The organism is Longicatena sp. 210702-DFI.1.196 (assembly GCF_020563125.1).
Taxonomy (GTDB): Bacteria; Bacillota_I; Bacilli_A; order Erysipelotrichales; family Erysipelotrichaceae; genus Longicatena; species Longicatena caecimuris.
Genome location: NZ_JAJCPX010000027.1, coordinates 1 through 42,009 on the forward strand (window position 1 = coordinate 1; position 42,009 = coordinate 42,009).

The following is a 42,009-nucleotide window of genomic DNA, read 5'->3' on the forward strand; positions in this document are numbered from 1 at the left end:
TGTCCTTCAACCACGAAGGCTTTGTTCAGGAACGAGTCGCACTGATGTCCATGTCATAGCCGGAGCGGACCGCTTTCTTCTGTTCCTCAATCGTCATCTTCTGCAAATCAGACATCTTGCGTTTGATGTTCTTGATCGCCTGGGCCTGGTCGATAGACTGGATATGCAGGTTGATTGTCACGGCGTCATCCAGGTCAAGCAGTTCCGCCAGCAGCCGATCCGTCAGCTCCGGGGCCAAAATCTGCAAGAAGGACACCGCGCCGGAATGGTCGCCCACCCGGAAGGTCTTGCCGTCCTGGGAGAAGGAGAGACCGGAAGGGGCGATATAGTCCTTTGTGGAGAGCCCGGTTTTCGGCAAATCCGACCAGTTAAAATGAAGTTTCTCCTGGCCGTCCGGGTGGAGCTGGCTGTGCAGAAGCTCCAGACGTTCCAGCCCGTTTAAGGGCCTTGCCTGCACGCCCAGGGCTTTGAAGTTCCCCAGCACGTCCGTTTCGATCCGTTCCAGACGCATTTTCGCCGTGCGAAGGTCCTCCGCTTCAATCCCGAAGGTGATGTATTTCCGCTTGGTAAGGCCGTTGTTGCCCTTTTGGAGCTGGTTCTTTAACATATCCGCGTACTCCCTGCGGATTCCGTCGTACTCGTCGCCACGGGCAGGAATCTCTATGCTGTGAACAAAGTCCTGCATATTGGCCCGCTGGTTGATGAAGGTGAGCTGCACATGGATCGAGGCGTCAAAGTAATTGAGAAAATCGCAGTAGCCCTCAAAAATCTGCGCCTTGTCGTCCGCCTGCGCGAGCTGGTAGTTAATATCAAAGAACTGCACCGTCTTGGTGTAATAATTGCCGCTCACACGGCAGATACCGTCCCGGTACATTTCCTTATAGGGAATACTCTGCTGGACCGTCTGCGGGGCGTCCGCTTTCAGCCCGGAAAAAAAGCCGGGCTTTTTCTTCGGCCCGGCAGGAGAGGCAGTTTTACTTCCTGCCTTTCTTGCTTCGGTGCGGGTCTTTTTTGCCTGCTTTACGTTTCTTTGCAGACGTTTTTCCTGCGCCTCCTGCTGTCTGGTTTTTGGCAATCTGTGATACCTCCTTTTTGGATATGGATTTGTAGAAGTTTTCTGTCCGGTAAGGGCGGTCCTTCGGCCAGAGCTTATAGCGGAGCCGGTTCCTTAACAGCTTTTCCGCCGGCTGCCCGTCCTTCTCATACATGGCAAAGAAGAAAAAGGGCATCATCAGGCCGATCATAAGGAGCACCGCCGCCGAATTGCCGATGGCGCCGCGGGTAAGGAAATATACCGGCAGCCCCACCAGCGCGGCCAGACTGAAACAAATAAGCTGGCGCTTTGTCAGGCCAGCGGCTACTTTGGTCTTGACTTTGGTTAAGTCTTTGGGTACGGGTACATAAGGCATTTCGTTGTCACCTCCGATCTGCGAGAATCTTTTTTATCCGTTTTGCGGCATTGTAATACTGCAATCCACTTCATTGCCCCATACATCCCAGCCGGGGGTCTGCTGCCTGGCAAAAAGCTCCACCCTGGGCTGATCTCCCATGAGCTTTATGATCTTGTCCCGCACTTCATCGGGTTTCTTGCTGTGCTGCTCGATATGGGAGATCACAAACTGGTGGATTCCCGCACACTGGCGTTTCGGGTGCCCGCGTGTTGCCAGCAGACATACCTCCGCGTTGGAGCGGGTCCAGAAGCCCATCCCATAAAACCAGCTATCGGCTTTCCGGTTCTGCTTCAGCCACAGAAACGCCAGGGTCTTATAGTGGAAGCCCCATGCCTCAATCACCCGGAACGCCTCATTAAGCTGCGGGAAGGTGGCCCATAGAAAAAGCGCACTGTCTTTGGCCGCAAGGTCTGCAACCGGCAGTGCGCATATTTCATCCATGCTCATGGTGGGGTAATGGTTTTCTGCCACGCCTTTGCCGCGCTTCATGTCATAGCGCCAGGGCGGGTCCGCGTACACAATGCCATATTTCTTAGCCTCCGCCATCAGCGGGCCTGCTCACTCTTGGCAGGCGCGGGCTTTGCCGGCTGCGTCTTGACCTTTCCGGCATTTTCTTTCAGGGCGCCGGTCAGGGAAGGCTTTTCTGCGTCCCTGGTCGCTTCAAGGGTGGCCTGCAAATTTTCAATCGCCTGGCCGTACCCTTCGATCAGGGCGTCGTTGAGCTGCCTGCGAAAGTCCGCCGTCACCGGCCAGCACACATCCCTCCATTTTCCCTGCTTATCCTGGGTGGAAGGCATGTTGACATACAGGCCGTTCTCGCCGGAGCAGATACGGAAGCCGTCGATCTTGAAACAGTCGCCAATCGTCACGTTGGCAAAGGCCAAGAGGTTCCCCATCGGGGCAATCGGGCGCACGGTTACATCCAGCTTCAAGCTTTCGGACGCCTGAGTGTCCGGCTGCATGGGTTCGGTATTGGTTTTACTCATAATGAAAGTTCCTCCTTGTTAAAATGTAGTTGTTACCCGCTAATGCGAGTTGAATATACTTTTAGATAACGAGCCTGTCTTAAAGAGGGCGAAGGCCAGCAGTACGGTATATCCCGCCGTGCCCCAGATCGCACCGTGAATATCGCCGGACGAGGGGATCGACTGGACCAGCACCGCGTAGATCGCGACGCATACCAGAATTAAGAACCCCTGGAATCCCAGAGCGAACAGGGAACGAAGGTAATTCGTCCCCATCTGTCCCCATTCACGGTTTGCCATTGTGGAAAACGGTATGGGTGCCAGGCTGACCGTGAGATATATTTCAATCATGCGGCCATAGACAATGACAAAGATCACAATAGACAGTACCCACATACACAGGTTGATGATGTTGGTTTCCAGCCATAAGCCGATCAGCTCCCACATCCCCATTGCTTCAAGCTGCGTTTCCAGGTCAGCCAGCGCCGCCGTGACATCCAGGTTCCCGTTTATCACGCCGGCGCTCCGCGATACCACATTTTGGGCGACATCAAACACCGCCATGACAATCGTAAAACAGTTGGTAAGCAGGTAGGTGGCTACAAAGGTCTTGAAGATCCACTTGAAGATGTTGAACGTATCAAAATCGTGCATGTTGTTCTTTTCCAAAATCATCTGAATCAGCTCATATACCAGCACAAAGGTCAGGATCATGCCCGCAATGGGAATGACGACGGTTTCAGAAAGATTCTGGATCATACTGAACACGCCGCCATTCCAGCCCTGCGGGGTCTGTCCGACCTGCCCGGCCACATCCGCGACCTGGCTGTTTACCGATTCAAAAATACTGGTGTACTGCCCGGTGATCGCTTCGATCAGGCCCTCTTTGATCCAGTCTGTTATCCAATCAAACAGACTGCCCATCGGCTATTAACTGAACAGGCCGGACAGGAGCGGAATCAGCGTGGCACCCACCAGGGCGATACCGCCGCCCGCCATAAGCTGCTTGATCCCCTGGGATTTTGCACCGGGGTTGTCGCTGCCGTAACCTTCCAAAAGGTTGATGACACCCCATGCGCCGAGACCCGCGCCCAGGGCGATCACGAGAATTTTCAGCGTGTCAATCGCGCTTGTAAAAAAAGCCATAAAGTTAATCCTCCTTAATGTTCATAGAATTTATTGTTGTGGCCGCATTGGGCCGGAAACGAAAAAAGCCGCCGCCATGTTCAAATAGAAAACCTACAAAAACATGACGGCAGCATAAGGGGCAGGACAAGACCTGCGGGGGATATTCAGTTGTCAGGGAGAATCACGAATCCGCAATAGGCGCCTCCTTTCCAAAGGGTATAGAAAAACCCGCCATACAATAAGGAAATGATACGGCGGGTTTTACGCGCTTGTCTGCGCTGCCAGTTCTTCCGGCGTGATCTCATAGTTGGGGTACAGCTCTCTGGGACGTACAGGCAGTCTTGTAGACAGGTATTTCTCTATGTCAAAGGCGTTCTTTTCGTCAAAATCCGAAAGATATTTGTAATTCGGGTGTTTGGTAATGTCATACTTCCGGGACAGGAAGGGACGCACGCCCCTGATCTGCAGGAGGCATTTTCCGCCGTCCATCACCGCAAGCTCGTCAACGGACATCAAATCTTTTCCCAGCTTTTGAAAGTTCTGCCCGTGGGATTCCTGGGTGCCCTTCGTGACGCTGGTGTTATATAGATCAATGGTTTCTTTCCCCAGCAGGGAGTTCCAGCTTTTCAAGGTGGTTTCCTCCTTACCTCCCAGGAAAAGAGAAGAATCACAGTTGCCGATGATCGTGTCCATGTTGTCCTTATAAAGCGCTTTGAGCTGACTCTGGGCCTGCAATACCAGGCAGGCGGATATTTCCCTGGAACGGATCGTTGCCATCAGCTTTTCCAGGTTCGGGATTTGGCCTATATTGGCCGCCTCGTCGATCAGGCACCGCACATGGACCGGGAGCCTGCCACCAAATTTATCATCCGCCCGCTCACAGAGCAGGTTGAATAGCTGGGTATAAGCCATACTGACAAGGAAATTAAAGGTCGCGTCCGTATCACTGATAATAAAGAACAGCGCCGTTTTCCTGTCGCCCACCAGGTCAAGTTCCAGCTCGTCATACATGGTGATCTCCCGGACTTCCTTAATGTCAAACGGGGCAAGCCTGGCGCCGCAGCTAATTAAGATCGACTTAGCCGTCTTGCCTGCGGCCAGCTTGTATTTTTTATACTGCCGGAGGGCAAAGTGATCCGGGTCTTTCTGCTCCAGTGCGTCAAACAGCAAATCTACCGCGTTCTTGAAAGTCTCGTCATCCTCCCGGACCTCCATAGCGTTTATCATTTCCACCAGCGTGGAAAAGTTCTGCTCATTGGAGGGCGCTTCATAATAGATGTAGCCGATCAGCGCCGTATAGAGCAGTGTTTCGGCCTTGACCCAGAAATCGTCTCCCGATTTCCCTTCGCCTTTCGTGTTGGCGATCAGCACCGTTACCAGTTTGAGAATGTCCTTCTCATTGTGGATATACGCAAAAGGGTTATAGTGCATACTCTTTGAGAAATTGATGGTGTTGAATACCTTGATTTTATACGGCTCATACACGATCTTACCATTCTTGCCACGGACCGGCTTTCCGTCCTTATCCAGCTTCGGTGTGCCCCGGCTTAACAGCTTTCCAACCTCAATCAAGACCGTGCCCTTCGGATCGGTAACGACATAGGAGCTGTGCATCTGCATGAGATTGGGCTTGATAAAAAACCTCGTTTTGCCGGAGCCGGAACCGCCGACCACCAGCACATTTTTATTCCGGGCGTTGGCCGGGTTCTTCGGCCTGCCGGACATCATAAGCCCCTCGCTCTGCGTCAGAATGATGTTGTTTTCCGGTTTTTGGTCCATAAACGGTGCAATATCCGTTTTGCTGCCCCAGCGGGCAGAACCGTATTCCACATTTTTACGGTACTTTTTTGCGTCCTTTCCTTTGAGATACACCGCCAGCCTCATAATGACCGCACCGCAGAGCCCCACCAGCCAATCCAGCGCCGCACCGGGCCACATGCTCTGAAAGGCCAAAGTGAAGCCTTCACTTAGCCCCAGCAGTTTTTGCGAAGCATCCGCTCCGGGAGCCAGCCGTACCGTCTGGCCCAGCTTTGCGAATACCAAAAGGAACAGAAGGTAAGGCAGGTGGAGGATCACCTGCTTTTTCAGGGTGACCGTATCTATCTTCAACGCTCCGGCCCTCCATGCTCCTTATTCTTTACCTTGTCACGGCCAAGCGCCTGTGCCAGCTCTTTGAATTTGGCAAGCTGGGAAAGCAGCGACGGCCTGGTGCTACGGGCAAGGTCTTTTCTTGTATATTCCTTAAATGCCGCGGTCAGGGCGTCCGCCTGGTTTGCCTTGAAATACACCGTCCATTTGGGCGGATCCGTGCCGGGGTCTTTTTCAATGTGATAGCGGACCTCATGCTTTTTGGCGATCCGTTCAAAAGAGCGAATCCGTCCGGTCACTTCAATGGTACTGGCGCCGGGGTCCCTGGCGGTCAGCCGCTTCATGCTGTTGCGGCCAACTTTCGGGGTATTGCGGCTATGCTCCATCTTTTGAAGCGCGGCGGCAATGGCCGCTTTCAGCACCCGCCCGGACAGCTTTGCCGCCTGGACCGTGACCGACATGGTTCTTTGTTCAATATCTTCCTGCACCTACATCCTCCTTCCTGAAAAAATATAGTCTGTTCATTACCGTGCCTCACTTAGTACCTGCTGGCGCGGGGCGTGTTCGTGGGCTTTTTCCGCCTGTTCGATCTGAATCCGGGCGTGCCGAAGGAGCGTCTTAATCATGGAAGCCGGTTCTTTCACTTCCGAAAGGTGCTCCGTCATGCCTTTGCACTCGTCTGGCAGATAATCCGCCATTGCTTTACAGGCATCTTCCAGACTTCCGATGAATCCCCAGCAGCTATCCGACAGCTCGCCGTTTTTATACAGCTCAAAGCCATAACACTCACCCCGGAGATAGGCGTCATACTCAGCAACCTCGCCCCTAAGCAAATCCTCGGCTTTTTTTCGGAGGGCGCCGGTCATTTTCTCCCCGCCGAACTCTTTCAGCACATCCTCTTTGGAAACATACACCCAACCTACCTGCCCGCTGTCCCAGGGATCGTGGAAACTCTCTGTCTGCATGGCAAGGCCGCTGTGGTCCAGAAGGTACAGGGGCATCACAACGTATTTTTCAGAGATCACCCGGAGCATGGCATCATCCACGGCACGGGGGTCGGGGTGGTCGCCAGTCATTTTCCGGCTCCAGACCATATTTACCATGCGCTCATAGCGTTCCGTGCCGCGCTCATTGTTGCCAACGGTGTTTAAGTACATTTCCCGCAGAAAATCGTCCTTGTCAATATAGTTGTGGTGGTCGCCCAGGGCATAGCGGGGGTGGAAGCATACCATTGTCCCGAAGTTGTCATTAACTTCACGAGGGCTGATCAGCATATCGTCCGGCTGCACCATTAAGGCATAGGGTTCCTGTTCTGCCATCAGCATAAGCCATCAGCTCCTTTCCGGTTCTTTCTTTTTCTCCGGCGTCTTAGGTTCTGCCTTTGCCGCCTGTTTCTTAGCGTCGTCAAGCAGCTCCCGCAGCGACACATCCCGCTTTGCCTCCGGCTGCCGGGCGCCGCCCAAAAAATCCGGCACTTCCTTAAACCCAATGCTGTCCACATAGTAGGCGGTGTCGCTGCCTTTTTCGTGGAGCACTACTACATCAGAGACAGAAAGGGAATGCCCCTTAAAATCCTCCGGGTGGTCGATGTTAAAGCGGGTATAAATATCTTCCAGTGTTTCGCCGGGCGAAAGCTCCGCCGCATAGACCATCTGGTAATTGTCCCTGTCTACCGGGAGCCCTTTCTTTTCCAGCCAATCAAGGGACATAAAGCGCAGGTCATCGGTGCTGTCCGATAAGTCAAGCTGGTAAATGGAGTAGGCGCTGATCCCGTATTCTTTTTCATAGGCGGCAATGCGATCCAGCAGCGGCCCGGCCTCGCCGTTCAGGTGTTCCTCCTGAATGACAGTTGCCATCCTCATGCGTATCTTTCCGGTCTGCCCGGAAAGGAGTTCGTCCGCCATGCGTTCTTTTTCCTCATGGAAAACGGGGTGCATATCCGCATAAGCGTCACTGTACTGCCGCAGGAACACATCCAGGTCAAAGGCCAGGTCCGTGGACTCGTCCAGCCGCATTTCTTCCCGCTGTGCCTCCTGTGCGGCCATCTGCGCCCGCTGTGCCTCCTGTTCTTCAGGGGAAGGGACCGGCTGCTTGACTGCCAGGATTTTCCCGGCAATGCGGACAAACTGCTCCGGGTGCTCAAACTGCTGCCGGTATTTCTCCATAAGGTCTGCTGGAAGGTCTGTAAAATCTTCCTCGCCAAGCCCGCAGAGAAAGAAATTCCCTGCAACAATGTCATAGATATTGCCCTCGTCATCATGGAGAGCACGGTTCAGGGGAAGCCCCATGTATTTGCCTTCCTCGTTACAGATCAAGGCAACCGGGTCATCGTAAGGGTAAACAGCCTGAATGTCCCCGCCGACAGCGGCCTGCAATGGCTCCAGACCTTCGCCAATTTCTGCCGCATAGGGGACTTTCCCAGGCTCCACCATTAAAACTTTCATAACTGCATATCCTCCTTCTTTTTATTCGGCTTTGCCTGCCGCCTGCCTTCTTCCCGTTCTTTCCCTGGCTGCGTTTTGGAAGCGGTAAGCCTGCTTACGACAGAACCCTTCGCCGCATTCTCCGCCTCAATCTCTTTTGCGGACAGCCTGCGAAAACTGTCTGTGTCCGGGATAAGGGCAAGCCCGCTGCCATTGTCCCATTTCACATGAATCTGAGACTGGTCATCCACATAGTTAACCGTTCCCCTCATTCCTGCCGGAATCGGTGCAAACGGATCATCCATCCCAATCAGTTCCAGCCTTGTACCGGGAGGGTATGACTGCCGGTAAGATTCTGCCATGCGGCGGTTCTTTTCCCACTCATTCATAAGCTGCTCCTTTCTTCTGACTGATATTTTTCTCCCTGTCGGACCGGCTGCCCGGATTCTTTTGCGTCCAGCTTCGCCGCCGCCAGTTTCCCCAGCACGGAAGGCTTTTCCGCCTTTTCGGGCAAAGAAATATCGCCCTCCGAAACCTCGGCGGCGGTGTGCTCTGCCTTGACCGGTTCCTGGCCCTCCACGGTATAACCGGGAAGGAGGGTACCGTGAACGGTAAAGTGGTGCTCATATTCTTTTGGAATCTGCGGAGAGATTTCTGTAAACAGGTGGGAGTAGGCTTTCTTGCGCCCATCCAGGTATTTCATAGCGGCGGCTTTGTCGGTATAGCGTTTCTGGTTCTGCCCGGCGATCTTTTCCCCATATCCCTCCTTCGGGGAATTCACATACACATCCCATGTCACATACCAGGCAACCGGGACGCTTTGCTTCGTTTCCCGGTCATATTTGGTATCTTCCCAAACGCTGCATGTCATCTTATAGACACGGTTGCTGATTTCCTCGGCGTCCCGCCAGTTGCCGGTTTTGCGCCATTCATTTCCCGTATGTGCAACCTCCGGGGTCCGCAGGTATTCCAGCGAGCGGTTCAATTTCTGTGTGACTGCCGCCTGCTGTTCCCATTGTTTTGCCGCCGCCTGCACGATTGCAAGGGCTTTCTGCTCGCCGTCTATGCTGTCCTGACGCAATGCCTCCAGTGCATCCGCACCCTGCGTAATCAGGGAAGATATATCCACATCCTCACAATATACGTTGTGCTCCAATTTGAGCTGGCTGCCTTCCGTTAGATAGTCAAACCGGTAAACCTGATAATCCTTGTTTTCTTCCAATGTTTCACCTCCTTAAATCTCCGGCGCGTGGGACTTTTTAGGAGCCGCCTGCGCCGGGGTACTTTTTTCTGCCGATCTTGCCGCCGCAAGTTGCCCGATCACCGAAGGGCGTTCCATCGTAAATATGGTAATCTGCTCATTTTCAGCCAACGGTACAGCCTGCACCGCAAGGGGCAGCGTTGTTTCCGCATGGGTAAGGGTGTGCTGCAATTTCAAATCTGCCACGATCTCGTCAAACACCGCGTTGATCGCCCTGCGTTCCTCACCCTGGGGATAGGCTTTCAAAACCTCTGTTTCCCCGGATTTATCCATGACAAGGGCTACCGCGCAATCCGCATGGCCGGCCAGATAATCAGAAGCATAGGGCAGCTTATCCTTGATATAACAGGCAAAAGCCCTGGCCGTCATTTCCGTGTTGCTGTCCCAATAGCCGCCGTCTTTCTCGCATTCTTTTCCCATTTTTACGGAATTGCGGTAGTAGTCGGTCTCTGTCCGCCCGATCTGCGGGGTTTCCTGTTCCTGCATCCTGTGAAGCATCCGCTCGAACATTTCCAAACGTTCACGATCACTTTTGGGAATCACATGGCCGCTGACGGATTTCTTTAAGGCGCTGATCTGATCCACAGAACCGACCTCCCCGGAAAGGAAAGCGTCTTTTAATGCCACATACTGTTCCAGCGTACTTTCATTGCCGTACCGCTTCAAGGAGCCAAGCACCGCCGAATCCAGCCAGCTTGCCGCGTTTTTCTTTGTCCGGCTGTTCTGTGCCTCGGTGCGTTTGGCCGCCTGCTCCGGCGTCTCCGGTTTGTACTTCATGGTATCAATGAGCTTTTGGAACAATGGGTAAAGGCGGGGCTGTTCTGAGAGCATCCCTTTCGCGCCCATCTTTGCCCCCAAATAGTCGTCAAAGCCGTGCCACCATTCATGCGCCAGGGAACCGGCCCCGTGCATCTTCGTAAGGTTGATGACCTTGCGGAGCGGTTCATAATGGGCCGCGGCGTTGCCGCTGCCCCTGGCACCGAAAGCGATAGCAAGCGTGCCGCCAAAGGCAATATCCTGATCGCTGATCTGTAAGGCAGCCGCCAGGTCTTTCAGTGCTTCAAATCCCATGTTCAGGGACGCCTGCCGGTCATTCTGGTTCATCCAGTTTCCAAATTCGCCGCCCCGGAAGCCGAAAGTGTCAAGATAATGCTGTCCGGTGATCTCCTGACCGCTCCGGTAGTCCGGCCCGGTCCGTCTCACATGCGCAAGCTGCGGAGGGGTAAACCGGACCTTTCCGCCTTTGCTCCGCTGCCGGGCAAAATCCTGTACCCATTTCAGGGCTGCCTCACGGGATTCCAAATTTGTCTGCAAAATGGAATAGCCTTTCGTCACATAATAGGTGCCGGGTTTCCAGTCGTTATTTCTGGAATAGGTGTTTTTCCCGTCATTGAAGTGGATCGCATAGCCCTTTGGCATCTTCTGGTCTTTGGAAACGCCAAACTGTTCCTGCTGCGCCTTTTGCGTGAAATCCCGGTCAAAGTGAGAAGCGGAGCGGATATGTAAGGCCTGCACCAGCTTATTGGTAATGACCGGGTTATCCAGGGATTTCTTCGTAGCGCGGTAATGGGTTCCGCTGGCCCAGCCCTGCACCTGCTCCACATATCCATTTTGTATCAGAAAGCGGTCATAGGCTTGCATAGCGTCATCCAGTGTGCGCACATCCTCGATCACGGCCTGTAGCTGCCGGACGGTCTCAATATATTCCTCCTGCCTGGCACGCCTGAGCTCCGGGGTTTTGTCACTGTACCGGTATTGGGGAGAAGCCCCCAGGCTGTCCCGTGCCTTTTTGATGAAATAGACAACGCCGAGGGGAACGCCATCGTCAAGCATGGCCTGATAGTCCGGTTTCTTCCAGACATTATCCTTCTTGACGAATTTCTCCGCCTCCCGCTCATTCATGGCGCCCAGGTCGTCTACATACAGGCCGCGGTCTTTCCAGAGGTCTTTTTTCGCACCTCCGATCTTTTCCCCAAAATCCTCATGCTGTAAATTTTCTGCCAAACATTATCACCTCCAGTCTGTGCGAAAACTTAACGCAATCATTTATAAGCATTTCCATCCTCCGGGTGCTGTCCGCCGGCAATCTTGCTCACGATTTCCGGCCCGGTTTCATAAATTTGCATCAGGCGCTTGGCCGTGCCGCTGGGCTGAACGGCGCCGCTGGTCCAGAGCCGGACAGTGGAGGGCGTAACGTTCATCAGAAGCGCAAAGCCCTTTTCGTTCATATCCAATTTTTCCATCAAAGCCTTAACCATATCGGGGCCATATTCCGGGCACCGGGCGGCTTCGGCGATCATTTGCAAAGCGGTATTTTCTGTCTTCGTCATGTTAAAATCCTCCTGTTAAATTGAAATAGCCGCCTGTTTCTGGCGGCATTGTAGTTGACGGCCTTTAATTTGTTCCCTGATATGTTGCAGCTTTTCGTTATAGTCCTTTCCGACGCGGGGCGGGTTGACGCTCACCCGGATATGCTTAAACCGCTGATCCTCATGGAGCATGGCTTTGATTTTCCGGGCATTGGTAAGGCCGCCAAGATCATTGTCCATGTAAAGCGTGACCCGCTTTATTTCCGGGTGGCGTTCCAGAAACGCGGTCAGCGCCACATGGGAGGTGCCTCCCAGGGATAAGCGGTAGCCATTCCATTTCCAGCCTTCGAGCTCTTGCAGCGTGGCATGGGAAAGTGCGTCAATGGGAGCCTCAAAAACGGCCACATGGCGGCTGCCCGGATTCTGCGGTGGGTAGCAGAAGCTAAATTCCTTGTCACTGCCATAAACATCCTTTTTGAGATTGCCGGTGATACCGCGCATACAGGCAAACTTCGCTTTCCCCGCGTTGTCTTTTCCGACAAACACGCAGACCGGTTCGCCATGATACCGGGCCTCATAGAAAAGCCCGTTCCGAAAGCACCGGCTGATCACATCCGAACTGATCCCGCGCCGCTGCAAATACGAAACAGCGGCGGTAGCACACCGTCTGGCCCAGGGCAGCGTAAACGGTTTCTTTTCCGGCTCTCTCTGTGCCTGCTTTGCCGCCGCGCTTTGGTAAGCCGGCGTCTGCCGTATTTCTCCGCCTGCCAGTGCTTGAACCGCATCCACCAGACCATAGCCCCGAATCTGGATCAGGTAATCCAGGGCGTTAATACTGCGGCCCCGGCTGTTCCAGTACCAGTACCGTTTCCCGGTCACATAGACCAGGCTGTCATGCTCCTTGTGCCGGTAATTGGGGCCGTCCCGTTTGAGCACGCCGGGCTCATGGGATTGCAGCCAGGCGAACAGGTCCGCCTCCCGTGCCGCCTGAATCTGCTCTTTGGTTACACCGGGCATGGTGTCGGCACAGATTTTCGTTTCATCGTGCTTCGCCTCCTTCCTGTGATGATATGAAAAAAGACGCCTGAAAGCGCCTAACAGCCGTACAGGTCATGGTTGACCTCCGCACGGTAATAGCTATCCATTGTTGCCGGCGCGTTATACAGCGCTGCCAGCAGATAAGCCTTGATGTTGTTGACCTTCGTAACGTTCTTGTCGATACAGTCAAAAACATACTCCAGGTGGTCGGAATTGATCTTTAAGAACCGGCTCCTGACAACCTCCCGTGGGAAGTCGTCTCCGGCAATGCGGATATAGGGCCGTCTTGACAGCACCGTTTCCAGCATAAGCTCCACAGTCTCGTCCATGCGTTCCTGCCCATAGCGGGGAACCAGAAAGTCATACTCAATATTCTCTTTGATAATTCCACGGTATGCCTCTGCCATATCCATCCTATCAATCCCATCCTGACAGCCTGCCGTTTCCGGCTCTTCCGGATAGATTGATTGATGTGTCCTTGATATATCCGTTTTTGATTTTTTAGTTTTTTGTGGATTAGTATTTAATTGTGCGGGATTTTCCTGTTCAGGTTCCGCCTGTTCAGGTTTTGCCTGTCTTGGATTTACCTGTCTTGGATTTTCCCGTTTAGGTGAAACACCTTGTTTTACGCCGGTTACAGGCTTTTCGTGGATCGTGTACTCAATATCGCCGAGCTGTCCGTTCTCATTGCGGAGGCGCTGCCTGGTGAGATACCCGTGCCGTTCCAGCTCCTTCAGGGCGGTGGTAATGGAATCCACGCCATCCCTGCAAATGTGGGCCAGCCCCTTTGTGGTATAATCCCAATCTTCCGGCAGCGACAGCATAAGGGAAAGAAGCCCCTTCGCCTTTAAGGACAGTTCCGTATTGCGCAGGTGGTGATTGCTCATAACCGTAAAGTCCTTCGTTTTCTCTACACGGAATACAGCCATTTCACAGCCTCCTTTCTTCGGTTATTCCGTTACAAAGCGCGGTCCCTGCGGTCATAATGGAGATGGCCGCCTGAGACCTTCGCATGATTTTTCAGTTTGACTTCGCCCCGTTCCTGGCTCTCTAAGAATTTCTGATAGCCGGCCTCCGTAAGAAACAGGCGCATTTTATCGCCCTTATCCCCAACAGGGGAATCATAGGACAGCACATCAAAGACGATCATGTGCTTAACCTCCGGGTCAAAGCGTTCCAGCCCCATGATGTCATGCCCCTTTAATTTCTCCGCGCCGGACTGCTGCCTGGCCTCGGCGATCCTTTCCCCGATAGTCCGGGGCGGGTGGGGCAGCCGGTAATTCTTCTGAATGTCCCGCACCAAATCCATGCACTCACGGTCCGACAGAACACGCACCTTTGCCATAAGGCTTTCCGCCGCCTCCCGCAGCTCGGAATTGTTTGAATATCGCACGGTCATGTAAAGCTCATTCAGAACCTTTGCCTGACAGTCTCCTTCGGCCTGAAAGAGCATCTTTTTTTCCATTTCGTTCAGTTCCATGTGTGGCTCCTTTCTTCTAAAAATCTGCATGAAAAAAGGGCGTCCACCTAAAAAGATGAAACGCCCACGGCAATCAGCGGCCAGGCAAAATGCCGGACCGCTGGCACTATTCGGTTTTGTCGTTAATGTAACAGCCTCCTTTTTTCGTCAATTTTCTCGCCATATTTCAACTTGGGAAAAGGAATTGAATAGACGGCGACAAACGCTGAAACCCCTTGAAAATCAAGGCTTTTTCCGTTTGTCGTTATTATACCGTAATGGCACAGCCACATTTCACTCTTGATTGATATGGGCTTTTCTGCGGTGGCGATTGCTGACCGAGTTGGTCACGAAAGTATTGATATTACTTATCAGTACGCACACCTCTTTCCGTCAAAGCAGATTGAGATGGCAGAAAAATTAGATGATTTAGGGAAAGGAGATTTTGAAAATGTCAGCTAAGAACAGAGATAACAAAAATCGTTGGAGGAATATCACAGTAGGGTTTCGAGTATCGCCCGAAGAAAACGAACTCATTAACAGAGCTGTAGCTCTATCAGGATTGCCAAAACAGGAGTATTGTTACCGCCGTTGCTTAAATCAGGATGTGGTGGTACAGGGCAATCCGAGAGTGTATAAGGCGTTGAAAACGGAATTTGCCACAGTCCTTGCGGAACTGAAAAGGATTGAAGCAGGAAAAGGTGTGGATGATGAACTGCTGAGTGTAATAGAACTGATTTCCATTATTCTCGGCGGTTTGAAAGGAGAGGATGCGAATGGAGAATAAAAAAGAAATGACTATTCCAAATGTATCTGCGGCAACAGATGCGGAACAGTCACTTTCCAAATGTACTGACAATAGTATAGTCAATCAGGATACGGATTTCAAGGGGTACGAGCAATCTTTTGAAGAAATGCAAAGGGAAATACTCAGACAGTTAGACCCTTCCTATCTGAAAACAGTATCAATGACAACGCTGTATGATACGGTGTTTGAGGTTCAGACACCACTTATCGACGGTCTGCTCCAAAGGGGAACTTACCTTTTCGTAGGTTCCCCGAAAGTGGGAAAGAGCTTTATGATGGCACAGCTTGCCTATCATATCAGCACAGGCACACCGCTTTGGGAGTATAAGGTGCGTAAGGCAACGGTGCTTTATTTTGCCCTTGAAGATGATTACCCACGTTTGCAGAAGCGATTGTTTCAGATGTTCGGTGCAAAGGAGACAGGCAATCTGTATTTCGCAACGGAATGTAAAACGGTCAATGGCGGACTGGAAGAACAGATAAGAGGGTTTATGAGGGAACACCCAGACACAGGCTTGATTATCATAGACACCTTAAAGCGTGTGCGTGAAGCAGGCGGAGCAGATTACAGCTACGCAAGTGATTATGATGTTGTGGCAAGGCTGAAAGCGTTGGCAGACAGTTACAAGGTTTCAATGCTTATTGTTCATCATACACGCAAACAAAAATCGGAAGATATATTCGATATGATTTCAGGCACGAATGGTCTGATGGGTGCGGCAGACGGTGCATTTGTTCTCAGTAAGGACAAGCGTACTTCCAACAATGCCACACTTGATGTTGCTGGCAGAGACCAGCAGGATATGAAAATCCATCTTGTAAGGGACAGCGAGCGATTGGTGTGGAACTTTGCAAAATCGGAAACGGAGATGTGGAAAGAACCGCCCGAACCTCTGCTTGAGAAGATAGCGGATACGCTCTTTTCGGAAAGTGACAGATGGGAAGGAACTGCTTCGGAACTTTGCGAAAGGCTTGCGGTGGATATAAAGCCGAATGTACTTTCTTTAAGGCTCAGTATCAACGCAAGCAGGCTGTTTCGTGATTACGGTATCCGTTATCAGAACAGCCGCACACACGACGGAAGAAAGGTTTCACTTTGGAAAGAAACCGAGCAGACGGCGTGACAAACGGTGTCAAAGGTGTCAATGTTTTTGAGAGCAGCACGCTGTGAAAAACATTGTCACCATCGTCACACTTTGACACCGGATAAAGTTTAGGGGAGTGTGCAGAGAGTGCCTTTTCAAAGGCGGCTCTTTGGTCTCGCCTGCTGGCTCGGTCGGTTCGCAGGCGTGTGTGCCACCGGCACACGCTCACCCCTCGGAGAGCCTTCGGAGAACGCAAAACCTGTTTACAGGTCGCATTTTTGATGGGTGTACCCGTCAAAAGTGCTTTTGCGTTACTTTTGACAAAAGTAACAAAACCTGAGAATGTTGAAATTTACAGATGGGAGATGAAAAAATGCAGAGAACGATAAGTGCAATGGTCGGTAAAGGCTCGGTCAATCACAATAGCCGAAAGTTCCGAGCAGAAAATGTAGACGGAACTCGTACTCATCTCAATATCGACTACTGCAATGAAAATATAAAGACAGTTTATCACGAATTGTTTGATGAAGCATTGGAAAGATACAATGCCAAGCAGATAAGGTCAGACCGAAAGATAAAAGATTATTATGAAAAAATCCGAAGTTCCAAGCAGGAAAAACCGTTCCACGAAATCATTTTACAGGTGGGCGGTAAGGGAAATATGAACGCCGATACGGAAAACGGAGAACTGGCAAAGCAGATTTTAGATGAATACTATCAGGGTTTTCAGGAGCGAAATCCACAGCTTCGGGTGTTCTCGGCTCATCTGCATATGGATGAAGCTACACCACATCTGCACATAGATTTTGTACCTTTTACCACAGGCAGCAAGCGTGGACTTGATACAAGAGTGTCACTAAAGCAGGCTCTTGCAACGCAAGGTTTTAAGGGCGGCAGTCGTGGCGATACGGAGTGGTCGCAATGGATACAGTCCGAAAAAGAACAGCTTGCGGCGGTGATGGAACGTTATGGGATTGAGTGGGAACATTTAGGCACACACGAAAAACATCTTTCTGTTTTGGATTATAAAAAGCAGGAAAGAGAAAAAGAAGTGGCGGCATTAGGTGCGAAAATCGAGCAGAAACAGATTGAATTTGATGTGTTGTCGGAACGAGTATTGAACTATGATAAGGCAAAAGACGAGCTGTCAAATCTTGAAATAGAGCTTGATACTGCACCGAAATATCAGTTGCCAGAACCAGAGAAATTTATGACTGCAAAGGCATATAAAACCAAAATGGCAGAGCCGGTTGTAAGGAAATTGAAGCAACTTGTCAAAACGGTGCTTGCCCGCTGCTTTGAGGGGTGGGACAACTATCATAGGCTGAATACAGCGAATGCACAGTTATACCGCACCAATCAGCGTTTGGAGAAAGTCAATGAAAGATTGACCGAAGAAAACAAAATCCTAAAAGCAGAAAATAAAGATTACAGCCTGCTCCGTAAGGTTTTTGGTCGCAAACAGATAGATGATTTGTTGGAGCAGGCAAGAACAGTTAAAGGTCGCAAGCGTGATAATACACGATCACGATAGACAAAAATCACAGGAGGAAAAGGAAAATGACAAAGACAATTTTTGAAGAAATGGGCGGAACTTATAGACAGGTGGGTGATTATTTATTGCCGAACATCACAGTACCAGCCGAAGAAGAAATAGAGCCGATTGGTTTATGGGGGAAACGACATGCAAGGCATTTAAAGGAACACTATAAAGTGTTATATATGAACCTGCTGACAAGCGGAAAGCTGCATAGTTATCTTGCAGAAGTCGATAAGCAAGCAGAGGATATGTTTCTTCGACTGGTAAAGGAATATGCCGACAGACAAGATGTGACGGAACAATTAAAGAAAGATAATCCCTACGAATGGATTGGAAGAATGAATAATATTCAGGCTTGTGTGAGGGAAGTTGTAGGAACGGAGTTGATTTACACATAAGCGTTTTACGGTATGGTGCTCCTGCGTTTGCTGGAGTGCTGTGGTTGTGGTTGTAAAGAGGTTGTGAAAGATTGAATTTCGTAATGGTTGGATGTATAATTAGGAAGTGAAAATTTTAATTTGCACTTCCATAAGGTGAAATGTATTGACACAAAAAATACAGTATGATAGTATTGCCATTAGAAGAAAGAAAGGCACATTTTGTGTAAGGTGAGGAAATGATTAATAGATAATTTGATTTAAGTAAGACACATATAGTTATTGAGCCTGTAGAGAATAGGTTTGTTTTGTGTACGCTTAAGTTGGATTATCGCAAGAGGCATTTCCTTTGTTTTCCTTTTGGAAAAGAAATAAGGGTCTATTTAGCGAGTCTATTTTTGCGTATGCAAAAAAGACTCGTTTTTGTGTGTTCAAAATAATAATTGGCTCAGACTTCGAAAAGGAGAAACTTTAATGTTGCAGATAAAAAAATTAAATTTAACACATAAAAAAGACCTGAGAATAATTCTTAATGATTTCAACCTTGTGCTAAATGATGGAGATAAGGCAGTTATTATTGGAGAAGAGGGAAATGGGAAATCGACATTAATGAAGTGGATATACAATCCGTCGCTTGTAGAAAACTATATAGAAGCAGATGGGGAAAGGATAATGGGACACGAACGTCTTGGTTATCTTCCGCAGGAGATGCTCGATGAAGATAAGGAAAAAACAATATACGAATATTTTTCTGAAGAGGAAATATTCTGGGAGAAAACGCCTAAAGAATTGTCTGTTATTGCGGGAAAATTTGGAATGAAAAATGATTTTTTCTACAGTAACCAGACAATGGGTAGTCTTTCAGGAGGCGAAAAAGTCAAGACACAACTTATGAGGCTTTTCATTCGCGATGTTTCTGTGCTGTTGTTGGACGAACCTTCCAATGACATCGACATTGCGACGCTTACATTACTGGAAAAAATCATAAATGACTGGAAGCACATTGTGCTTTTTATTTCACACGATGAAACGCTGATAGAGCGTACTGCCAACATGGTGATACATATCGAGCAGATTATACGAAAAACAAAGGCGAGATATACCGTGGCAAAGCTTCCCTATAGACGCTATGTGGAAGAACGGCTTCATAAATTTGAAATCCAAAAACAGCGGGCACTGAGTGACCGTAGGGAGAAAAAGATTCGCGATGAAAAATATCAAAGAGTTATGCAGAGTGTACAAGGTGCATTAAGAAGTTGTACCAGACAAGCACCGTCTGTTGCCAAAAACTTAAAGGACAAAATGCATACGGTTAAGGCAATGGAACGAAGATTTGAAAAAGAAGATGAAAATATGACTCAGATGCCGGAACAGGAAGAAGCAATCTTTGTCAAATTAGGGGATGAAAACTCACACATTCCCGCAGGAAAAACGGTCATAGAATATGAACTTTCAAAGCTTGTGACTCCGGATGGCAAAAGAATTTTAGCAGAAGGAATTCATTTAAAAATAAAAGGTTCAGAAAAAATCTGTATGATAGGAGCCAACGGGGCAGGAAAAACGACTCTTCTAAAAAAGATAGCGGAAGAACTCCTAAATCGGAATGACATTAAAGCAGAATATATGCCTCAAACTTATGAAGACCTGCTGGATTTGGATGTTACACCGGTTGATTACCTTGATAAAACAGGAGATAAAGAAGAGCGTACAAGAATTAGAACATACCTTGGTTCACTTAAATACACACCAGATGAAATGGAGCATCCGATTCGGGAGTTATCAGGCGGACAAAAGGCGAAAGTGCTTCTCTTGAGGATGAGCTTAAGTGGTGCAAATGTTCTTATTCTGGATGAACCGACAAGAAATTTTTCACCATTGTCCGGTCCGGTAATAAGAAAAATGCTCCGAGAATTTCCGGGGGCTGTCATTAGCATTTCTCACGATAGAAAGTATATTGAAGAGGTGTGCGATAAAATATATCAGCTAAATCCTAATGGATTACAGCTAATTGGTGATTGATAACAAAAAGGATGAAAGACTGACAAATTTCAGGCTTTTAGTGAGTTGGAAAGCATACAAAGATTTGAATTTGGAGGATAGATTATGGTACGTACAGAAGATGCATGTGAAATTATAAAATATGCTTTGCAAAACGAAATTAAAGTATATTTAGATGGCGGATGGGGTGTTGATGCACTTCTTAAAAGAGAATCAAGAATACACAATGATATTGATTTGTTTGTTGAACTGAAACATTATCATGATTATATTTATGTGATTAAGCAGCATGGATTTGAGGAAGTAAATACTGATTATACAACGGATGGTCATACTGTCTGGAAAGATGATAAACAAAGAATCATTGATTTACATTGTTTTGAATTTACAGATGACGGAATTGTTTATGAGGGAGATATATTTCCATCAAAAACTTTTTCCGGTATTGGAAAAGTTGGAGATATAACTGTTTCTTGTATTGAACCATTGAGTCAGGTAATGCTTCATTTGGGATATGAACACGATAAAAATGATGTGCATGATGTGATGCTGTTGTGTGAAACATTTCAAATAGCAATACCAGATGAATATAAGGAAAAGTAAAATTTCAGTTTTGTGTTGAATCTCTAAGCAAAATAGCTTATAATTTGACATGCTACATATAGTTATTATCCACAGTTATCGAGTAGGTGTTATCAATGCCGATAACAAAATGATAACATTAGCTCGTATAGGCAGGATAATATGGATATATCAAATAATCAAAAGAACGAGAAACATTACAGAGAATAATTCCTAAACAAAAAGCGTTAGTCTTTGTAGAGTTTGAATAAATTTAACTATTTAATAAGTTGGTGCGAATGGGAAGCATACATAAAAAAGCTAAGAGATTCGCACCAATTTTTTTGTATCATATGTTGTGATTTATAGAAAATAATTGAAGAAGTATTAAGAAAGTATATAAAATTTATACATTTCTTCTTTAAATGGTATGTTTTACATGAAGATTTGCGTCGTACCTCTTATGAGGTACGTGAGTTGAAATGCAAGCAATAGATTGGAGTGATGAAGATGAATGTCGTACCTCTTATGAGGTACGTGAGTTGAAATGCTCATAACCCTGTCGACGAGTCCTGAATGCCAGTCGTACCTCTTATGAGGTACGCGAGTTGAAATATCGCTAGAGTTTGTTCCACCTTTTATCTTTAGTCCTGTCGTACCTCTTATGAGGTACGTGAGTTGAAATGATTTAACGAACATCATAAACCAAATGAACAAGTGTCGTACCTCTTATGAGGTACGTGAGTTGAAATGATACCTTTCTGCAGCAGGTAGATGATCTACAGGTCGTACCTCTTATGAGGTACGTGAGTTGAAATGACCATTTTTTGAAATAATCTTCCAGTACGCTGATGTCGTACCTCTTATGAGGTACGTGAGTTGAAATGAAGTAAATAAAGCAGATGAAGTTATCAGCGAAGGTCGCATCTTGTAAGAAGCGTGAGTTGAAATGATAAAGTATTCGATAGAGCACTCTATGAGAAACGCCGCATTCGCGAGATGTGTGAGTTGAAATTGAATCGTACATAATTATTTGTCAAAGTGTCGCATCTTATGAGGTACGTGAGTTGAAATGTTGCATTTGGATTCATGTAAGTTATAACATTTATACAAATGTATAATTTCCTCTTCATTAAGATTTTTAAGGATTAGTAACACCATCGGCATGCACATGAATCCAAACACACCAAATAATTTACCACCTGCATACATACATAACAGCATTAACAAAGGATGCAGTCCTAACTGCTTTCCCATTAATTTAGGTTCTACTATATTACGTATTAAAGTAATAATTAAATATAATATTAATAATCCTATGGCTAGTTTATGTTGTCCTTGAACATAAGAAAACAGAATCCATGGTATCATAATACCGCCGGTACCTAATATTGGAAGTACATCAAAAATCGTTATGCCTAAGGCTATTAGCCAGGCTTTTTTTATATCTAAAATAGAAAGACCTATGACTAATTCAAAGAATGTTAATAGCATTAATTTGATTGTAGCTATAAACATGTTTAAAAAGGTATGAGTGGCAAAATAACGTATAGATAATATGATTTTTTGTGTTTCTGGTGAGAACTGTTGAAAAAAGAAATTAGAAAGGTTATGGTAATCAGAAGTAAAAAAGAAGCTGGAAAATATGGCTATAAAAAAGGTTAAAAGGAATTTAGGTACTGAAGATAGTAAATTACTTAATATGCTTAGAATGTTTTGCGATAAGTCGGTAACAAATCCTGAAAGAAAATTTTGTAGTCCTTCCCAAATGGATGTGATGGCACTTGATATCGCCCCATCATAATCCTTCCAAACTACTTGGACATGAGAGAAAGAATCTTGAAGAAAAGGTTCCATCGTGTTTTGATACCATTCGGGTATTTTAACAAGCACATCTTGCGTCCAAAAGTATATCTTCATACCGCAATAACTTAATATAACACCTAATAATGCATAAAAAAATAAAATGATGACAATGCTCCAAAACTTTTCATGTCCCTTTGTAATCCTGACAAAAATACGGATAATGGGACGTAACATAAAGGCTATGAAAAAACCAAGAATGAATGGTAAAAGGTAGGGAATGATATATTGAAAAAAGACATAAAAAAGGAGCATTAGAATGGAAAAATACAGAAAACGAATGATAAAGGCTCGTTGTTTTTCTGTATCCATTCTGCACCCTCCTTTATGAATGATTCATTTTATGAAACATAGAGAAATAGGTTTTCATATAAAGCAGGAACGAAATCAGTAAGAATATGGCTGTAATGAGTAAAAGGATATCTGAGTATATAGTGTTTTTAATTGGCAACAAGAGCAGTAGAAACATTGTAACATAGAAAACTGCCGTCGATACCTTACCAAACCACTGCGCACCGTTCATATAACCGCCTTTTTTTCTCATATACAGCCAACATAAGAACATACTGGTTTCTTTGACCATGAATAACAGAAACACCCATTTCATATGCTGAATCTTGAATAGCAGTACAAATACAATAGCGAACTGCAGAAGTTTATCTGCAAAAGGATCTAACATTTTACCTACTTCACTTATTGCATTCGTATGTCTTGCGATATAGCCATCTAAGAAATCAGTAAAACCACATGCTAGGATAAGAATAGCTGCGATCAGTTGTTCATCCTGCATATAATAATATATGAAAATAGGTACTAGAATTATGCGTAGCATAGTAAGTAAATTTGGTATGGTACAAATATCTGATTTTTTTATATACATGATATTCTCCTTATGTTATTTGAAAATGCAATAAATTTATAATAAGCCGCGATTATATGTCCATTCAATTGTCCAAACAATGACGGTAGAGTTGGATGCTATAGTACATCTTATACTATATGAATTTGTACGAAGAAAAGCTTTTCCAATTCTTTTGGTTAATGTTTTGTGATGCTCATTGTTTACAAAGATTAATGATGTAAGTGATTGTGCATTGTTTTAAATAATGCTTCAATATTCGTTCTAGATAAAGCTTCTTTTCTGTTAGGGAATGCTTTACTTAAACGCTCGTGTGTATGCTTACGTTTTTGATGCAGGGAATCTACCATATCATGAATTTTTTTAATATGCGATAATAAAATTTCATCTGCATCGGTACTATCTAAAACACGGCGAATACTTTCACTTATAGGTTCTTCAAGTGGAAAAATCTGGGCTGTTTTAAACTCTTTGACCAATTCTTTCATACTGTTCTCCACTTCCAAGAAGTCCTTGTTTTTGCGTAGTAATGCCATAAGTGTTGATACACCATCATAGGTGAATAGGATAATTAACAATATACAAAGTATAGCTTGTGCCGGATGCGGCAAAAGATTTATTGAATCATTTACAAATGGATGCAATACATAGTAAACAAATACAGCCATAATACCGAAAAGTGTAGAGTTTTTTAAACAAATACGTCCATTAATATTAAAAGGATATGTTGAATAATCCCACCACTTTGTATGAAAGAACATTTCCATCAGCCAGCTGGTTATGTATTCAAGTACACTTGTAACAAAGATGCCTGCTACAAATAGAAGCAGTGGCTTAGCGGCAAAAGGTGTGAGTAGGTAAATAACAAGCATAGCTCCACAGCCATAAATTGGACAGTAGGGTCCTTCTAAAAATCCACGATTTATGAATTTCTTGGCAGGAATACTGCAATAGATGCACTCACATATCCAACCTAAAAAGCTATAAGCGAAGAAACATAAGATATAGAACATAAGATATCCTCCTAGAATAACTCATACAGACGTTTATCAGAATAATCTTGTATGATAATCGGACAATCTGCAAATTTGCGTTTTTCTTTATCGCTCACAACGATAACATCAATACCGGCATTTTTCGCAGCTTGTACACCATTTTCTGTATCTTCAAAAATTACACATTCTTCTGCTTTAAGATTGACATTATGTAATGCCTCTAGATACATCTGAGGATCTGGTTTACTGCGTGTTACTTGTTGAGAAGTAATAACATAGTCAAAATAGGGAGTCATTTGTTTGTGTTTTAAGATGTGATTGACCACATCAGTTGCATTGTTTGTACATAGACATATTTTATAATTTTTTTGCTTCAGATAATGCAGGAAGGTCAAAGCTTCATTTTTCATAGGAGCATGATCATAATGATCTAGTAAAAAATCCATGATACGATCAATTAAATCTTGCGCTTCTTGTGGATCTTCCACCTCTTCACGAATCTTTTGTTCCATTTCTGAGAAGCTTCGCACGCGTGATTTTAAAACTTTTAATATTAATGTTTTTTGGACAGTCTTTAATTCACTTAATGCTTGCTTGAAATTGATATTTTCATAGGTATTGATGAGAGTACCATCCATATCGAATAAGACACCTTTTTTATTCATGAGGATCCTCCTTTTCATTTATCATTTCTATAAATTGTTCTAACTTTTGTAATCCTTTTACGATGAGTTCTTTGTCTTTATCGTTATAATAATTCCATTGTTTTTGATAATGCTGATACATGGCATCATGGATCGTATGAATACAAGCTTTTCCGGATTCTGTAGGATATAATAAGACTACACGTTCATCGCTCACGCTGCGTTTACGAAAGATATATCCTAATTTTTCTAATTTTTTGCAGGTTACAGACATATTGCCTGCATCTTGTTGCAAGGCTTTTGCACAGGCACCTATGGTACAAGCGGTATGTTCTTGAATATGGGATAAAACACGGTATTGAAGTTCACTTATTTGATATTTTTCATAGTAAGGACGTAGAAAACCAGTAGAACGATGGTTTAATTTGCGATAAATGCGTTCAATTTGTTTCTGATACGTATACATAGAAATATTCATATTTTCACCTTCTATATAATTTATATGTAGTTTACATATTTTATATAGAATATAAAGATTTGTCAACTTTGTCATAAGCGATAAATTGTAAAAGTCAATCATATAATATCGTTCAATAATTAAAATTTTATGATATAATTGAGAAAACGCTTACAAACACTGTCGGGGGGCATTTCATGGGTGAACTATTAGCGCATCGTATCAAAAAAACAGCATATTCACAAACACTAAAACAGCACGAAGAAAATACAGCAGCTTTATGCCAAAAATTTTTAACCACTTGTGAACTTGATAAAATTGGTTATTTAAGTGGGATACTGCATGATTTAGGAAAAGCTAAATCTTTATTTCAAGCATATTTAATGAAAGATGAAGACACAAATGAAAAAATTAATCATGCTTTTGCAGGTGCTATTTATCTATATGATCATTTCTATAATTTAGATAATACTAATGAAGTTATACAAAAATGCTTTATAGAATCCGTAAGTTTGATCATATTATCCCATCATTCAAAACTTTATGATATGTATAATCCGGATAAAGAAATGCCTTTTCATTCAAAATTAATGACAAAGAAAGAAATATTAGATTATGAAGAAAGCGTAAATACCTTTTTCAGCATATTTGATAAAAGGTATTTGCAAACACTCATCCAAGAGGCTATTCAACAATATCAAACTCTCTTTTTACGCATGAAAGAACATGTAAATAAATTAAAACCATTCTTAGAAGAGCAAGGTTGTAAAAAGAAAAATGGAACACTTTTGTATTTTCAATTAGGATTGCAAACGCGCTTATTACAAAGTGCATTACGAGATGCAGATTGCTATGATACATATTTGTTCATGAATCATCCTACTTTATCTTATAATGTACTTCAACCTCCCTATTTTGAAAAGAACCGCCTGCATATCTGGGAAACATTAGAAGAAAAACTAAATGCACATCTTTTAACTCTTCAACAAGGAAACAAGCAAACAGAAATCAATCAGTTACGAAATCAAATATCTCTAGAATGTTATCAGGCCGGAGAAAAAAAGCAAGGCATTTACACACTGGCTGCTCCTACCGGTTCTGGGAAAACGTTAGCAAGTTTACGATTTGCATTAGCACATGCAAAAAAACATAAACATATCCGTCATATTTACTATGTGATACCTTATTTGTCAATATTGACGCAAAATGCAGCTAACTTAAGAGATGTGTTGGGTGAAAAAGATGAAGTCATCATCTTAGAACATTATTCTAGTCTTGTTATTGATGATGATGAACAGCATCAACTATTCACAGAACGTTGGGATCATGCAGTAATCCTCACAAGTTATGTGCAAGTATTAAATGCACTTTTCCATGGGTCTAAACAAAATATTCGCAGAATGCATCAATTGACAGATGCGATTTTGATATTCGATGAAATTCAATCATTACCTGTGTCTTGTAAGAATATGTTTCAAACAGCTATTGACTATTTAACAGAATTTTGTGGGTCTACTGTTTTATTGTGTTCCGCTACACAGCCATTTCCTCCCAATAAATTAAACGCTATTCCTCCTTATGAAGAAATACTTTCTCATTTAAAAATATATAATGAAGCTTTTCAACGTGTCCGCTATGAAGATAAGACACAGTGTATAATGCACACAGATGAATTAGTAAAGGTAATTAGCGAGGATATGCAATTACGCCAATCGGCTCTAATTATCCTAAACCAAAAGAAAAGAGCTTATGATGTTTACCATGAACTTAAGACTCTTTTGGATAAAGATTATAAAATATTCTTCTTGGCGAATACAATGTGTGCACAGCATAAAGAAGATATGATTAAAGAGATGACTACAGCTTTAAAGAAAGATACGAAAGTCATTTGTGTCAGCACATCTTTGATTGAGGCAGGAGTGGATTTAAGCTTTGAAACTGTGTGGCGTGCTTGTACAGGTTTAGACAGTATTATTCAAGCAGCTGGACGCTGTAATCGAAATCGTGAATATGAAGAAGGAATTACGTATATTTTTTCGGATGCTGATGAAAATTTATCAAGACTATCAGAAATTGCCAGAGCAAAAGCATTGACCCTTCGAGTATTGAAAAAATTCAGAGATAATCCACTACAATACGATAATAATATCGCATCACAGAAGACATTGCATAGCTACTATAAATTTTACTATGAAAACCTTTCTGCTTATAAGAGCGAATTAGCTATCGAAACAGATTATATTAAAAAAGTTGGACAAGTGACTTACAATCTATATGATTTATTGTCAGAAAATGAACAAAGTATAAAGCAATTCAGTAATGATGAGAAAAAACAATGTGTTATGCGGCAAGCTTTTCGTAAAGCTGGCGATTTATTTGAAGTAATACCTAATGCAACGACAACAGTAATTGTACCATATGGCAAAGGTGAAGACATCATCACCGAATTATGTGCGGATATAAAAGATTATGAACGCATCGATACGTTAATAAAACAAGCACAGCGTTATAGCATTGAAGTATATACACAAGGGAATCACTATCAAGACTGCTTTACAGCTATAAAAGACTTGGGGGTGATGATACTGAATGATGGTTATTATGATGAAACGTGTGGATTCCACATGATGGCACAAAAAGGTGGCTATTTTCTATGAAGAAAGGAGTGATGAAATATGAGAGAAAGTAAAATTCAATTTAAAGTGCAGGGGCAATATGCGTTATTTACGGATCCCATCACGCGTATGGGTGGAGAAAAGATGTCATATCAAATTCCAACCTATGGTGCTTTACGAGGTATTGTAGAAGCGATATATTGGAAACCAACGATCGAATGGATGATTGATAAGTGTCGTGTGATGAAACAAATTCAAACAGAAGCAAAAGGAATGCGGCCTTTGGTTTATGATGGTGCCATCAGCAAATCGCAAGGGAATTCACTATCCCTTTACACCTATTTGTATGATGTAGAGTATCAGATTGAAGCACATTTTGTATGGAATGAAAATCGTCCCGATTTGAAACAAGATCGCAACGAAGATAAACATTATCAAATTGCTAAACGTATGCTGGAAAAAGGTGGCAAGCGAGATGTATTTCTTGGGACCAGAGAATGTGTTGCAGAAGTAGAACCATGCATATTTGGCGAAGGAAGTTCAGCTTATGATAATGTTGCGGCCATGACGTTTGGCTTAATGTTTCATAGCTATCAATATCCGGAACAAAGTGCGGATGAGAAATTAAGAGCGCTGTTTTTCTATCCACAGATGAAGCATGGCATTATTGAATTCCCACAACAACAAAATTGTCCTATTCAAAATGATTTGCGTGTTATGAAAGAAGAAAAACTGTTCATTCCCGGTCAGAACTTTTCCTTCTTAAAGGATGGTGATGAGGTATGAGCTGGGCGGTAAAGCTATGTGAAACTTATGATAATTGTTTGGATAAGGTAGGAATTGCCGATAATAATCATCGGATATTGTTACCAATCGGTTATACAACCGTAAGTGCACATATCGAATGTACGTTGTTTCAAGATGGTAGTATACAAGCAGTACTTATTCCGAAAGCGAATGCAAAAACAATGATACCAAGTACCATTGATTCTTCTTGTCGTTCGGGTAAGGATGCCAACAAGGTTCCCCATCCACTGTTTGATAAGCTTTATTTCATGGCAAAAAATCTAGCACAATATTCAGATGAAAAAAAGCTTTATGATAGCCATGCGATTTATATGCAACAACTGCAGGCATGGATCCAATCGGCACAAGGAAAACTGGGAACATCACTTTTAAAATCGCTTTATACATATTTGGATAAAGGAACGTTGCTGCATGATCTTGTACAGCAAGACATTCTGATTGTTGATGAGAATGGAAAACTTAGCAAAAAACGCATGGTTGACACAGATGGCATTGATATCTTCAAATTAGTAACAGAACAGAGCAGTGCGGTACTTCGTTTTATTGTAGAGGATGAAGATGGGCACTTTCATAAACTATGGATGGAAGCAGATTTAATAAAGTCTTTTTCTGCATACTATGAACCGATGATTGAACAAAAAGGGCTTTGCTATATTAGTGGGGAACATACCTCGCTATCTACAAAACATCCTAATAAGATACGCAATGTTGCTGATAAAGCGAAATTGATATCATCAAATGATACAACCAATTTCACTTACTTAGGACTATTAACTGATAGTGCACAATGTGCAGGTATTGGCTATGAAGCATCCCAGAAAATACACAATGCCTTGAAATGGCTGATTGAACGTCAAGGGAAGCTATATGGTTCTGGTGAATTAGCCATCGTTGCATGGGGATTAAAAAAAGTTGAGCTTATCAACCCACTAGACAATATCTTTGATTTTGATGATGAAAAGGAAATTAAAATAGATATACAGGAAGATTATGCGTATGCATTAAATAAAGCTTTATCAGGATACTATACCAAAAGATTTCAAGATCCAGATGAAGATGTTGTCATTATGGCTTTAGATTCTGCCACTACAGGAAGACTTTCAATTTCGTATTACAGTGAATTAAAAGGTTCTGCTTTCTTACAACGTATAGGTAAGTGGTATGCATCCTGTGCATGGCAAAATGTTATTCGTTTTGAAAAACAAATAGATGCAAAAGGGAAAGAAATCTACCAACGTATACGTTACACCGGCACGCCTTCGATTAAGAGTATCATCCATTGCGCATATGGTAATAGCATTAAAAAAGAAATAGAAAAAGCAACAACAAAGGAATTATTAAGCTGTATCATGGATGGGCGTAAACTGCCTTATGCATTAGTGGATCATATTTGCCAACGCTTATATAAACCCTATACTATGTCAAGTGGAGAATATGATGCTGATTTACATATCGGTTGTGCTGTTTTAAGAAAATATCTGAATGATATAGCGTCAGAAAAGGAGGTCTGGATCATGGGACTAGATAAACAAAAAATGGATATTAGTTATTTATGGGGACGCTTACTTGCTTATGCGCAAGAAGTAGAAAAAGAAGCTTTAGAAACTATGGGCGTAAGAGATAGAGAAACCAATGCGGAGCGCTATATGCGGCGCTTTCAGTTAAGACCATTAGAAACTTGGGAACAACTTTACCTAAGATTACAGCCTTACCAGGTAAAGTTAAGGAAGAATAAAAATTATCGTTTTAAAGTCTTGAACGAAGAAATGAATGAACTGGCTAACACACTGCTGAATGAAGAGAAATATCAGTTAGATGGTGCATTAGATAAATGTTTTATTTTAAGCTATTGCGCACAGCTTGATGAATTGCGATATAAAACAAATAAACAAGAAGAAAGCGAGGATAAATAATATGAGTACCTTAAAAAACAAGATTGATTTTGCAGTAGTATTTTCTGTTCGCTATGCGAATCCTAATGGTGATCCATTAAATGGAAACCGTCCAAGAACGACCTTAGATGGGTATGGAGAAGTATCTGATGTTTGTATTAAAAGAAAAATCAGAAACCGTATGCAAGATATGGGATACGATATTTTTGTACAATCTGAAGATAGAGCAACAGATGGATATGATAGTTTAAAAGAAAGAGCTGATAATAATGAGCAGGTTGTAGCTGCAAAAAAAGCTAAGAATAGAGGACTTTATGCAGAAGCTGCATGTAAATCATGGCTAGATGTACGAAGTTTTGGGCAAGTATTTGCCTTTAAAGAAAAAGGCTCAACAGCTGGCGTCAGTGTCAGTGTTAGAGGTCCGGTATCTGTACAATCAGCATATAGCATTGAACCGGCGGAAGTATCTGGATTGCAGATTACAAAGAGCGTAAATGGTGAAAGTGGTGATAAGAAAAGCTCAGACACCATGGGGACAAAGCATCGTGTAGATTTTGGTATTTATGTATTTAAGGGAAGTATCAATTGTCAATTAGCAGAAAAGACTGGCTTTAGCGAAGAAGATGCTGAGGTTATTAAGGAGGCACTGCGCACATTATTTGAAAATGATTGTTCTGCTGCACGTCCTGATGGTAGTATGGAAGTACTAAAGATGTTTTGGTGGAAGCATAATTGTGCAAATGGTCAATATTCATCTGCAAAGGTTCATCGTACTTTAAAGATAGATGTCAAGAAAAGCATGTCCTCTGATATAAATGATTATGAAATTTATACGGAAGATTACCCTGATTTAAAACCTGAAACTTATGAATAAATGGGAAGATATAGATTTCCTTGATATAGCAGGTATTCAGCACTTTTCCTTTTGTCGTAGACAGTGGGCATTAATACACATTGAAAAAGAGTAGGAAGATAACGATTTAACAGTTTTAGGGTCGATAGTTCATGAACATGCCCACGATGGATCATTTACTGAAAAAAGAGGAGATATCTTAATCACAAGAAGTTTAGAAGTGCACTCTTATGCATTAAAAGCACATGGATTTTGTGATGTGGTGGAATTTCATAAAGATAAGCAAGGGATAAAATTATTCAATAGGGAAGGCATATGGAAACCTTATCCTGTGGAATAGAAAAAAGGAAAACCTAAAACAACTGAAATGGATTGTTTGCAATTGTGTACACAGGCAATCGCTTTAGAAGAAATGTTTGATTGCAACATTGATAAAGGGTATTTGTTTTATCATGAAATTGCTAGGAGAGAAGAAGTGGAGTTTTCAGAAGCATTACGGAAACAAGTAGAAAGCGCATTTCAAGAGATGCATGCATATTATGAAAAATCTTATACACCTAAAGTAAAACCTTCTGCAAAATGCAAACGATGTTACTTACAAAACATATGTCTGCCTGAGATAGCTAATAAAGAAACAGTGAATACCTACATCAAGAGAAAATTGCATGAGGAAGCAGAAGATGAAAAAATTAAATAATATTTTATATATTACGTCACCAGATGCTTATTTATCGCTGGATGGTGAAACGGTAAAGATACAAATAGGTGATGATAAAGAAAAACGTATACCTTTTCATAATTTAGAAGGAATTATCACTTTTGGATATGCAGGGGCAAGCCCAGACTTAATGCATGCTTGTGCTCAAAGAAACATTGCATTGACTTTTTTGAGTTCACATGGACGCTTTTTAGCTAGAGTAAATGGTGAACAATATGGTAATGTGGTATTGCGAAAAAAACAATATCGGATATCTGATTCAGAGATGGAAAGTCTAGCCATCGCGAAAAATATGTTGATAGGAAAGATATATAATGCAAAGTGGGTATTAGCTAGAGTAGTGCGTGATCACGCGATGCGTGTGGATGTAAATGCTATTAAAAATGCTGTTTCCATCATGCAGGAATGTTTGTGCAATCTACAAAGTGTAAATGATCGTAAAATGTTAATGGGTTTTGAAGGAAAAGCTGCTGTTGCCTATTTTAGTGTACTAGATGAATTAATATTGCAGCAAAAAGATGTATTTTTCTTTCATGGCAGAAATAAAAGACCGCCAGAAGATAACATAAATGCATTGCTCTCTTTTGGTTATACATTGTTATCTCATGATTGTGCTTCTGCATGTGAAAGTGTCGGATTAGATGCTTATGTTGGTTTTTTACATCAAGATCGACCTGGCAGGATTTCATTAGCCTTAGATCTTATGGAAGAATTAAGAGCAATCATGGTAGACAGATTTGTTATAACACTTATAAATGAGAAAATTTTAACAAGTGCTCATTTTATAAAGAAAGAAAATAATGCTGTTCTTTTAAATGAAGAAGGTAGACGAATATTTCTGGCAACTTGGCAAAACAAGAAAAACGAACAGATTACACATCCTTATCTAAAAGAAAAAATTGAATGGGGTATGGTGCCTTTCGTACAAGCACAATTATTAGCTCGGTACTTAAGAGGTGATTTAGATGAATATGCACCATTTTTGTGGAAGTGATGATTATGATGGTATTAATAACATATGATGTGAATACAGAGGATAAAGCTGGGAGGAAACGTTTAAGGAAGGTAGCTAAGCATTGTTTGAATTATGGATTGCGAGTACAAAATTCAGTGTTTGAATGCAATGTAAATCAAAAAGAATATGTTGAATTGCAGCATGTATTGTCTACTGAAATCGATGAAAGTAAAGACAGCCTACGCTTCTATCTTTTAGGGAATAATTATAAAAATAAGATTATTCATATTGGAGCAAAACCAACATTCGATGTTACGGAACCTTTGATTTTTTAAATGTTGGTGCGAATGTGAAGCTAACATAAATTTCCTAGGACATTCGCACCTATTTTTGATTATTTTAATTGGATTTTTATGCTTTTATTTGATAGAAATTTAATTTTTATGTTAATTTAATGCAAATATTGTTACTAATATCGAGATTAAAAGCAATATTTGCTGTCGTACCTCTTGTGAGGTACGTGAGTTGAAATACCTGTACGCTCATCTGTTAACTCAATTTTGTGGTCGTACCTCTTGTGAGGTACGTGAGTTGAAATCATCATTGGCAAGTATTAAGCACTTCCCAATTTGCGTCGTACCTCTTGTGAGGTACGTGAGTTGAAATATTTCAAACTTGGTTAGGTCAAATCAAATTTAAAGGTCGTACCTCTTGTGAGGTACGTGAGTTGAAATAAATGACGCTGTATTTATCGATTATTATACGCGTGTCGTACCTCTTGTGAGGTACGTGAGTTGAAATTCATACCATTCGGGTAATGTCTTTGGTTTTGATAGTCGTACCTCTTGTGAGGTACGTGAGTTGAAATCCGACGTGAAGACAATTTTTCATCGCATGAATCGGTCGTACCTCTTGTGAGGTACGTGAGTTGAAATTTTTATAGTGGTTGATTGTTGGTTAGTTGTTGGTGTCGTACCTCTTGTGAGGTACGTGAGTTGAAATCATCTGTCTAAATACATATAAGTCAGTTGCTATCGTCGTACCTCTTGTGAGGTACGTGAGTTGAAATTTTTTGTTTAATGATTTAAAGATAACTTCGATAATAGTCGTACCTCTTGTGAGGTACGTGAGTTGAAATATGAATATATGGTAGGTGATAAATATGAACAACTGTCGTACCTCTTGTGAGGTACGTGAGTTGAAATGGTAATTTTGGAGATATTGAAATCTACGACCAGTCGTACCTCTTGTGAGGTACGTGAGTTCAAATAATTTTAATTGTTCATACGTGTTGATCTGCAGCTGTCGTACCTCTTGTACGAGAGTTGAAATAAATTGTATATGTATACTGCGATCTCCCCGGTTCCGTCGTACCTCTTATGAGGTATGTGAGTTGAAATTATTGATTTTAGATGAAAAATTATTGAGGATAATCGGTCGTACTTCTTACGAGAAATTCAGATGTCTATATGTAAGTATTTACAAATAAAAAAGGCAAATCCTCTTTGGATTTACCTTCCAAATAACGTATTAATCTGCCTTTTCTGTAACATCCTTCATCTTCTGCAAACCAAAGATAATAAGTCCACCAACTACAAACCATAAAATATCAAAAGAACTAAAACTCAATGGTGCTTTTGGTGTTGACAATGTTTGTGGTCCCATGATGATGGCATAAAAAGAACCAATCATCATACCGATTATCAGAAATATCATAATCGAACGATGTTTATCTAAAGCCCATTTGATAACCCGCACTACTGAAACAATTCCCGCTAAGATCCCCAATGCAAAGACAATCAGGATTGGCAGATAATCTAAGTTAAAGCTAATCACCGCTTTAACAGCACTTATGATAGGAACATAAAGTCCGAAAATCAATAATAAGGTAGAACCACTGATTCCGGGTAACACCATTGCCGAAATAGCAAACATCGCTGCAACAAATACATATAAAATTAAAGATATATTTAAACTACTTAGATCCACTGTACTACCTTGACCAGCAATCGGATTAAAATATGTAATCAATGCGACAATGGCAATACCGATAATACCGGCAATAATGCTACTGGCATTAAACTTCATATTTGCTTTTTCCTCTTTAACAACAATCGGAATGGCAAAAAGGATAAAGCCCATAAACAAAGAACTAATTTTATAAATTTGAGCATCAAAGATACTCGCAAGAATACTGACTGCCATTAAGAAACCAACGACCCAGCCAACCATAATTTTAATTAAGAAGATGATTGCTTCTTTTTTTTCTTGCATAGAACCTGCAACTAATGCATCTAAAGAACCAATAAATTTATCATAAAAACCTAGCAGGAAAGCTACGGTACCTCCTGATACGCCAGGAACACTGTCTGCCAATGCCATACAAAAGCCACGAATGAAATTTAAAATCATATTACTATAACCGCCTTTCATGACCTTTATTATACAGGAAAGTCATCAAAAACCAATCGTTAAATGTAAAATTTCTGTTAAAAAAGCATATGTGTGATCTACATATGCTAATTCTTTGATAAATTTTCTCAACCATTCATCTTTAAAATCTAAAACCTATGGCAAAGGATTTTGTGCAGCCACATAAAGGGAATACCATTCTTCACGCGTCAATACGATATCACTTGCATCGATGATATCTTTGATATGTGAGGTATTACATGAACCAAGTACCACCTGCATATTCGCAGGATGACGTAGTAACCAGGCAATTGCAATACCTGCCTTTGTTGTATGATAATCATCTGCTAATTCCTGTAACCGCTGATTCACTTCTGGAAATTTTGGATTATCAAGATAATTGCCTTCAAACATCCCATATAAGAAAGGTGACCAACATTGCATGGTAATCGCATGCAAACGACAGTAATCCAAGGTCATAGCGCCTCGTTCAATACCATGAGAATCAAATGTATTTACATTCAAACCAGCGTCGATCATCGGGGTATGCAGAAGGCTCATCTGCATCTGATTAATTTCAAGTGGCTGTTGCAGCGCCGTTTTTAATAGTTCAATTTGATAAGGATTATGATTGCTAACGCCGAAATGACGTACTTTTCCGCTGCTGTATAACGTATCAAAGGCATCAGCAACTTCTTTAGGTTCCATTAACGCATCAGGACGATGCAATAACAAATAATCTAGATATCCACACTGTAGACGCTCTAGGCTCTTATTCACACATTCGATGATATAGTCCTTAGAAAAATCATAGTGATTGGTTTCACTGCGATGAATACCACATTTACTTTGGATAAACATCTTATCACGCAAGGCAGGCTGTTTCTTCAGAACATTCCCAAAAATAGTTTCACAAACACCTTCTCCACCATAGATGTCAGCATGGTCAAAAAAGTTTATCCCATGTTCAAGATCAAAATGCAGTAAAGCATCCACCTGTGCTTCACTTAGATTGGATATGCGCATACAACCTTGCATAAGGGAAGGAACCCGCTGTCCACGAATCGTTACTTCTTTCATTCTTTTTTTCTTACATGCTGCTGTTCTGAAACAGTGGCATGTATTTTCCTTTCCGGTAAAGAATCAACACTTCGATGTGTTTATATCCTTATTTACCTCTTGCTTTTATTATAACAGTCGGATGAAAAAAGAACATGTATTTTTCTGCATTCTTACATGCAGTCTAGGCAACTATACCAGACCATTTCACTCACTTTACATACGATAAGAAAGAAAAGAGGGAAATTTATGGCGATTAAAATTTTTATTGATCAAGGACATAACATAGGGAACGTCAATGCAGGAGCAAGTGGAAATGGAGTCGTGGAGGCAGAGGTAACCTATTGGGTCGGGATTTATCTGGCTGCTTTGTTATTTGCCGATTCCAATTTTGATGTTCGAGTATCCAGACGTACCTTAGATACAGTGGTAGGAACCGATCAGAGTTCTTCCTTACGTGCGCGTGTCGATATGGCCAATGATTGGCCGGCAGATTATTTTATCAGTATCCATGTGAATTCTAATCCCAATCCAGCTATCAATGGAACAGAGGTATATGTATATTCATTAGAATCTACAGCAGCTGAATTGGCTCATGAAGAACTAGATTCTATTGTTGCATTTGTTGGCACAAAGGATAATCTGGTAAGAGCAAATCCTTCATTATATGTATTGCGTAGAACAGCTATGCCGGCAATCTTAGTAGAACTGGCATACCTTAGCAATCCTCAGGATGCGGTGAAACTTAAAAATGAACAGTTCCGTTTTGCCTTTGCCATGTATATTGGTTTGTTGAATTACTTTAATTTACCTTATGAATTATAGAACTATACAACATCCTTACTTTAATGCTACCCAAAGGATAAATATAAAAGTAACTTACGAAAGGAAGCCTAGAATGATTTGTAAGGAAGAATTTTAACCTACCATCATCCCATTAGGAACCCCATGTGTTAAATTCAGCTATTCTAAAACACCGAGTACTTTGTCATGAGGATCGTTTTCAAAAACATCGTTTATATCATGTCATGAGTCTTGATATGCAACTATAACATAGAGCCATCTGCATAGGTAAGAAAAAAGTGTAGAAATGTTTGGTTAATCAGCAAGGTGGGTATCGTCTAAAGGGTAAATTTAGATGTATAGAAGAAAAAAAACAGGGAAAGATGCAGATGAAGATATAACGAAAAGACTGTAAGAGGTTACACTTGGAAAGTAGTAAAAAAGCAGAAAAATAGTTGGAAAATGTTAGATATTTAAGGGATTATACGTTATAATGTTTTACTGTAAGAATTTGAAAAGGTGAGTGTATGACAGAAGTAGAATTTTTAGAAGAATATGATCTAAAACTGGATGAACAACAGGTAGCTTTATTGACGTTGCAGCAACATCCAATGCTTGTGAAAGGTAAATCAGGGAGTGGTAAAACATTCCTTTTCTTGAGCCGTATTGCTTACCTATTGAAGAGTGAGATGGCGCAAAAGGAAGAAATGCTGAATATTGTTTATGATAAACGTATGGCAAAAGAGATGACGAAACAGTATCGCTTCTATTTTGGGGATGATGGTGAAATACCATCTTTTGTGGATATCTATAGTTTTGCTTATGCGCTGATTCGTCGTCATTGTGAAGCAACAGGAAGATTGTTACCTAAGGCTTATCGTGATATGAGCAGTGTGATACGTCGTTTATGTAAGGATATGTTTGCCATTACCTTAACAAAGGAACAATGCAGCGAAGTAATGGGGAAGATCAGTGAATGTCGCAATTTGATGATGCCGGAAAAACAGATATCAGAAATCATGATAGCGGATAGGAAGAACCTTGATTTTCTTGCATTATACAAAGAATATGCAAAGTTCAAGGATAAAAAAGATATTTATGATTATGATGATATTTTAGCCGTTGCTACGGAGATTTTAGTAAAAGATACGGTGCTATTAGAAGATGTGAAAAAGCATTGTCACTTTGTTCACGTGGACGATGCTCAGGAACTGAGTTTTCTTGCGCATATGTTATTAAAGATGGTTTCATCTTCAACACATGAGTTATTCTTATGTGCCGATATGGATGTTTCCATTGCCCAGCATAGAGCTGCTTATCCACAGGCTTTAGATGCCTTTACACAGACCTATGCCAATGGGGAAATCTTAACCAGAAATGGTAATTATCGTAATAATGCGACAATTACAGATGCCTGCAATCGTTTTTATTATAAAGATAAGGAAGGTCTGCAAAGTATCTCACAGGAAACATGTGAATTAAAGTTTAAAGGTTTTGCGGATCTATCTAAATTATATGCCTATGCCTTGAAAAAGGTAGAAGAAGACGAAGAGGAAACGGCTTTTTTATACCATGATTTTGCAATGGCAGTACCTTTGATTGAATTATTTAAAGAAAAAGGTATTTCATTCAGTTATCAGGGCAATATGAAGCATTTCTTACAAGATAAGTTTGTTAGAGATATGTGGAACTTTATTGAATTATTAATAGATCCTAGAGATATGCGAGCTTTTTATGAGGTATATGAAGCCATGGGGTTGGATATCTCGAAACGTGTTTTATTAGAAGTCAGTGAACGTTTAAAAGCAGATGAAGCGGTAGATGTATATCAGGCACTTATGGAAAGCAGCTATAAACAAGCAGGTAAAAAGAAATTAGCGTCCTTAATGGAACGGATTCGCATGGCTGAAAATAAATCTACTTTGGATATGGTCATCTTCATCAAAGAGAAAATGGGATATAATGAAACCTTACGCAAAGAAGGTATCGCTATGAATGCTCCTGTTATTTTAGCTTTTGAGATACTGGCACAGCGATATGAAGATCCGGATGAATTCCTATATCATTTAGGTGCATTAAAAGATTATCAGGCAGATCCTATCAGTCGTATCACGATTTGCTCTTTAGCGGATGCAAAAGGTTATGAATATGATCGTGTATGCATTTTAGATTGTATCCGTGGGATTCTTCCTCAAAAAGAAGATAGTCAGAAAGAGCGAATGCTGTTCTATCATGGAATGACAAGAGCGAAGCATGAATTGGAGTTTTTTGCCAGCAAGCGTTGTACGACACATCGTTTGGAAATATCTCCTTATCTGTATGAACTACATGAAAAGATGGAAGAAGAAAAAAGAAATGAAACAGCGACAGTTGCAACACCTACTGCCAAAAAACTGCGACTGACTTCTCTTAAACGAGGGATGATGATTCGTCATGTGCAGCTTGGTGAAGGAAAAATCATGAAAATTGCGGATGGCATGATGCATGTGAAATTTGCGGATGGTCTTAAGCAGATGAATATGAAGTTATGCATTGCGAATAAATTGATAGAGCTATGCTAAATCTATAGAGATGAAGAAGGTGTGTGTTCTCTGAAAATTAAGTTTTGCTTATGAAGGTGGGACACAGCTAAGTAATTAGGAGGATGGATATCCTAATTGGTTTAGGCAAAGTCCTCTAAATAGGTAAGAAGCAGGAAATAGTCCTATGGCGATTGAAAAGGTAAGGCTATTAGGAATTTACAGAGAACTCATCATTAAGTGATACCCTATAAGATAGACACGATAAAAAAGCGTGCTAAGCTTATAGGGTTTTTTTTGTATTAAAAGAAAGGGATGATAAAAAGAAGGGAACAATCAAAAGCAAATAGAAAAACTTGCTAAAGCTAACTATGTTAGATATCAAAGGAAAAGCATGTGGTATTTACGGATGAAGTTAAGCCTTTGGTGTTATAAGACTAGAAGATGATGAAAACTTTTAAAGGTGAAGAAAATATTTACAATGATCATAAAGAAGAAAAACCGTGTTACACTTAACACATATGAGGAGGAAAAGGGATGAAGGAACAACATATAATTTTTGATTTAGATGGTACGCTGATTGATAGCGAAGAGGCTGTGCTAAAAACGTGGCAGCAGACATTACTAGCTCAGGTGAATAGATATTTTACATTAGAAGCGTTGCGTGTGGTTTTAGGCATTACCAGCAAAGCTGCTTTAAAGATATTGCAAGTGGATGTAAAGGATGATTTTGAACAATATTGGATCAAGCAATATGAACGATTCGCAAAAGAAATGAAGTACTTTGATGGTATGGAAGATATGCTTAGGGAACTGACACAAAGAGGATGCACGTTAGGCATTGTCACTTCTCGCACTAAGGAAGAATATGATCGATATTTTACTCCTTTCCAGTTCAATAAACGATTCTCAATTATACTATGTGCGGATGATACCTCAAAACATAAGCCTGATCCGGAACCACTTTATAAATATTTAGAAGTAAGTGGTGCCGATAAAGCTAATTGTCTTTATATTGGCGATATGTTAACCGATATACGCTGTGCAAAGTCCGCCGGCATGCGCAGTGGTTTCGCAAATTGGAAACAGTCGAATATAACTGGTGAGGCCGATTACATCTTTACCGATCCTAAAGATATTTTATTGTTATTTTAACTTATCGATTGCTTTGTTAGGTACGTGGCTTGAAATAAATCATATCTATTATTTATCAACTATGGGATGAAAGTCATAGCTATTTTGAGATACGTGAGTTAGATAAAATTATATATGTCTTTTTGACTATCTTTTTATATCTTCTTAAATGTCCGCAAAGCCTTATTTTATCGGCTCTACGGGCATTTTGCTTTTGTGGTAAACCTCACATATCTAGGTCTATCTTCTTATATTTTCGCTATCAAGCGTGGTTAAAATCGTGGTAAATACTTCTTATGCAATTAGACGCTGAACCTCTGATTTTGCGGTATCTATGGACGCATGAGCGTACCAGTTCATTGTGATACTGATGTTTGAATGTCCCATGATATACTGTAAATCTTTCGGGTTCATGTTCTTGCTTGCCAGTCTTGTGCAGAATGTATGGCGTAGCGTATGCGGTGTGATATGTGGCAAGGGATTGTCCTTGTGGTGCTTGTTGTATTTCTTTACCATACGGACAAATAAAGTGCTGTAATCAATGGCAACTTTCGGCTTGCCTTTATGATTGACAAACAGAAAATTGCTCCGTCCGTCTTTCACAAATGGTTCTGCCTTTGAGCGTTTCTTCATAACCCGTTGAAATGCCTGTATTGTTTCTCTGCTTAATGGCACTTGCCTTATTCCGCTCTTTGTTTTAGGCGTTTCAATGTAATAGCCCTGTTCCTTGCTCTTTAATAACTGGTGGTCGATAACCACAACTTCATTCTTGAAATCAATATCGGCTACTGTCAATCCACACAATTCCGAGATACGAAGTCCTGTCTTTAACAGTATCAGCACATCATCATAATGCTTATGATACACATTGTCCGTCTTGATAAATGAGAGTAAGGCTTGTTCCTGTTCCTCTGTCAATGCGACTTTCTCTTTGGTATCATTTTCTAGGACTTC

Annotated in this window: 39 protein-coding genes, 3 pseudogenes and 2 CRISPR repeat arrays; of the genes and pseudogenes, 17 read left to right on the plus strand and 25 right to left on the minus strand. The window is 42.2% G+C overall.

Annotation, left to right across the window (positions count from 1 at the left end; translation table 11 throughout):
* Positions 1-43 precede the first annotated feature (43 nt).
* The 17 genes and pseudogenes from LI241_RS11105 to LI241_RS11185 form a co-directional block, all read right to left on the minus strand.
* Positions 44-925 (minus strand): annotated as a pseudogene (locus tag LI241_RS11105) (VirB4-like conjugal transfer ATPase, CD1110 family); the annotation flags it as partial.
* A 49-nt stretch (positions 926-974) separates the two neighbouring features.
* Positions 975-1,409 carry a PrgI family protein gene (locus LI241_RS11110; RefSeq protein WP_044983744.1) on the minus strand — a complete coding sequence of 145 codons (435 nt, stop codon included), beginning with the start codon at positions 1,407-1,409 and terminating at the stop codon, positions 975-977.
* 33 nt (positions 1,410-1,442) lie between these two features.
* Positions 1,443-1,997 (minus strand): MT-A70 family methyltransferase, encoded by a 555-nt coding sequence (locus LI241_RS11115; RefSeq protein ID WP_009249967.1) that lies wholly within the window; start codon positions 1,995-1,997, stop codon positions 1,443-1,445.
* Entirely contained in the window at positions 1,997-2,437 is a 441-nt protein-coding gene (locus LI241_RS11120) for a SpoVG family protein (RefSeq protein ID WP_009249966.1), read from the minus strand. Before LI241_RS11120 ends, LI241_RS11115 begins: the two co-directional genes overlap by 1 nt.
* Positions 2,438-2,476: 39 nt before the next feature.
* A complete protein-coding gene (locus tag LI241_RS11125) occupies positions 2,477-3,340 on the minus strand; it encodes a VirB6/TrbL-like conjugal transfer protein, CD1112 family (protein ID WP_009249965.1) in 864 nt (287 codons plus the stop codon).
* A gap of 6 nt (positions 3,341-3,346) precedes the next feature.
* Positions 3,347-3,562 carry a Maff2 family mobile element protein gene (locus LI241_RS11130; RefSeq protein WP_227151289.1) on the minus strand — a complete coding sequence of 72 codons (216 nt, stop codon included), beginning with the start codon at positions 3,560-3,562 and terminating at the stop codon, positions 3,347-3,349.
* A gap of 243 nt (positions 3,563-3,805) precedes the next feature.
* Positions 3,806-5,653 carry a VirD4-like conjugal transfer protein, CD1115 family gene (locus tag LI241_RS11135; protein WP_161129555.1) on the minus strand — a complete coding sequence of 616 codons (1,848 nt, stop codon included), beginning with the start codon at positions 5,651-5,653 and terminating at the stop codon, positions 3,806-3,808.
* The gene (locus LI241_RS11140) at positions 5,650-6,120 is read right to left on the minus strand and encodes a PcfB family protein (RefSeq protein WP_009252029.1); all 471 of its coding nucleotides are present in this window, start codon (positions 6,118-6,120) and stop codon (positions 5,650-5,652) included. The genes LI241_RS11135 and LI241_RS11140 overlap by 4 nt, the downstream gene beginning before the upstream one ends.
* Positions 6,121-6,156: 36 nt before the next feature.
* Entirely contained in the window at positions 6,157-6,957 is an 801-nt protein-coding gene (locus tag LI241_RS11145; protein ID WP_009252030.1) for a hypothetical protein, read from the minus strand.
* Positions 6,958-6,963: 6 nt separating this feature from the next.
* Complete coding sequence (locus LI241_RS11150) at positions 6,964-8,076, minus strand: YodL domain-containing protein (protein ID WP_009252031.1); 1,113 nt, start codon at positions 8,074-8,076, stop codon at positions 6,964-6,966.
* Positions 8,073-8,444 (minus strand): DUF4314 domain-containing protein, encoded by a 372-nt coding sequence (locus LI241_RS11155; protein WP_009252032.1) that lies wholly within the window; start codon positions 8,442-8,444, stop codon positions 8,073-8,075. The genes LI241_RS11150 and LI241_RS11155 overlap by 4 nt, the downstream gene beginning before the upstream one ends.
* The gene (locus LI241_RS11160) at positions 8,441-9,277 is read right to left on the minus strand and encodes a hypothetical protein (RefSeq protein ID WP_009252033.1); all 837 of its coding nucleotides are present in this window, start codon (positions 9,275-9,277) and stop codon (positions 8,441-8,443) included. Before LI241_RS11160 ends, LI241_RS11155 begins: the two co-directional genes overlap by 4 nt.
* A gap of 12 nt (positions 9,278-9,289) precedes the next feature.
* Positions 9,290-11,320 carry an LPD1 domain-containing protein gene (locus LI241_RS11165; RefSeq protein WP_009252034.1) on the minus strand — a complete coding sequence of 677 codons (2,031 nt, stop codon included), beginning with the start codon at positions 11,318-11,320 and terminating at the stop codon, positions 9,290-9,292.
* A gap of 38 nt (positions 11,321-11,358) precedes the next feature.
* On the minus strand, positions 11,359-11,646 hold the full coding sequence (locus tag LI241_RS11170; protein WP_009252035.1) for a DNA-binding transcriptional regulator: 288 nt from the start codon (positions 11,644-11,646) through the stop codon (positions 11,359-11,361).
* 15 nt (positions 11,647-11,661) lie between these two features.
* Positions 11,662-12,642, minus strand: a complete 981-nt coding sequence (locus LI241_RS11175) for a DUF3991 domain-containing protein (RefSeq protein ID WP_009252036.1) — start codon at positions 12,640-12,642, stop codon at positions 11,662-11,664.
* A 77-nt stretch (positions 12,643-12,719) separates the two neighbouring features.
* Positions 12,720-13,592 (minus strand): DUF6017 domain-containing protein, encoded by an 873-nt coding sequence (locus tag LI241_RS11180; RefSeq protein WP_009252037.1) that lies wholly within the window; start codon positions 13,590-13,592, stop codon positions 12,720-12,722.
* A gap of 29 nt (positions 13,593-13,621) precedes the next feature.
* Positions 13,622-14,143 carry a DUF5720 family protein gene (locus LI241_RS11185; protein ID WP_009252038.1) on the minus strand — a complete coding sequence of 174 codons (522 nt, stop codon included), beginning with the start codon at positions 14,141-14,143 and terminating at the stop codon, positions 13,622-13,624.
* Positions 14,144-14,404: 261 nt separating this feature from the next.
* On the opposite strand from LI241_RS11185, the pseudogene LI241_RS11190 reads away from it, so the two are divergent.
* The 7 genes and pseudogenes from LI241_RS11190 to LI241_RS11220 all read left to right on the plus strand — a co-directional run.
* Positions 14,405-14,584, plus strand: a pseudogene (locus LI241_RS11190) (site-specific integrase); the annotation flags it as partial.
* Positions 14,574-14,909 (plus strand): hypothetical protein, encoded by a 336-nt coding sequence (locus tag LI241_RS11195; protein WP_009247526.1) that lies wholly within the window; start codon positions 14,574-14,576, stop codon positions 14,907-14,909. The pseudogene LI241_RS11190 and the gene LI241_RS11195, both read left to right, overlap by 11 nt.
* Positions 14,899-16,053 carry an AAA family ATPase gene (locus tag LI241_RS11200; protein WP_009247525.1) on the plus strand — a complete coding sequence of 385 codons (1,155 nt, stop codon included), beginning with the start codon at positions 14,899-14,901 and terminating at the stop codon, positions 16,051-16,053. The genes LI241_RS11195 and LI241_RS11200 overlap by 11 nt, the downstream gene beginning before the upstream one ends.
* A 334-nt stretch (positions 16,054-16,387) precedes the next feature.
* On the plus strand, positions 16,388-17,548 hold the full coding sequence (locus LI241_RS11205) for a plasmid recombination protein (protein ID WP_009247524.1): 1,161 nt from the start codon (positions 16,388-16,390) through the stop codon (positions 17,546-17,548).
* A gap of 26 nt (positions 17,549-17,574) precedes the next feature.
* On the plus strand, positions 17,575-17,952 hold the full coding sequence (locus LI241_RS11210) for a TnpV protein (RefSeq protein WP_009247523.1): 378 nt from the start codon (positions 17,575-17,577) through the stop codon (positions 17,950-17,952).
* Positions 17,953-18,405: 453 nt separating this feature from the next.
* A complete protein-coding gene (locus LI241_RS11215) occupies positions 18,406-19,950 on the plus strand; it encodes an ATP-binding cassette domain-containing protein (RefSeq protein WP_009247522.1) in 1,545 nt (514 codons plus the stop codon).
* 84 nt (positions 19,951-20,034) lie between these two features.
* Positions 20,035-20,532 (plus strand): nucleotidyltransferase domain-containing protein, encoded by a 498-nt coding sequence (locus tag LI241_RS11220; RefSeq protein WP_009247521.1) that lies wholly within the window; start codon positions 20,035-20,037, stop codon positions 20,530-20,532.
* A gap of 409 nt (positions 20,533-20,941) precedes the next feature.
* A CRISPR array of direct repeats spans positions 20,942-21,506; the repeat unit is 34 nt; unit sequence GTCGTACCTCTTATGAGGTACGTGAGTTGAAATG.
* A gap of 13 nt (positions 21,507-21,519) precedes the next feature.
* Here LI241_RS11220 and ytvI read toward each other — a convergent pair.
* From ytvI to LI241_RS11245, 5 genes are all read right to left on the minus strand, one after another.
* Positions 21,520-22,665, minus strand: a complete 1,146-nt coding sequence (gene ytvI / locus LI241_RS11225; protein WP_008687420.1) for a sporulation integral membrane protein YtvI — start codon at positions 22,663-22,665, stop codon at positions 21,520-21,522.
* A 13-nt stretch (positions 22,666-22,678) separates the two neighbouring features.
* Complete coding sequence (locus LI241_RS11230) at positions 22,679-23,233, minus strand: CDP-alcohol phosphatidyltransferase family protein (protein ID WP_008687421.1); 555 nt, start codon at positions 23,231-23,233, stop codon at positions 22,679-22,681.
* A gap of 191 nt (positions 23,234-23,424) precedes the next feature.
* Positions 23,425-24,225, minus strand: coding sequence for a putative ABC transporter permease (locus LI241_RS11235; RefSeq protein ID WP_008687422.1), 801 nt, complete (start codon positions 24,223-24,225; stop codon positions 23,425-23,427).
* A gap of 11 nt (positions 24,226-24,236) precedes the next feature.
* A complete protein-coding gene (locus tag LI241_RS11240) occupies positions 24,237-24,872 on the minus strand; it encodes an HAD family phosphatase (RefSeq protein WP_008687423.1) in 636 nt (211 codons plus the stop codon).
* Positions 24,865-25,329 (minus strand): MarR family winged helix-turn-helix transcriptional regulator, encoded by a 465-nt coding sequence (locus LI241_RS11245; RefSeq protein ID WP_008687424.1) that lies wholly within the window; start codon positions 25,327-25,329, stop codon positions 24,865-24,867. The genes LI241_RS11240 and LI241_RS11245 overlap by 8 nt, the downstream gene beginning before the upstream one ends.
* A gap of 176 nt (positions 25,330-25,505) precedes the next feature.
* Here LI241_RS11245 and LI241_RS11250 point away from each other — a divergent pair, with 176 nt between their 5' ends.
* The 7 genes and pseudogenes from LI241_RS11250 (at position 25,506) to cas2 (ending at position 33,483) form a co-directional block, all read left to right on the plus strand.
* The gene (locus tag LI241_RS11250; protein ID WP_008687425.1) at positions 25,506-27,965 is read left to right on the plus strand and encodes a CRISPR-associated helicase/endonuclease Cas3; all 2,460 of its coding nucleotides are present in this window, start codon (positions 25,506-25,508) and stop codon (positions 27,963-27,965) included.
* An 18-nt stretch (positions 27,966-27,983) separates the two neighbouring features.
* Positions 27,984-28,709, plus strand: coding sequence for a type I-C CRISPR-associated protein Cas5c (gene cas5c, locus LI241_RS11255; protein ID WP_227151288.1), 726 nt, complete (start codon positions 27,984-27,986; stop codon positions 28,707-28,709).
* Entirely contained in the window at positions 28,706-30,643 is a 1,938-nt protein-coding gene (cas8c, locus tag LI241_RS11260) for a type I-C CRISPR-associated protein Cas8c/Csd1 (RefSeq protein ID WP_008687427.1), read from the plus strand. Before cas5c ends, cas8c begins: the two co-directional genes overlap by 4 nt.
* Position 30,644: 1 nt before the next feature.
* Positions 30,645-31,496 (plus strand): type I-C CRISPR-associated protein Cas7/Csd2, encoded by an 852-nt coding sequence (cas7c, locus tag LI241_RS11265; protein ID WP_008687428.1) that lies wholly within the window; start codon positions 30,645-30,647, stop codon positions 31,494-31,496.
* Between the two features lie 331 nt (positions 31,497-31,827).
* Positions 31,828-32,172, plus strand: a pseudogene (locus LI241_RS11270) (Dna2/Cas4 domain-containing protein); the annotation flags it as partial.
* On the plus strand, positions 32,156-33,187 hold the full coding sequence (gene cas1c, locus LI241_RS11275) for a type I-C CRISPR-associated endonuclease Cas1c (protein WP_008687432.1): 1,032 nt from the start codon (positions 32,156-32,158) through the stop codon (positions 33,185-33,187). The pseudogene LI241_RS11270 and the gene cas1c, both read left to right, overlap by 17 nt.
* A gap of 5 nt (positions 33,188-33,192) precedes the next feature.
* Entirely contained in the window at positions 33,193-33,483 is a 291-nt protein-coding gene (cas2, locus tag LI241_RS11280; protein ID WP_026006737.1) for a CRISPR-associated endonuclease Cas2, read from the plus strand.
* A 164-nt stretch (positions 33,484-33,647) separates the two neighbouring features.
* A CRISPR array of direct repeats spans positions 33,648-34,548; the repeat unit is 33 nt; unit sequence GTCGTACCTCTTGTGAGGTACGTGAGTTGAAAT.
* 130 nt (positions 34,549-34,678) lie between these two features.
* Here cas2 and LI241_RS11285 read toward each other — a convergent pair.
* Together LI241_RS11285 and LI241_RS11290 are read right to left on the minus strand one after the other, a co-directional pair.
* Positions 34,679-35,560: a DUF368 domain-containing protein gene (locus tag LI241_RS11285; RefSeq protein ID WP_008687435.1), complete on the minus strand. Its 882-nt coding sequence runs from the start codon at positions 35,558-35,560 to the stop codon at positions 34,679-34,681.
* A 156-nt stretch (positions 35,561-35,716) separates the two neighbouring features.
* A complete protein-coding gene (locus LI241_RS11290; protein ID WP_008687436.1) occupies positions 35,717-36,640 on the minus strand; it encodes an aldo/keto reductase family oxidoreductase in 924 nt (307 codons plus the stop codon).
* 228 nt (positions 36,641-36,868) lie between these two features.
* Between LI241_RS11290 and LI241_RS11295 the strand changes: the two genes are divergently transcribed.
* The 3 genes from LI241_RS11295 to LI241_RS11305 all read left to right on the plus strand — a co-directional run bounded on the left by LI241_RS11295 (position 36,869) and on the right by LI241_RS11305 (position 41,076).
* Positions 36,869-37,444 carry an N-acetylmuramoyl-L-alanine amidase gene (locus LI241_RS11295; RefSeq protein ID WP_008687437.1) on the plus strand — a complete coding sequence of 192 codons (576 nt, stop codon included), beginning with the start codon at positions 36,869-36,871 and terminating at the stop codon, positions 37,442-37,444.
* Positions 37,445-37,929: 485 nt separating this feature from the next.
* Entirely contained in the window at positions 37,930-39,963 is a 2,034-nt protein-coding gene (locus LI241_RS11300; RefSeq protein WP_008687438.1) for a UvrD-helicase domain-containing protein, read from the plus strand.
* Positions 39,964-40,458: 495 nt separating this feature from the next.
* On the plus strand, positions 40,459-41,076 hold the full coding sequence (locus tag LI241_RS11305) for an HAD family hydrolase (RefSeq protein WP_008687439.1): 618 nt from the start codon (positions 40,459-40,461) through the stop codon (positions 41,074-41,076).
* Between the two features lie 273 nt (positions 41,077-41,349).
* Here the strand turns inward: LI241_RS11305 and LI241_RS11310 are convergent.
* Positions 41,350-42,009, minus strand: a 660-nt coding sequence (locus LI241_RS11310) for a site-specific integrase (protein ID WP_227160457.1), incomplete at its 5' end; no start/stop codon positions are given.

What these genes read in the sequence shown, in the direction of transcription:
- LI241_RS11110 (WP_044983744.1), bottom strand. Translation starts at nt 1,409, where the DNA reads ATGCCTTATGTACCCGTACCCAAAGACTTAACCAAAGTCAAGACCAAA.
- LI241_RS11115 (WP_009249967.1), bottom strand. Translation starts at nt 1,997, where the DNA reads ATGGCGGAGGCTAAGAAATATGGCATTGTGTACGCGGACCCGCCCTGG.
- LI241_RS11120 (WP_009249966.1), bottom strand. Translation starts at nt 2,437, where the DNA reads ATGAGTAAAACCAATACCGAACCCATGCAGCCGGACACTCAGGCGTCC.
- LI241_RS11125 (WP_009249965.1), bottom strand. Translation starts at nt 3,340, where the DNA reads ATGGGCAGTCTGTTTGATTGGATAACAGACTGGATCAAAGAGGGCCTG.
- LI241_RS11130 (WP_227151289.1), bottom strand. Translation starts at nt 3,562, where the DNA reads ATGGCTTTTTTTACAAGCGCGATTGACACGCTGAAAATTCTCGTGATC.
- LI241_RS11145 (WP_009252030.1), bottom strand. Translation starts at nt 6,957, where the DNA reads ATGCTGATGGCAGAACAGGAACCCTATGCCTTAATGGTGCAGCCGGAC.
- LI241_RS11150 (WP_009252031.1), bottom strand. Translation starts at nt 8,076, where the DNA reads ATGAAAGTTTTAATGGTGGAGCCTGGGAAAGTCCCCTATGCGGCAGAA.
- LI241_RS11155 (WP_009252032.1), bottom strand. Translation starts at nt 8,444, where the DNA reads ATGAATGAGTGGGAAAAGAACCGCCGCATGGCAGAATCTTACCGGCAG.
- LI241_RS11170 (WP_009252035.1), bottom strand. Translation starts at nt 11,646, where the DNA reads ATGACGAAGACAGAAAATACCGCTTTGCAAATGATCGCCGAAGCCGCC.
- LI241_RS11175 (WP_009252036.1), bottom strand. Translation starts at nt 12,642, where the DNA reads ATGCCCGGTGTAACCAAAGAGCAGATTCAGGCGGCACGGGAGGCGGAC.
- LI241_RS11180 (WP_009252037.1), bottom strand. Translation starts at nt 13,592, where the DNA reads ATGGCTGTATTCCGTGTAGAGAAAACGAAGGACTTTACGGTTATGAGC.
- LI241_RS11185 (WP_009252038.1), bottom strand. Translation starts at nt 14,143, where the DNA reads ATGGAACTGAACGAAATGGAAAAAAAGATGCTCTTTCAGGCCGAAGGA.
- LI241_RS11195 (WP_009247526.1), top strand. Translation starts at nt 14,574, where the DNA reads ATGTCAGCTAAGAACAGAGATAACAAAAATCGTTGGAGGAATATCACA.
- LI241_RS11200 (WP_009247525.1), top strand. Translation starts at nt 14,899, where the DNA reads ATGGAGAATAAAAAAGAAATGACTATTCCAAATGTATCTGCGGCAACA.
- LI241_RS11205 (WP_009247524.1), top strand. Translation starts at nt 16,388, where the DNA reads ATGCAGAGAACGATAAGTGCAATGGTCGGTAAAGGCTCGGTCAATCAC.
- LI241_RS11210 (WP_009247523.1), top strand. Translation starts at nt 17,575, where the DNA reads ATGACAAAGACAATTTTTGAAGAAATGGGCGGAACTTATAGACAGGTG.
- LI241_RS11215 (WP_009247522.1), top strand. Translation starts at nt 18,406, where the DNA reads ATGTTGCAGATAAAAAAATTAAATTTAACACATAAAAAAGACCTGAGA.
- LI241_RS11220 (WP_009247521.1), top strand. Translation starts at nt 20,035, where the DNA reads ATGGTACGTACAGAAGATGCATGTGAAATTATAAAATATGCTTTGCAA.
- ytvI (WP_008687420.1), bottom strand. Translation starts at nt 22,665, where the DNA reads ATGGATACAGAAAAACAACGAGCCTTTATCATTCGTTTTCTGTATTTT.
- LI241_RS11230 (WP_008687421.1), bottom strand. Translation starts at nt 23,233, where the DNA reads ATGTATATAAAAAAATCAGATATTTGTACCATACCAAATTTACTTACT.
- LI241_RS11235 (WP_008687422.1), bottom strand. Translation starts at nt 24,225, where the DNA reads ATGTTCTATATCTTATGTTTCTTCGCTTATAGCTTTTTAGGTTGGATA.
- LI241_RS11240 (WP_008687423.1), bottom strand. Translation starts at nt 24,872, where the DNA reads ATGAATAAAAAAGGTGTCTTATTCGATATGGATGGTACTCTCATCAAT.
- LI241_RS11245 (WP_008687424.1), bottom strand. Translation starts at nt 25,329, where the DNA reads ATGAATATTTCTATGTATACGTATCAGAAACAAATTGAACGCATTTAT.
- LI241_RS11250 (WP_008687425.1), top strand. Translation starts at nt 25,506, where the DNA reads ATGGGTGAACTATTAGCGCATCGTATCAAAAAAACAGCATATTCACAA.
- cas5c (WP_227151288.1), top strand. Translation starts at nt 27,984, where the DNA reads ATGAGAGAAAGTAAAATTCAATTTAAAGTGCAGGGGCAATATGCGTTA.
- cas8c (WP_008687427.1), top strand. Translation starts at nt 28,706, where the DNA reads ATGAGCTGGGCGGTAAAGCTATGTGAAACTTATGATAATTGTTTGGAT.
- cas7c (WP_008687428.1), top strand. Translation starts at nt 30,645, where the DNA reads ATGAGTACCTTAAAAAACAAGATTGATTTTGCAGTAGTATTTTCTGTT.
- cas1c (WP_008687432.1), top strand. Translation starts at nt 32,156, where the DNA reads ATGAAAAAATTAAATAATATTTTATATATTACGTCACCAGATGCTTAT.
- cas2 (WP_026006737.1), top strand. Translation starts at nt 33,193, where the DNA reads ATGATGGTATTAATAACATATGATGTGAATACAGAGGATAAAGCTGGG.
- LI241_RS11285 (WP_008687435.1), bottom strand. Translation starts at nt 35,560, where the DNA reads ATGATTTTAAATTTCATTCGTGGCTTTTGTATGGCATTGGCAGACAGT.
- LI241_RS11290 (WP_008687436.1), bottom strand. Translation starts at nt 36,640, where the DNA reads ATGAAAGAAGTAACGATTCGTGGACAGCGGGTTCCTTCCCTTATGCAA.
- LI241_RS11295 (WP_008687437.1), top strand. Translation starts at nt 36,869, where the DNA reads ATGGCGATTAAAATTTTTATTGATCAAGGACATAACATAGGGAACGTC.
- LI241_RS11300 (WP_008687438.1), top strand. Translation starts at nt 37,930, where the DNA reads ATGACAGAAGTAGAATTTTTAGAAGAATATGATCTAAAACTGGATGAA.
- LI241_RS11305 (WP_008687439.1), top strand. Translation starts at nt 40,459, where the DNA reads ATGAAGGAACAACATATAATTTTTGATTTAGATGGTACGCTGATTGAT.